General features: G+C 69.6%; 56 protein-coding genes, 1 tRNA gene and 1 riboswitch (2 of these 58 running past the window's edge). Of the genes, 23 read left to right on the top strand and 34 right to left on the bottom strand.

Annotation, left to right across the window (positions count from 1 at the left end; translation table 11 throughout):
- From ACQUQD_RS25520 to ACQUQD_RS25510, 3 genes are all read right to left on the bottom strand, one after another.
- Window positions 1-139, bottom strand: partial view of a YidC/Oxa1 family membrane protein insertase gene (locus ACQUQD_RS25520; protein WP_428954456.1) — the 5' portion only. The gene continues 629 nt to the left of window position 1, outside the view; 139 of the gene's 768 nt are visible here — the first part of the coding sequence; the start codon lies at window positions 137-139; its stop codon lies off the left edge, out of view.
- Window positions 140-227: 88 nt separating this feature from the next.
- Window positions 228-545 carry a DUF6412 domain-containing protein gene (locus tag ACQUQD_RS25515; protein ID WP_428954455.1) on the bottom strand — a complete coding sequence of 106 codons (318 nt, stop codon included), beginning with the start codon at window positions 543-545 and terminating at the stop codon, window positions 228-230.
- Window positions 546-596: 51 nt separating this feature from the next.
- Complete coding sequence (locus ACQUQD_RS25510) at window positions 597-1124, bottom strand: winged helix-turn-helix transcriptional regulator (protein ID WP_428954454.1); 528 nt, start codon at window positions 1122-1124, stop codon at window positions 597-599.
- A gap of 113 nt (window positions 1125-1237) precedes the next feature.
- On the opposite strand from ACQUQD_RS25510, the gene ACQUQD_RS25505 reads away from it, so the two are divergent.
- Window positions 1238-2662: an MFS transporter gene (locus ACQUQD_RS25505; RefSeq protein WP_428954453.1), complete on the top strand. Its 1425-nt coding sequence runs from the start codon at window positions 1238-1240 to the stop codon at window positions 2660-2662.
- Between the two features lie 579 nt (window positions 2663-3241).
- Here ACQUQD_RS25505 and ACQUQD_RS25500 read toward each other — a convergent pair.
- From ACQUQD_RS25500 to ACQUQD_RS25490, 3 genes are read right to left on the bottom strand one after another with little or no spacing between them, the layout of a single operon-like run.
- Window positions 3242-4780: a sodium:solute symporter family protein gene (locus ACQUQD_RS25500; RefSeq protein WP_428954452.1), complete on the bottom strand. Its 1539-nt coding sequence runs from the start codon at window positions 4778-4780 to the stop codon at window positions 3242-3244.
- Window positions 4777-4983 (bottom strand): DUF3311 domain-containing protein, encoded by a 207-nt coding sequence (locus ACQUQD_RS25495; RefSeq protein WP_428954451.1) that lies wholly within the window; start codon window positions 4981-4983, stop codon window positions 4777-4779. Before ACQUQD_RS25495 ends, ACQUQD_RS25500 begins: the two co-directional genes overlap by 4 nt.
- Before the next feature lie 11 nt (window positions 4984-4994).
- On the bottom strand, window positions 4995-5822 hold the full coding sequence (locus ACQUQD_RS25490) for a class E sortase (protein ID WP_428954450.1): 828 nt from the start codon (window positions 5820-5822) through the stop codon (window positions 4995-4997).
- Window positions 5823-5913: 91 nt separating this feature from the next.
- Here ACQUQD_RS25490 and ACQUQD_RS25485 point away from each other — a divergent pair, with 91 nt between their 5' ends.
- From ACQUQD_RS25485 to ACQUQD_RS25440, 10 genes are all read left to right on the top strand, one after another.
- Window positions 5914-6366, top strand: coding sequence for a DUF3592 domain-containing protein (locus tag ACQUQD_RS25485; protein ID WP_428954449.1), 453 nt, complete (start codon window positions 5914-5916; stop codon window positions 6364-6366).
- A 99-nt stretch (window positions 6367-6465) separates the two neighbouring features.
- Complete coding sequence (locus ACQUQD_RS25480; RefSeq protein ID WP_428954448.1) at window positions 6466-7500, top strand: SEC-C domain-containing protein; 1035 nt, start codon at window positions 6466-6468, stop codon at window positions 7498-7500.
- An 85-nt stretch (window positions 7501-7585) separates the two neighbouring features.
- Entirely contained in the window at window positions 7586-7993 is a 408-nt protein-coding gene (locus ACQUQD_RS25475; RefSeq protein ID WP_428957653.1) for a very short patch repair endonuclease, read from the top strand.
- Window positions 7994-8180: 187 nt separating this feature from the next.
- On the top strand, window positions 8181-10784 hold the full coding sequence (locus ACQUQD_RS25470) for a Z1 domain-containing protein (RefSeq protein WP_428954447.1): 2604 nt from the start codon (window positions 8181-8183) through the stop codon (window positions 10782-10784).
- Window positions 10784-11803 carry a PD-(D/E)XK motif protein gene (locus ACQUQD_RS25465; RefSeq protein ID WP_428954446.1) on the top strand — a complete coding sequence of 340 codons (1020 nt, stop codon included), beginning with the start codon at window positions 10784-10786 and terminating at the stop codon, window positions 11801-11803. Before ACQUQD_RS25470 ends, ACQUQD_RS25465 begins: the two co-directional genes overlap by 1 nt.
- Window positions 11800-13767 (top strand): hypothetical protein, encoded by a 1968-nt coding sequence (locus ACQUQD_RS25460; RefSeq protein WP_428954445.1) that lies wholly within the window; start codon window positions 11800-11802, stop codon window positions 13765-13767. Before ACQUQD_RS25465 ends, ACQUQD_RS25460 begins: the two co-directional genes overlap by 4 nt.
- Entirely contained in the window at window positions 13767-14666 is a 900-nt protein-coding gene (locus ACQUQD_RS25455) for a hypothetical protein (RefSeq protein ID WP_428954444.1), read from the top strand. Before ACQUQD_RS25460 ends, ACQUQD_RS25455 begins: the two co-directional genes overlap by 1 nt.
- On the top strand, window positions 14663-16564 hold the full coding sequence (locus ACQUQD_RS25450; RefSeq protein ID WP_428954443.1) for a DUF6339 family protein: 1902 nt from the start codon (window positions 14663-14665) through the stop codon (window positions 16562-16564). Before ACQUQD_RS25455 ends, ACQUQD_RS25450 begins: the two co-directional genes overlap by 4 nt.
- Before the next feature lie 9 nt (window positions 16565-16573).
- Complete coding sequence (locus tag ACQUQD_RS25445; RefSeq protein WP_428954442.1) at window positions 16574-17683, top strand: DNA cytosine methyltransferase; 1110 nt, start codon at window positions 16574-16576, stop codon at window positions 17681-17683.
- A gap of 485 nt (window positions 17684-18168) precedes the next feature.
- Complete coding sequence (locus ACQUQD_RS25440) at window positions 18169-19104, top strand: hypothetical protein (RefSeq protein ID WP_428954441.1); 936 nt, start codon at window positions 18169-18171, stop codon at window positions 19102-19104.
- Between the two features lie 15 nt (window positions 19105-19119).
- On the opposite strand, the gene ACQUQD_RS25435 is transcribed toward ACQUQD_RS25440, so the two are convergent.
- The 4 genes from ACQUQD_RS25435 to ACQUQD_RS25420 are packed head-to-tail and all read right to left on the bottom strand — an operon-like array spanning window position 19120 to window position 22599.
- Window positions 19120-20199: a hypothetical protein gene (locus tag ACQUQD_RS25435; protein ID WP_428954440.1), complete on the bottom strand. Its 1080-nt coding sequence runs from the start codon at window positions 20197-20199 to the stop codon at window positions 19120-19122.
- A gap of 59 nt (window positions 20200-20258) precedes the next feature.
- A complete protein-coding gene (locus ACQUQD_RS25430; RefSeq protein ID WP_428954439.1) occupies window positions 20259-20975 on the bottom strand; it encodes a hypothetical protein in 717 nt (238 codons plus the stop codon).
- 11 nt (window positions 20976-20986) lie between these two features.
- On the bottom strand, window positions 20987-22276 hold the full coding sequence (locus ACQUQD_RS25425; RefSeq protein WP_428954438.1) for a putative T7SS-secreted protein: 1290 nt from the start codon (window positions 22274-22276) through the stop codon (window positions 20987-20989).
- Window positions 22277-22287: 11 nt separating this feature from the next.
- Complete coding sequence (locus ACQUQD_RS25420; protein WP_428954437.1) at window positions 22288-22599, bottom strand: hypothetical protein; 312 nt, start codon at window positions 22597-22599, stop codon at window positions 22288-22290.
- A gap of 252 nt (window positions 22600-22851) precedes the next feature.
- Between ACQUQD_RS25420 and ACQUQD_RS25415 the strand changes: the two genes are divergently transcribed.
- Together ACQUQD_RS25415 and ACQUQD_RS25410 are read left to right on the top strand one after the other, a co-directional pair.
- Window positions 22852-23325, top strand: coding sequence for a carboxymuconolactone decarboxylase family protein (locus ACQUQD_RS25415; protein ID WP_428954436.1), 474 nt, complete (start codon window positions 22852-22854; stop codon window positions 23323-23325).
- 211 nt (window positions 23326-23536) lie between these two features.
- Window positions 23537-23845, top strand: coding sequence for a hypothetical protein (locus tag ACQUQD_RS25410; protein WP_428954435.1), 309 nt, complete (start codon window positions 23537-23539; stop codon window positions 23843-23845).
- Here the strand turns inward: ACQUQD_RS25410 and ACQUQD_RS25405 are convergent.
- Window positions 23842-24219: a VOC family protein gene (locus ACQUQD_RS25405; RefSeq protein WP_428957652.1), complete on the bottom strand. Its 378-nt coding sequence runs from the start codon at window positions 24217-24219 to the stop codon at window positions 23842-23844. The two genes, ACQUQD_RS25410 and ACQUQD_RS25405, sit on opposite strands and share 4 nt — an antisense overlap.
- A 14-nt stretch (window positions 24220-24233) precedes the next feature.
- A complete protein-coding gene (locus ACQUQD_RS25400) occupies window positions 24234-25223 on the bottom strand; it encodes a GlxA family transcriptional regulator (RefSeq protein WP_428954434.1) in 990 nt (329 codons plus the stop codon).
- 72 nt (window positions 25224-25295) lie between these two features.
- Between ACQUQD_RS25400 and ACQUQD_RS25395 the strand changes: the two genes are divergently transcribed.
- Window positions 25296-26552 carry an MFS transporter gene (locus ACQUQD_RS25395; RefSeq protein ID WP_428954433.1) on the top strand — a complete coding sequence of 419 codons (1257 nt, stop codon included), beginning with the start codon at window positions 25296-25298 and terminating at the stop codon, window positions 26550-26552.
- A gap of 20 nt (window positions 26553-26572) precedes the next feature.
- Here the strand turns inward: ACQUQD_RS25395 and ACQUQD_RS25390 are convergent, their stop codons facing one another.
- From ACQUQD_RS25390 to ACQUQD_RS25380, 3 genes are all read right to left on the bottom strand, one after another.
- Window positions 26573-27193, bottom strand: coding sequence for a DUF11 domain-containing protein (locus ACQUQD_RS25390; protein WP_428954432.1), 621 nt, complete (start codon window positions 27191-27193; stop codon window positions 26573-26575).
- A gap of 286 nt (window positions 27194-27479) precedes the next feature.
- Window positions 27480-28949 carry an MFS transporter gene (locus tag ACQUQD_RS25385; protein ID WP_428954431.1) on the bottom strand — a complete coding sequence of 490 codons (1470 nt, stop codon included), beginning with the start codon at window positions 28947-28949 and terminating at the stop codon, window positions 27480-27482.
- Between the two features lie 196 nt (window positions 28950-29145).
- A complete protein-coding gene (locus ACQUQD_RS25380) occupies window positions 29146-30609 on the bottom strand; it encodes a DUF445 domain-containing protein (protein WP_428954430.1) in 1464 nt (487 codons plus the stop codon).
- 227 nt (window positions 30610-30836) lie between these two features.
- Between ACQUQD_RS25380 and ACQUQD_RS25375 the strand changes: the two genes are divergently transcribed.
- A complete protein-coding gene (locus ACQUQD_RS25375) occupies window positions 30837-32159 on the top strand; it encodes an SGNH/GDSL hydrolase family protein (RefSeq protein ID WP_428954429.1) in 1323 nt (440 codons plus the stop codon).
- Window positions 32160-32182: 23 nt separating this feature from the next.
- Here the strand turns inward: ACQUQD_RS25375 and ACQUQD_RS25370 are convergent, their stop codons facing one another.
- The 4 genes from ACQUQD_RS25370 to ACQUQD_RS25355 all read right to left on the bottom strand — a co-directional run bounded on the left by ACQUQD_RS25370 (window position 32183) and on the right by ACQUQD_RS25355 (window position 35725).
- Entirely contained in the window at window positions 32183-33031 is an 849-nt protein-coding gene (locus ACQUQD_RS25370; protein WP_428954428.1) for a DUF1707 domain-containing protein, read from the bottom strand.
- Between the two features lie 71 nt (window positions 33032-33102).
- Window positions 33103-34086 carry an ABC transporter ATP-binding protein gene (locus ACQUQD_RS25365; protein WP_428954427.1) on the bottom strand — a complete coding sequence of 328 codons (984 nt, stop codon included), beginning with the start codon at window positions 34084-34086 and terminating at the stop codon, window positions 33103-33105.
- 18 nt (window positions 34087-34104) lie between these two features.
- Entirely contained in the window at window positions 34105-34881 is a 777-nt protein-coding gene (locus ACQUQD_RS25360) for an ABC transporter permease (RefSeq protein ID WP_428954426.1), read from the bottom strand.
- A gap of 40 nt (window positions 34882-34921) precedes the next feature.
- Entirely contained in the window at window positions 34922-35725 is an 804-nt protein-coding gene (locus ACQUQD_RS25355; protein ID WP_428957651.1) for an ABC transporter permease, read from the bottom strand.
- A gap of 152 nt (window positions 35726-35877) precedes the next feature.
- On the opposite strand from ACQUQD_RS25355, the gene ACQUQD_RS25350 reads away from it, so the two are divergent.
- A complete protein-coding gene (locus ACQUQD_RS25350) occupies window positions 35878-38292 on the top strand; it encodes a transglycosylase domain-containing protein (protein ID WP_428954425.1) in 2415 nt (804 codons plus the stop codon).
- Here ACQUQD_RS25350 and sugE read toward each other — a convergent pair.
- From sugE to ACQUQD_RS25335, 3 genes are all read right to left on the bottom strand, one after another.
- A complete protein-coding gene (gene sugE, locus ACQUQD_RS25345; protein ID WP_428954424.1) occupies window positions 38237-38557 on the bottom strand; it encodes a quaternary ammonium compound efflux SMR transporter SugE in 321 nt (106 codons plus the stop codon). The two genes, ACQUQD_RS25350 and sugE, sit on opposite strands and share 56 nt — an antisense overlap.
- A 32-nt stretch (window positions 38558-38589) precedes the next feature.
- Window positions 38590-38660: riboswitch (guanidine-III (ykkC-III) riboswitch) on the bottom strand.
- A 55-nt stretch (window positions 38661-38715) separates the two neighbouring features.
- On the bottom strand, window positions 38716-39018 hold the full coding sequence (locus ACQUQD_RS25340; RefSeq protein WP_428957650.1) for a GroES family chaperonin: 303 nt from the start codon (window positions 39016-39018) through the stop codon (window positions 38716-38718).
- A 98-nt stretch (window positions 39019-39116) separates the two neighbouring features.
- Window positions 39117-39464 (bottom strand): DUF3618 domain-containing protein, encoded by a 348-nt coding sequence (locus ACQUQD_RS25335; RefSeq protein WP_428954423.1) that lies wholly within the window; start codon window positions 39462-39464, stop codon window positions 39117-39119.
- Between the two features lie 148 nt (window positions 39465-39612).
- Here ACQUQD_RS25335 and bcp point away from each other — a divergent pair, with 148 nt between their 5' ends.
- The 3 genes from bcp to ACQUQD_RS25320 all read left to right on the top strand — a co-directional run bounded on the left by bcp (window position 39613) and on the right by ACQUQD_RS25320 (window position 41985).
- Window positions 39613-40080, top strand: a complete 468-nt coding sequence (gene bcp, locus ACQUQD_RS25330; RefSeq protein ID WP_428954422.1) for a thioredoxin-dependent thiol peroxidase — start codon at window positions 39613-39615, stop codon at window positions 40078-40080.
- Window positions 40081-40213: 133 nt separating this feature from the next.
- Entirely contained in the window at window positions 40214-41719 is a 1506-nt protein-coding gene (gene proP / locus ACQUQD_RS25325; protein WP_428954420.1) for a glycine betaine/L-proline transporter ProP, read from the top strand.
- A 182-nt stretch (window positions 41720-41901) separates the two neighbouring features.
- Window positions 41902-41985, top strand: a tRNA-Leu gene (locus tag ACQUQD_RS25320).
- Between the two features lie 55 nt (window positions 41986-42040).
- Here the strand turns inward: ACQUQD_RS25320 and rdgB are convergent.
- From rdgB to rph, 3 genes are all read right to left on the bottom strand, one after another.
- On the bottom strand, window positions 42041-42646 hold the full coding sequence (gene rdgB, locus ACQUQD_RS25315; protein ID WP_428954419.1) for an RdgB/HAM1 family non-canonical purine NTP pyrophosphatase: 606 nt from the start codon (window positions 42644-42646) through the stop codon (window positions 42041-42043).
- A gap of 30 nt (window positions 42647-42676) precedes the next feature.
- On the bottom strand, window positions 42677-43069 hold the full coding sequence (locus ACQUQD_RS25310) for a hypothetical protein (RefSeq protein WP_428954418.1): 393 nt from the start codon (window positions 43067-43069) through the stop codon (window positions 42677-42679).
- A gap of 122 nt (window positions 43070-43191) precedes the next feature.
- Entirely contained in the window at window positions 43192-43938 is a 747-nt protein-coding gene (gene rph / locus ACQUQD_RS25305) for a ribonuclease PH (protein ID WP_428954417.1), read from the bottom strand.
- Window positions 43939-44244: 306 nt separating this feature from the next.
- Here rph and ACQUQD_RS25300 point away from each other — a divergent pair, with 306 nt between their 5' ends.
- Window positions 44245-45450, top strand: a complete 1206-nt coding sequence (locus ACQUQD_RS25300) for an acyltransferase family protein (RefSeq protein ID WP_428954416.1) — start codon at window positions 44245-44247, stop codon at window positions 45448-45450.
- Between the two features lie 96 nt (window positions 45451-45546).
- Here the strand turns inward: ACQUQD_RS25300 and ACQUQD_RS25295 are convergent, their stop codons facing one another.
- Window positions 45547-45780 carry a glucose PTS transporter subunit EIIB gene (locus ACQUQD_RS25295; protein WP_387217466.1) on the bottom strand — a complete coding sequence of 78 codons (234 nt, stop codon included), beginning with the start codon at window positions 45778-45780 and terminating at the stop codon, window positions 45547-45549.
- A 190-nt stretch (window positions 45781-45970) separates the two neighbouring features.
- On the opposite strand from ACQUQD_RS25295, the gene ACQUQD_RS25290 reads away from it, so the two are divergent.
- Together ACQUQD_RS25290 and ACQUQD_RS25285 are read left to right on the top strand one after the other, a co-directional pair.
- Entirely contained in the window at window positions 45971-47257 is a 1287-nt protein-coding gene (locus ACQUQD_RS25290; RefSeq protein ID WP_428954415.1) for a PTS transporter subunit EIIC, read from the top strand.
- A 246-nt stretch (window positions 47258-47503) separates the two neighbouring features.
- Complete coding sequence (locus tag ACQUQD_RS25285; protein ID WP_428954414.1) at window positions 47504-48781, top strand: PTS transporter subunit EIIC; 1278 nt, start codon at window positions 47504-47506, stop codon at window positions 48779-48781.
- Window positions 48782-48849: 68 nt separating this feature from the next.
- On the opposite strand, the gene ACQUQD_RS25280 is transcribed toward ACQUQD_RS25285, so the two are convergent.
- Entirely contained in the window at window positions 48850-49602 is a 753-nt protein-coding gene (locus ACQUQD_RS25280) for an MBL fold metallo-hydrolase (RefSeq protein ID WP_428954413.1), read from the bottom strand.
- A gap of 199 nt (window positions 49603-49801) precedes the next feature.
- Here ACQUQD_RS25280 and ACQUQD_RS25275 point away from each other — a divergent pair, with 199 nt between their 5' ends.
- Window positions 49802-50239 (top strand): type II toxin-antitoxin system PemK/MazF family toxin, encoded by a 438-nt coding sequence (locus ACQUQD_RS25275; RefSeq protein WP_428954412.1) that lies wholly within the window; start codon window positions 49802-49804, stop codon window positions 50237-50239.
- A 79-nt stretch (window positions 50240-50318) separates the two neighbouring features.
- Here the strand turns inward: ACQUQD_RS25275 and ACQUQD_RS25270 are convergent, their stop codons facing one another.
- The 7 genes from ACQUQD_RS25270 to clpS form a co-directional block, all read right to left on the bottom strand.
- The gene (locus ACQUQD_RS25270; RefSeq protein ID WP_428954411.1) at window positions 50319-51269 is read right to left on the bottom strand and encodes a PLP-dependent cysteine synthase family protein; all 951 of its coding nucleotides are present in this window, start codon (window positions 51267-51269) and stop codon (window positions 50319-50321) included.
- 17 nt (window positions 51270-51286) lie between these two features.
- Entirely contained in the window at window positions 51287-51565 is a 279-nt protein-coding gene (locus ACQUQD_RS25265) for a MoaD/ThiS family protein (protein WP_428954410.1), read from the bottom strand.
- A gap of 114 nt (window positions 51566-51679) precedes the next feature.
- Complete coding sequence (locus ACQUQD_RS25260; protein WP_323179532.1) at window positions 51680-51781, bottom strand: putative leader peptide; 102 nt, start codon at window positions 51779-51781, stop codon at window positions 51680-51682.
- 90 nt (window positions 51782-51871) lie between these two features.
- The gene (locus ACQUQD_RS25255) at window positions 51872-52288 is read right to left on the bottom strand and encodes a Mov34/MPN/PAD-1 family protein (RefSeq protein WP_428954409.1); all 417 of its coding nucleotides are present in this window, start codon (window positions 52286-52288) and stop codon (window positions 51872-51874) included.
- Window positions 52289-52374: 86 nt separating this feature from the next.
- Window positions 52375-53811, bottom strand: coding sequence for an amino acid permease (locus ACQUQD_RS25250; RefSeq protein ID WP_428954408.1), 1437 nt, complete (start codon window positions 53809-53811; stop codon window positions 52375-52377).
- A 346-nt stretch (window positions 53812-54157) separates the two neighbouring features.
- A complete protein-coding gene (locus ACQUQD_RS25245; protein WP_428954407.1) occupies window positions 54158-54757 on the bottom strand; it encodes a DUF2017 domain-containing protein in 600 nt (199 codons plus the stop codon).
- Between the two features lie 19 nt (window positions 54758-54776).
- Window positions 54777-55081: the 3' portion of an ATP-dependent Clp protease adapter ClpS gene (clpS, locus tag ACQUQD_RS25240; RefSeq protein ID WP_428954406.1), read on the bottom strand. 13 nt of this gene lie beyond the right edge of the window; the window shows 305 of its 318 coding nt (coding positions 14-318); the start codon falls outside the window, past its right edge; it ends in the stop codon at window positions 54777-54779.

Raw genomic sequence — 55081 nt, 5'->3', positions numbered from 1 at the left:
ACAGGGGGTGGACGAGGAGGCGTACGAACGCGGTGAACAGGATGATCGCCGCGGCCGTGGCCGAGGCGTGGAAGAGCGGCTGGAGCAGGTCGGCGAGGTGCGCGACCAGGCTCGCGAAAACGGACATGAACCACGACATGGGTGAGCCCTCCGGGGGTCTCGTCAGCCGGAAACGTCAGGGGGTTTCGGCGTGACGGACTGCGGACCCGGTGCGGAAGGACTCGGTGTCAGCAGGCCGTCGGGACGGGACGGCCCGGCGCTCGGGGCCTGGTGCGTCCCGACGCGTCGGGATCGCGTTGCGGCAAGAACGCGGTGCGCTGCTCGCGGTCGCGCATCGCGGTACGGACCCGGTGGCGCGGCACGGCCGGCGCGCAGCGGGCGGCGAGCAGGGCGCACGCGGCGAGGGCGGAGCCCGCGGCGGCGGTCGCGGCGAGGGCGACGGCCCCGGCGAGGCTGCCGGTGTCGACGAGGACGGACTGGATCAGGAGGAGCAGCAGCAGCGCGGCGGGCCGTACGGTCGCGGTCCAGCTGTGGGTCCGTGCCATGGCGTGCTCTCCTCCTTCCCTCGTCGTGTCCGGATGTCCGGTCCCTGCCAGTTATACAGGCTCGGTCACGACGGGCTGAAGGAGGCGGCGGGGTGCGAGCAGCGCGCGGCTGACCGGATCGGCGGGGTCCGGGTCGAGTCCGGCGCCGGGCAGCATCTCGACCTCCTCCAAGGCCACGGGGCCGCCGCAGCTCGGGCACTCCCCCGCGATGCCGAGCGCGGTGCCGCAGGGGGCGTGGCGGAACTCACGCATCGGCGCGGTGCCGGGGATGCCCCGGCCCCAGGCGCCGAGCGCGCGCAGCACGGGCCACAGCTCGCGCCCGCGCTCGGTGACGACGTACTCGTCGCGCGGCGGCGACTCCTGGTAGCGGCGCTTTTCGAGCACGCCCGCGGCCGTGAGGGCCTGCAGGCGGGAGGCGAGGACGGCGCGCGGGATGCCGAGGTGCACGAGGAAGTCGTTGTAGCGGCGCACTCCGTAGAGCGCGTCGCGCACGACGAGGAGCGTCCAGCGTTCGCCGACGATCTCCAGCGCGCGGGCGATGGAGCACTCCTGTGCCGCGTAGTCCTTGCCGAGAGCCATGCCCCCACTGTAACCACTCGTCAGCCCAAAGGTTCAATGAACGAACCAACCATGCTACGGTCGTCCCGCACTCAGAGTTCATTCACTGAACCCATCCTCTGGACGGCCGAACCATGTCCCAGCCCGTACGCCCCGCCCCCCTACAGGCCCCCGCGGCACCCGCTCCGTCGGCGCCGCGGCCGGCCGCCGCCCTGGCCGTCACGAGCGCGGCGACCGCGGTGGCCCTGATGACGTACACCGCGCCGATGATCACGCTCGGCGACACGGCCGCGTCGCTGCACACGGCTCTGTCCTCCCAGGCCTGGCTGCTGAACGGCACCCCGCTCGGCCTCGCCGCGCTGCTCCTCGTCGCGGGCACCCTCGCCGACGACTACGGCCGCCGCCGCGCCTTCGTAGGGGGCACCTTCGCCCTCGGCCTCACGACGGTCCTCGGCGCCTTCGCCCCCACCACCCTGCTCTTCACGCTCGCCCGGATCGCGCAGGGCGCCGCGTCGGCCGCGATCATCGCCGCGAGCCTGGGCCTGCTGGTGCACGCGTTCCCGACCCCGGCGGGCCGGATCAGGGCCACCGGCGTGTGGGGCGCGTTCGTCAGCGGCGGCATCGCGCTCGGCCCGGTCGCGGCGGGCGGGGTCGCCCAGCTCGCCGACTGGCGCTGGTCGTACGCCGTCCTGGGCGCGGCCGCCCTCGTCGTCGCGGCCCTCGCCCCCAGGTCCCTGACCGAGTCCCGGTCCCCGCGCGGCGGCCGCCCCGACCTGCCCGGCGCCCTCACCCTCGGCCTCGCGCTCGTCGCCCTGCTGGCCGCGCTCACGCTGGGCCGCGACGGCTGGCTGCGCGCGCCCATCGGCGTACTGCTGCTGGCGGCGGCCGCCCTCCTGGCGGCCTTCGTCGCGCTGGAACGCCGCAGTGCGACCCCGATGCTCGACCTCTCCCTGCTGCGCCGCCCGCTCTTCCTGGCCTCCACGGCGGGCGGCCTGTTCACCGGGCTGTCGGTCATCGCCCTCTTCAGCTACGTCCCGACGCTCGTCCAGCGCACGATGGGCGTGACCCCGATGGGCACGGCGGGCCTGTTCGTGCTCTGGTCCGGTACGTCGTTCCTGGTCGCCCTCCAGTCCCGGCGCCTGCACGGACGGGTCTCCCCGCGCCACCAACTCGTCGTCGGCTTCGTCCTGCACGCGCTGGCCGTCGTCACGATGCTGGGCGCGGCGGGCTCCGGCCACTGGCCGCGGCTCCTGCCCGGCCTGCTGCTCTCCGGCATCGGCAGCGGCCTCCTCAACGCCGCGCTGCCCCTCCTCGCCGTCGAGTCCGTCCCACCCGGACGCGCCGCGATGGGCTCGGGCGCGAACAACACGGCCCGGTACATCGGCTCGGCGGCGGGTGTGGCCCTGATGATCGCGGTGTCCACGTCGACGGGCACGTCCCGCCACGCCCTGGACACCGGCACGAACACGGCCCTGATCGTCTCCGGCGCGCTGGCACTCGCGGCGGCGGCTCTCTTGCTCACCCTGGGCGAGCCCCGTTCGTCACGTCCGGGGGCGTGAGGGTCCATCGCCGAGTGCGGGTTGCGTCGTGGCCGGTCGCGCAGTTCCCCGCGCCCCTGAGATGCGCACCGCGTGCGCCATCGCAGACTGAGAGTGCTGCGTGGGGTGCGCCATCTCGGACGGGAGGCGCCTGCGCGGCGCGCGCCATCACGGGCGGGAGATGCTGGCCGGCGTGCGCCGTCTCAGGGGCAGGTTCTGGGCGGCATGCGTCGTCTCTGGCAGGAGGCCTGCGCGGCGCGCGCCATCTCCCGCAGGAGGCGCCGCACGAAGTACGCACCGCCTCCGGGAGGCGCGGCGAAGCCGCGGGCCTCCAGGGGCGCGGGGAACTGCGCGACCAGCCCCCACCGCCCGGTGGCCGGCAACGGCACCCCAACCCAGCAGACGCTCCCCACAAGGCCGCCGAAGGCAGGCCCCCCAGGGGCGCGGGGAACTGCGCGAGCAACCCACCACCCACCATCAGCCGCCCCACACCCCAACCCGGCACACGCCCAGACGCAAGGGCCGCCGAAGGCAGGCCCCCCAGGGGCGCGGGGAACTGCGCGACCAGCCACGACGAGACCCGCACCCGCCAACCCACACTCACCCGGCAGACGCACCGGCACCAGCCCTGCCACCGGGCGCACCCTCAACCGGGTCCCACGCCAGCACATCCCCATCCGCCCGCTCATCCCGATCAGCCGCACACAAATACGTCACCACGAGCGTCACCGCAAGATTCACCGCAAGCGCAACAATCCCCGCATTCACCCCGAACACCGGATCCCGCCCGCTGAACACAAGCCCGCACACGACCCCCACCCCCACGACCAGCCCACTCAGCGCCCCCACAAAACTCAGCCGCCTCCACAGCAACCCCACCAGCAACATCGGCACAAGCTGAGCCATCCCCTCGTACGAGATGAGGGAGAGCCGCACCAGCGTGTTGGGAGCCGCATACGTCAACACCAGCGCGACCGACCCGGCCACGACGACCACGACCTGCGACCCCGCCTTCTGAGCCCGGGACGCCGCACTGGACGCCCCCCGCCACCGCGGCACGAGCGACATCACGCTGCTTCCCCACATCGTCCCGATGACCAGCATGAACACGGCCATGGGAACGATCGACGACAGCGCGGCCGCGACCCCGATGATCCCCACGGCCCAGGCCGGCAGCGAGTCGACCACGAGCTTGAGGAGCGCGAGGTTCGACTCCGCCCCGGTCAGCCCCGGCACGACGAACAGCGCCGCCATGCCGAGCAGCATCGGCACGAAGAGAAGGACGTTGTAGGCGGGCAGCCACATCGCGTTGCGCCGCAGCCCGTCCGCACTGCGCGCACCGAGGTACCCGGCGACGGTGGTCGGGAAGATGACGACGGTGAGCGCGTTCAGGAAGGTGGTCGTCGCGAACCACCCTTCCCCGTACGGGCTCCCGCCACTGCCCGGCAGCGTCAGCCAGGCGCTCTTCTCGTCGACGAGCCGCCCGAGGAAGTCCCCGTACCCGTCGAAGTAGTGCAGCGGCACGTACACGGCGAGGAAGGCGAGCGTGACGATGACGAGGAGGTCCTTCAGCACGGACACCCAGGCGCTGCCGCGCAGCCCGCTCACCACGACGAAGACGGTGGTGACGGCGAACCCGATGAAATAGGCCCAGTTGAGGCTGATGGCACCGTAGGAGATCGTCGACACGACGACGCCCATCCCCGTGATCTGCAACTGGATGTACGGCAGCAGGAACACGGTGACGAGCACGGCGACGGCGGCGCCGAGCCACGGCCGCCGGTACCGGTGGGCGATCATGTCGGTGATGCTGACGAGCCCGTGCCGGCGCGCGTACGCCCACAGCATCGGCCCGACGACGTAGCCGACGGCGTATCCGCACGACATGTAGGCGACGACGTACAGCACCGGCGCCCCGAAGTTGTACCCCCACCCGGCGGCCCCCAGATAGCTGAAGCTGGTGTACCCCTCCCCCGCCATCAGCACCCAGATGAACACCGCCCCGAGCGACCGCCCGCCCACGGACCACTCGGCGAGCCCGCCGCCCTTCCCCTTGCCGCGCACGGCGAGCAGCCCGAGCGCGAGGGTGACGACCATGAAGGCCCCGAAGAGCGTGCTGGCAACGGCTCCGTCGCTCATCGGCGGGCCTCGCGCATCTTCCGGTCCCCGCGCCAGGTCAGCCATACGGCGACGGGCGTGAGCAGGGTCGCGGCCAGCAGCCACACGAACAGGAACGGCAGCCCGAGCAGCACGGGCTCGACGCGGTTCACGAACGGGAGCGCGCCGATGTACAGCACGAAGGGCACGAGGAGCCAGAGCAGATGGGGCCGTCGTTTGATCACGGACGACGAGACTATCGGGGCGTCATACGGCTGAGCTTCCCCCACACCACCAGCCGGTACTTGGACGTGTACTCGGGGGTGCAGGTGGTGAGGGTGATGTAGTACCCGGGATCGTCGTACCCGGCGGACGGCACGACCCGGCTGCGCGGCACGGGGTTGATGACGCCCCCGTCGCCGGCGGACGTCTGGGACAGGCCCTTGTCGACGACGTACGTGTAAGTGGCGCTCTTCGTCTCGACGGTGAGGGTGTCGCCGCGGCGCAGCCGGTTGATGTACCGGAAGGGTTCACCGTGCGTGTTGCGGTGCCCGGCGAGCGCGAAGTTCCCGGCCCGGCCGGGCTGGGCGGTACCGGGGTAGTGGCCGACGTATCCGTGGTTGAGGACGTTCGCCTTGCTGACGCCCTGCGCGACGGGCGCGCGCACGCCGAGGCGCGGGATGGACAGGATGGCGTAGGCCTGGTCCCAGCGGGGCTGAGGCGCGGGCGCCCGGGAACCGGTACCGCCGGAGCCGTGGGCGCTGTCAGCACTCGGGGCGCCGCCGTCATCGCCGTTCTCAGTCTCATCGGTGTCATCGGTGACGGCGGGGTCGTCGGTCGCCGGGGACTCTGGGGCGGGGGTCTGCTGCCACTCGCGCTCCAGGGCCTGCACCTTGTGCCCGGCGTCGGCCTTGGCCTGCCGATTGGTCCACCACAGCTGATGCACGACGAGCAGGAGCAGCACGACCCCGACGGTGACGGCGGCCTCGGCGCCGCTCCACAGGACGCGGGCGGCCGTCGGCCGGGCCCGGCGCCCCTGCGCCACGACCTGGGGCCTGCTGTCCGTCCGCGTACGTTGCAGCACGCGCGCAAGATAGATCGCGGCGCTTCAACTGACCAGGCCCACGCCACGATTGGGCCCGGGCGCGCGGCGGTACGCGGCTACGGTGAGGCCCATGAGCGCTCTGTGGCTGCTGGCCCTGATCCCGTTCGTCGCCGGACTCGCCGTGACGGCGGGGTCCGCCGTGCAGCTGGTCACGGAGATCCTGCGCCGCAGCACCGGCACGGTGGTGGAGGCGACGGTCACCGGCCACGTGGCCTCGCGCGAGGCGACGTACGCGACTTTGCACCCGGTCGTGTCCTGGACCGCCGCCGACGGCACCCCGCACGAACAAGCGCTGCCCGACGACGCCCCGGCCCGCGCCCTGCCGGAGGGCGCCCGGGTCCGGATCCGCTTCGACCCGGCCCATCCGGAACTGGCCGCGCTCGACACCGACGCCCGCCACCGGCAGGCCGTCGTGGGCGTGTGCGCGGGCATGACGCTGTGGGCGGGCACGCTCGTCGTGGTGATCTGGCGGCTCGCGTACGTCCTGAACGAGGTCAGGGACCGCGTGAGCTGGCGCTACTGACCACGGGCCCCCTCCCACCGGGCCGGCCCCGGACGCCGCCGGCGGCACTGCCCGACAGTGACGGTCCCACCCGGGCCGTCCGGCAGTACGGTGTCCTCCATGCGCCCCGACACGCCTGCCACGCCCGCCGAGAACGAGCACGCCGACCACGTAGCGGAAGCCGAGCGCCTGGAACGCACGGCGGCCATGTACCCCGAGGACGCGGAAGCGCTGCTCCTCCAGGCCGCGGCCCACTACGAGCTGGCGGACGCCCGCGACCGCGCCACGGCCCATTACGACGCCCTGCTGGCCTCATCGGACGTACACGACCCCGCCCTGATCCGCGCGCTCAAGGCGGCGAACCTCTGGGAGTACGGCCACGAGGCCGAGGCCCGGGCGATCATCACGGGCCTGCGCACGACGGCCCCGCGGGATCCGGCGCCCTGGGTGATCGTGGCCGAGTCCCTCGAGTCCCACGACGAGCTGGAACAGGCCCACGAGACGTTCACCGAGGCGCTGGAACTCCTGGTCCCGGAGGCGGAGCGCGAATCCGGCGACCTCCCGTACCCCAAACACCCCCTCGTCCTGGGCCGCCACCGCGTCCGCCGCCTGCTCGGCGCGGACCACGACCTCTGGGACGCCCTGGCCGACCGGGTCAACCGCACCCCGGTCTCCCTCGACGAACTCCACGACCCGAAGCGCCTGTGGGCCCTCGGCTCGAACAACCCGGCCGAACTCCGCGCCGAGATCGACCGCCTCCGCGCCGAACTGGGCACCTACCGCGAGGCCCTCTCCCGCCCCTTCCCGGTGGCGGTCCTCCACTGGCCGTCGACGGAATACGCGGAACTCCTGGCGGCGTACCCGACCCTGTCCACCGAATACCCCTCCTACGAAGCCCACTTGTCGTCGATAGAGGCATCGCTGCGCGAACTCTCGGCCTCCGGCACGGGCAACCTGGGCATCGTCACGGGCACGGTCCCCTCCTACGAGGCCTTCGCAGCATCAGAAGCCTCCTCCCCGACCGAGACGTCCCTGCTCCCCCAGTACGCGACGACGCTGGCCGCGCGGGGGCGGGCGGTGGAGTGGCCGCCGGAGGCGGGGGCGGCTTGTTGGTGCGGGTCGGGGTCGGTTTATGGGGAGTGCCACGGGCAGTGATCTCCGCTCGCCCGACCCCTGTACCCCGTAAGGCCCGAGCGCGGTGAACGATGTGAAGCCGTCCTCCCCCGGCGTCTCGGCACGAATGTCCAGGCAGGCAAGCAAGGACACGGGGGCGGAACTGGCAGTACGACGCCTCCTGCATGCCGCCGGACTGCGCTACAGAATCGAGTACCGCGTACCGGGCATGGCGCGGCGCCGCATCGACGTGGCCTTCACACGCGCCAAGGTCGCGGTGCTCATCGATGGCTGCTTCTGGCACGGGTGCCCTCAGCATGCAACACAACCAAAAGCCAACGCAGAGTGGTGGCGGCGCAAGCTGGACCGGAACATGGCCCGAGACCGTGAGACCACGGAGCATCTGACCACGCTCGGCTGGACCGTGCTCCGGTTCTGGGAGCACGAGCAGCCCGAGGTCGTGGCCGCACGCGTCGCACAGGCAGTGCTGGAACGGAGAGCCGAACAAGTACGCATCTCCGAGGAAGCCATGTGACCAGGTCATATTCATTTGCTAGCGGTATCAGTGTGAAAGTCGTGACCTTCTTCCCTGCCCTGCCGCCGTGACCACCAGCTAACGTTGAATCAATTCGGGGCGAGCACGTGTCAATGTCAATGTGCGGGTCACTTGTCGATGCCGCTTGCCCAGGACCGGCTGATGGTCGTAGGGGGAGCGGAGCACTGTGGCTGACGAGTTTGACGACATGTACGACACCTTCAGCATGCTGCTCGACAAATGCCCGCCCGCGGAGACAGTGAAGCGGCTGGAGCAGTTCGGCATCGATGCAACGACCATCCGAAGGATCCAGGAACGGCACGAGCAGCAGATCACCAGGATCAGGGAGCTCGAGGAACCGCAGACCGTCATCCGCGGCAACCGTGACACCTGGTACACGGGACCACGCCCTGGGGACCGATGCTGGCCGGCTCTGGAGCAGTCGCTGCACGACCGGGGCTGGAGCGTCTCCTCCGCCAAGACCCTCGACGAGTCCTCGACCCGCATCATGTCGCTTCTGGACCATCCTCGGGAGCCGTCCTTCTCGACGCGCGGTCTGGCTCTGGGGTATGTCCAATCCGGCAAGACCACCAACTTCACCGCGGTGATGGCCAAGGCCGCGGATCGTGGCTACAAGTTGTTCATCGTGCTCTCGGGTATCCACAACGGGCTGCGCCGACAGACGCAGGCGCGACTCGTCTCCGAGCTGGTGGAGCCTAATCCCGATCTGTGGTCCCAATTGACAGGCCTCGACCAGGACTTCGTTCCGCCGGCGAATCCGGCCTCCTTCTTCGGCAAGAGCAACCGGACCCACGTTCTCTGCGTGGTGAAGAAGAACGCAACGGTACTACGCAAGCTCGCGAGGTGGCTGGAGGGTGCGTCGAGCTATCTGGAGAACTGCCCCGCACTGATCATCGACGACGAGGCGGACCAGGCGACCGTCGCCACCAAGTCGATCAACCCGCTGATTCGGCGAATCATGGAGGGGCTGCCGCGAAGCGCGTACATCGGCTATACCGCCTCCCCTTTCGCCAATCTGCTGATCGATCCGAGCGCCGAGGACCTGTATCCACGGGACTTCATCGTCAGCTTGCCCAAGCCCACGGATCACTTCGGTACCGAGGTGCTGTTCGGCCGGTACGCCCTGGACGGGGAGGACCCTGCGGATGTGGACGACGGCTACGACATGATCCGGTCGGTCCCCGAGACCGATATCGAGTACGTCCGGCCTCTTTCGCGGGCGGACGTGGACGGTTTCGCCCCGGAGATCACCGAGACACTCCGAGAGGCGGTTCTCTACTTCTGGCTGGTCGTCGCAGCGCGACGCGTGCGTGGAACCGGAAACCCGCACAACACGATGCTGATCCACACCAGTGTCAACACATCAGTGCACAACAGCTTCCGGGCACCGTTGGAGGCACTCCGGGCCGACACCAGGGCCTCGCTGGACGACACGGCATTGGTCGAAGAGCTCCGTAGGCTGTGGGACAACGAGACCGGGCAGGTCGCTGCGGAGGACTTCGGAGAGGTCAGAGTCCCCTTCGAGAGTCTGTTGTCCGAGCTGCCGCTCGCGCTGGACAGTTGCCGCATCATCATGGACAACTCCAGCAGTCAGGACCGGCTCGACTACGAGAACGGTCCGGTGATCGCCATCGCGGTGGGTGGCAACACCCTTTCTCGTGGCCTCACACTGGAGGGCCTCTCCGTCAGCTACTTCGTACGCGCGGTATCCGCTTACGACACGCTGCTTCAGATGGGCCGCTGGTTCGGTTTCCGCAATGGCTACGCCGACCTGCCGCGCACCTGGATGACCGACGAACTCGCCGAATGGTTCAGACACTTGGCGACGGTCGAGACGGAGATGAGACGTGACATCGACGTCTACCTGCACAACCCGAACGAGACTCCGCTGACCTTTGCGGTGCGCCTACGCACGCACCCGTCGCTGCAGGTAACCGCAGCGGCCAAGATGAAGGGCGCCGTGAAGGCCGCCTCGTCCTACGGCGGCAAGCGCGTACAGACCCATTGCTTCCACACGGATTCCGCATGGCTGAGTCAGAACCTCGTTGCCGCGCAGCGTCTGGTCTCCCGGGTGGTGGCCAACAACGCGGTGGCAAAGGAGAACCGGTCCACCGAGGGACGCGTTCTGTTCCGTGGTGTCCCGCACGACGTGGTGCTCGATTTCCTGGGCGAGTATCAGTTCCACGAGGGCTCTCGGGAGAAGGGCGCGAAGCTCGCCCGGGAGAATGATGCCAAGCTCATCACCGACTACATCCGGAAGCGGGTCCGCAACGCCGGTGCGCTGCGCCGCTGGAACATCGCCATCATCGGTAACCCACCGAAGGCTCCCGAAGACAGTCATGAATTCGCACCGACTGTGACCGTGGGCCGCGTCACCCGTGCGAGGCTCGCCCTCCGGGCCGACGACAAGGGCGAAGACTTCGCGGACATCAAGACCCTGATGAGCCGCAAGGACGCAGCGGTCGACCTGCCCGGTGACGCCACAGGGATGACGGAGCAGCAGATTCGGGATGCTCGCCGAGTACAGCTTCCGGACACCGGCCTGCTCGTGCTGTACCCCATCGACAAGTACTCCGAGCCCGATCGCTCGAAGAAGCTGCGTGAGCCTCTCGATGCCGAGGAGCACGTGATCGGCGTCGGCATCGTGTTCCCCGAACCTGACGGCCCCGACTCGTCTGTCGAGCCCGAGTACATCGCTGCCGATCTCTCCGGCGTACAGCTCGAGGACTTCGAGGAGGAGGAGCTGCGCCTCATCGAGGGTGAGGAGTGATGAGCGCAGAATCGTTGCGCGACATAGTCGCCGGCCAGTGGGCGGCCCTCGAGGCCGAGCCGGTGACGGCCGAGCGCCGTTTACGGGTCACGGACCTGCCGGTCCGAACCGACAACGGCACGTTGGTGGCTGCGATCGACTACGAGGGCCATCGCCATTTGTTGGTCCCCATGAAGACACGCCAACAACTGCGTAGAGGTCCCGATGGGCCGGTGCTCCACCTGCGTAAGCGCCCTCTAGAGGACGAAGCGGGTTACCGCACCTACGCCGATCTCGGCTGTCTGGAGCGCAACCTCAATGACCTGTTCGCCACGCTGTGCTCGGACGTTCTTGTCGCAGCCGAGCAGTTGCCGTCCAATCCGGTCAAGGCTTTGTACCGAGCGATGGACCGATGGAAGTCGCTGTTCCGAGTCCAGGGCGCGCCACTGAGCGGTGAGCGGATCACGGGTCTGTTCGGCGAGTTGATGGTGCTGGTCAGGATGCTCGAGAGGGACCCCAGTGCCCACCGCCTTTGGCTGGGTCCCACTGGCTACCGTCACGACTTCTCCGCCCCTCGAAGCGCGATCGAGGTCAAGACGTCCACCACCTCCGAGGGCCGTCGCCCCCGGATCCACGGGCTCGACCAACTGGATCCGCCGGACGGCGGGTCACTGCATCTGGTGTGGGTTCGACTGGAGCTCTCGAAGAATTCGGGAAATACCCTGCCGGAACTGGTCGATCGGGCACTGGAGCTGTGCGACGACGAAGCGGCCGTGCGCCATCTCCTGAGCCAGGTCGGCTATCAGCCCACAGACGTCGAGCACTACCGCGAGACTCGATTCTCGACGGCGGAGGAACGCTGGTACTGCGTGGACGAGACCTTTCCTCGGCTGACAGGGCGGCAACTTGTCGAATCGGATCTGCCCATTGCGATCGAGGATGTGGAGTACTCGATCGATCTGTCCGGAGAACACCTGGAGGTACTGGGTGACGAAGCGATCTCCGCGACCCTCGACTCCCTTCTCCAGGAGCCCGCATGACCGCCCCCGTCTGGTTCTCGCAGCCATACCCCCCGGAGGGAGCAAGCGCCGCTGAGGGGATCCGCAATCAGCTGGGCAGACCGGAGCTCGATCTGCTGACCATCCTGGTTCGCGAATCGGCACAGAACAGTTGGGATGCACGGCCACCCGGATCGTCCGAACCCGTCGACTACGAGATCGACCTGTCGAGCGTCGGCCCGGCACACGGGCCCGCCTGGCGCGATCTGCTGCTCAGCAATGCACCATTGGGAACTCAACTCCCCTTGCGTGATTCTCTGAAGCCTGGCTCCATACGCCTGCTCACCGTCTCGGACCGGGGCACCACGGGGCTCGGTGGCCCCACCCGGGCGGACCGTACCGCCGATGAGATGTCGCGCGACTTCGTCTCGTTCATCCGCAACATCGGAGAGCCTCGCGACACTCCCTTCGGGGGCGGCACCTACGGATTCGGCAAGGGCATCTTCTACTTGCTCTCGCGTTGCGGGACCGTACTGGTCCACACACGGTGCCGGAGCCCGCAAGGCGAACTCGAGACCCGGCTCATCGGCTGCTCTCTCTGGCAGAGCTACTACGCGGACGAGTCCGACGTCTCTCGGCGTTACACGGGTCGCCACTGGTGGGGCGACAACTCGGGCGAAGTCATCGAGCCCCTGATCGGTGCGGAGGCCGACGCGGCCGCGCACCGACTCGGACTTCGCTCGTTCGGGCCGACGGAGACCGGCACGTCGGTCGTGGTGATCGACCCCAAACTGGAACGCGACGAGCGCCACCTCGAGGCGACCGAAGTTGCCGAGTACCTTGCGGAGACGATCAGTTGGCATCTGTGGCCGAAGATGATCGAGAGGGGTGGTGGGGCGCCGGCGATGCGGTTCAAGGTGAAGTGCGACGGTCGAGACATTCCCGTTCCCGACCCGCGCAGGCATCGCCCACTGAATCTGTTCGTCGCTGCCCATGAGCGGATGTCTGGTGAACAGGGTCAGGATCTGTCGTGCGGCAAACCGCGCAAGTTGCTGGGCAGGTTCGGTCTCGTCAAGCGCATCATGCCGCCGTTGCAGCCGAAGCCCGCTTCGCGCATGGTCGGGATCGAGGACCTGGTGCACCATGTCTGCCTGATGCGACCGGCTGAACTTGTGGTGACCTACCACGCCGGGCCTAAGCCACCGAGTGAGAACCAGGGGTACGCCGGGGTGTTCCGTGGTGACCCCGACATGGACGAGGTCTACGCCAAGGCCGAGCCTCCCACCCACGACGCCTGGCACTGGCACTCCCTCGAGATTCCGGACAGCACCTACGTCAGGACGACGTTCCGCCGCATTCACGAGGAGATCAGCCAACTGCTCGCCCTGGGCGGCGGAGCTCGAGCCGGAGCCGCCCAGGTGCCGTTGGGTGCGGCGAGCGCCCGATTCTCCGGCCTGGTCGGCGGAGCCTGGGGAATCGGCGGCGCGACCGCATACGGCAGACCCGGTGCCGGCCTGCCCGGTCGCAATCGCGGACAGGACGAGGAGGAAGGGCCCGAGGCGACTGTCCGTACACATGGTCAACGCACTACCGCGCCTTCCTCGGCTCACGGCGGCGCCCCGAAGACAGAAGCCTCGCAGGCTGCTCCGGGGGCACCGGCCTTGCGGCGGATAAGGCCCCGCGTGCAGTACGTGGGCGAGCCCTATTACGACGACCTGGGTGAACGAGCCGTGCTTGTACAGGAGTTCCGGCTTCCGGTCGATGCCCCGCAGCGAGTCCGCATCGACCTGGCCGTCACCCTGCCGGGCACTGGTGGCCGGGAGACCGACCCACCGGCGGGTGCCCAAATGCCTGCCCTCCTCGGATGGCAGGATCCGGAGGGATCCCTGCACACCGCACCCGAGTGCGAGATCGACGGGGGTGAGGCTGTGTGGCGGGCTTTGGTCGAGCCCGCTCCGGACACCGTGACCGAGATCGCCATCAAGGTGCAGGCGGTGACGGACTGATGGCACGCCACGCCCTCCCCTACCGCGTTCCTCCGCAGGATGTCGTCGACGCCGGAACCTGGTCGCTCATCACTCCTGACGGCGACGTGCCTCTCCCGAAAGCGATCGACGACTGGGACTACCAGATGGACCTCCACCTTCGCCGACGGGTACAGGTCGACCAGGCTCGTACCCGGGCACGTGCGGGACTGCCCGAGGACACCGAACTCATGCTCTCCGCTGTGTGGACAGCCACCGGGTCGAACCTGCGTGGACCCGGCCACCTGGCCCGCCTCACCGGCTCGGAGCCGGCCACGATCGATCTCGAAGTCCGGCTGCGTGGCTCCGACCTCGGTGGAGTGCTGATCCTGGATACTGCGCTGGTCCTGGCCGAACGACGCGACGACGCCCGGCCGGCCGCACCGAGACGCGCCGGGTCAGTCTTGTGGAACGACGCCACGGAGCTACGGCTCCAAGGTGACGCGCCCCAATTCCCGATGGCCGTCATCGACTTCTCCCACACGTCGTTCCCGAACGGCGCGGCCTGGCACATCCAGATCGCCGGAGAGTTGGACAGCGCCGCCATGGGATCGCTGCTGTTGCTGATCAACGAGAGGAACACGGCCACCGCCGAGGCGTTCCAGAATGCTGCTCGCCCGCGTCCTGTCGACCGCATGGTGCTGTCAGCCGTCTACGCGGACGTCGCCCGGACGATGATGGAACACGCGTTGTCCCACGAGGATTTCGTGGACGAGTCCGACTATCCGGAGGACTCCTTGGGCGCCACGTTGCTGTCTCTCTTCCACCGATTGTTCCCGGAGCAATCGATCATCGACGTACGTCTGCGCCGGGAGCACTCCCCGAGCCTGTTCTCCTCCGAGCTCCAGGCAGCCGTGAGGATCTTCGAGGAGCCGCAGTGAGCCTGCTCTACCCCCGCCTGCTCGCGGACCAGGCCAAGCCTCTGTTCGACGAGTACCGCGAATTGTCGATCGCGGAACTGGCGAAGCGCGTGGACGTATCGCATCCGTCCGCGGTGTATGTGGCCACTGGAGGCGATCGAGTGCGTCCCGAGCAACTGTGGGCGCTTCGGGAATCAGTCGTCGAGCTGGCACGTCAAGGGGGCTTCCCCGACGCTTCGGACCGCGCCCGCAATGCCGAGTTCGACGTCCGTCTCGCCGAACTGCTGCACTCCCAGATGTCCCTGGTCCCCGCAGAGGCGGCCTCACGCGACCTGTGGGCATTTCTCGCCCTGGTACTCCTCCCGGACGTCGCTCTTTGGCGCTATCCCAAACCGCCGAGGGACCGAGCGCTCGGCACTGACCTGACCCGTCACGTCTTCGGCCGACTGTGGTGGCGTGCGCAGCTGATCTTCTCCCCTGCGGACCCCAAGCCCTATGAAGCACTCGGTATCCTCGGCGAGGCGGCATTCGACCAGATCTACGCCCGGCGAGCGGCATTGGGCGGCAGTCCGCACCTCGTGAAGGCGATCCTGCGGGTCTGGAACGAATTGGATCTACGTGGGCTCAATCGGCGCGAGACGCTACAGGACTTCCTCAAGAGACTGCTGCGACTGGCTCCGTTCGTTCTCTTCGACGCAATCGACGAGAAGGCCCTCGACACCGAACTACGGTCGGCCGCACGCGAGTCGGTCTCCGAACTGCTGCGCAGCAAGCACGGAGACTCCGAGGAGAGCGCGACCGCTGTGGAGGAGCAGTTGGCCACAGTGTTCGCCAAGCTCCGGAGCCCGGAGTCGCCCTCCTCACCCGCCTCTCCGCCCTGGCCCGCATCCACAGCCGTATCGGGCATCGAGCCGCATCACGCATCGGTTGCAGCGTCCACCGCCACAGAACCTTCGACGGATCGCGCCGAGGAGTTCACCTCGTTCGAGATCTGTGCAGGCTCCGGCGCTCAGGCCCTCGGCCTTGAGCAGGCGGGGTTCAACCCCGTACTGCTGCTCGACACCAAGGCCCACGCATGCTGGACGATCGAGCTCAACCGGCCTCAGTGGAAGGTGCTCTGCGGTGACCTCCTGCACTTCGACCCCCTAGATCATCCAGAGGTGAAGGGTGTGGGTCTGTTCAGCGGTGGCATGCCACGTATCAAGTCCGCGGCCGCCGTGAAGCGCCCGGACGACGAGCTCGAACGTGCCGTACTGCGGCAGGCAGTGGATCTCGTACCACAGATCCGGCCCAAGGCAGTGCTGCTCGAGAACCTCCCGGACCTGGTGGAGAAGGACGATTTCCAAGCCGAGCGCACGTGGATGGAGACGGAGCTGCAGCGGGCGGGTTACCGCGTGTTCTGGAAGGTCCTGGACGCAGCGGACTTCGGAGTTCCGCAGCACCGCAGGTCCGGTTTCCTGGTGGCGCTTCAGGAGACCTACGCCGAGGGATTCGTCTGGCCTTCACGCACGGTGCTACGCGTCCCGACCGTTGCCGATGCGCTAGGACCGTCGATGGCTCAGGGAGGCTGGCCGGGCGCGAAGCAATGGGCCCGCCGTGCCGCCCGTCCGGCGCCTGCTCTGGTGGGAGGTTCCGAGCGTCGCGGCGGGGCGGACCTGGGACCCACCGGCTCGAAGCGCGCCTGGGCCCAGTTGGGGGTGAACGGCAACAGTCTCGGCGACGATGTACCTGACGCTGATTTCCCTCTGCTGGAGCCGCCCAGGCTCACGGTCGCCCAGACCGCGATCCTGCAGGCGATCCCTTCTGCTTGGCAGATCTCGGGCGGGAAAACGGCCGCCTATCGCCAGATCGGCAACGCTCTGCCGCCTCCAGTCGCACACGCCCTGGGAACGGCGATCGCTACTGCTCTCGCCGGCTAGGATCGCCACATGAACGCACCATCCCCTCTCGTCTCCCCGTTCAAGATCGTCGATCTCTTTGCGGGACCCGGCGGGCTCGATCAGGCCGCACGCCAGCTCGGTGTGGCGTCCGTCGGGATCGAGTGGGACAAGGACGCCTGCGCCACGCGCAGCGCCAACGACCTGCAGACCGAGTCCGGCGATGTTCGGGACTTCAGTCCGATCCAGTTCACCGACGACGGCTGCAATGTCTTGGCCGGAGGCCCGCCGTGCCAGACCTTCACAGTTGCGGGCAGGGGCGCCGGGCGGCGCGCGCTCGACCATGTCCTCACCTTCGCCGATCGGCTACGCGCACGGCACCCGATGAAGGAGATCCGGGCGGATCTCGCCTCGCTGAAGGACGAGGTGACGGGGAAGCACGATGACCGCACCGGCCTTGTTCTGGAACCGCTGCGATGGGCACTCGAGGCCATCGACGCGGGCCGCCCCTTCCAGGCGATCATTCTTGAACAGGTGCCGGCAGTGCTGCCGGTGTGGAAGAGGTATGCCGAAATTCTCCACGCTGAGGGATACGCGGTGGCCACTCCGCGAGTCCTCCACACGGAAGAGTACGGGGTGCCGCAGACCCGCCGCCGAGCCATCCTCGTCGCACGCTGGACAGGCAAGGACCGCTTGCTGCCGGGTGTGCCGGATATGCCGGATCCGACGCACGGGCGCTATCACAAGCGGAAGCCGCGCGAGGAGCACGGCTTCGGCCTGGCACCGTGGGTCAGCATGGAGGACGTCCTCACTCGACGGCCCATCCCGTTCACGGTCGTCTCCAACTACGGAACGGGAGGCGATCCGAAGGCACGTGGGCAGCGTGGCTCGTACGAACCGGCGGCAACGGTGACGGGCAAGATCTCCCGCAATCGCATCGTCGGACGGGACGGCCTTGATCAACCCCGTCTGACCGAATCCGAGGCAGGTCAGCTCCAGACCTTCCCCGCCTCGCCGGACTGGATCTGGGCCGGTGCGGCCGTCGCCCAGCAGATCGGCAATGCCGTGCCGCCCCGCCTAGGCATGCACGTCCTCGCCGCAGCGCTCAACCTCGGCGATGAGTACCTCGCCGAGGAGCTGAAGCGTTCATACGCCTACTGACACCGGCAATCGGAGTGCTGGAGCGACTCCGCGGATTGGGTCCGGCGCTCGCGCCGGTGGGGTGGTGGCCGTGGGGTGAAGTCCGGTGCTGGCCGGTGGGCGCCTCTTTTGGATTGCGTGGCTGGTGGCGGTGGTGGGTTGCTGTGGCCTGCCGCCGTTTCGGTGTTGACCGTCGGCCGGTGGGGGCTGGCTTTCGCGGGCTGGGCTTTCGGGGTGGAAGGGGTAGGAGTCACCGGCCGGTCAAGGCCCTTCGGTGTGTAGCGCCGCTCCCTGTGGTGGGGCGAGTGCGGGTTCATCCGCAATGGCTGTTCTCAACTCTGGCCGCGTGAAGCGTCGTTGGGGCCTTGGCCAGAGTTTGCTCGTTGCGCCTCACCTGTGTCACTCTCCGTCAAGCGGCGTCACCGCCCGCACACAGAACTTCATACACAGGTGACCCCCGCGAGGCTGCAACCTCCGGGGGTCCGGCACAAGGAGCCACACTCCCTATGCAGGTTCATCGTATGCCTCGGCATGAGCGGGACTTCACCGTCATTGCCAATAAGGCCATCCGCGATCCGCGTCTGTCCCATACTGCGCGCGGCATCCTCGTCTACGTCTTGTCGTTGCCCAGCGGTGCGCAGGTCAACGTACGCACCTTGAGCGACGGGTTCCCGCAGGGGCGGCTCGCCGTGTCCAAGGCGGTCAAGGAGCTGCGGGAGTTGGGGTATTGGGTCACGCGTACCGCGCGTGAGCGACAAACGCGGCGGATCGTGTCCACCGTCGACGTGTACGAGGTACCAGGCTCGGCCTCGACCTCGGCCCCTCCGGCCGACGCCCGAACTCCGGCTCCCAGCAAGCCGGTTCCCAGCCGGGTGGGAACCGGGGACGCGGGCGCGTTTTTCCCTGGCGGGAAGATGAACTCCCTCAAGGACGGGGGGAAGAACCCTCCCTACCCTCCCGTCGAGGCGGCCGCGATCGACGCCGTATTACCGGCCGCGGCGTCGCAGGCCATGCCACATCTCACCGACCCCCACGCCGACGAAGGCGCTCGCATCCTGCGCCGCCTCGCTTCTGTCGATTCACGGCTACAGCTGTCGGAGCGCAGCGTTCAGGAACTGGCGCCCGAAGTCGGTGTCTGGCTGGAGCGGGGGGCGTCCGCCGCCGACGTCGTAGATGCCGTCAGTGCCGGGCTGCCCGCCAAGGTGTACTCGGCAGCACGACTCATTGCCGACCGCCTCACCCGGAAACGGCCCGCGCGGAAGCGGGCCTGGCGGCGGGTCTTCGAGTGTCCGCTGTGTCGTGATCCGTTGCCCTGGGGGCAGGAGTCGGGGGCATGTCGGTCGTGCGCAAACAGCAATGCCTCTGAGCACCGCAACAGCGCGGGAAGCGGTGGATACGGCGAAGTACGGCGGGTCCTGCGGGAACGCGTGCGGTGCGTGTGAGCTGGCCGCCCTACGTCACCGCTCAGCGGCCGCGCCGCCGCCACGGGCGCAGCCGGTGCTCACATCGACGTGCAGCGCCGCGCTCCGCCCCGAGTAGCGCATTCCGACCCGAGCCCCGCCCGGCGCAGGGTCGACGGCGTACCGGCGACCGTTCGTACCGTTGTCGACCCGCCACCCCTGCGCGCCCATCTTCCCCAGCACCCGCTCGACCAGTTGCCGAGCCTCAGGCTCCCGCAACGGGGCGAGCGCCCAGCGGTGTTCCGGCGTGCACGGCCTCGCAGGCTCGCCTGCCGCGTCGCAGGCCGGGCACGACACCAGCGTCATGCGGTCGAGTTCGGGAGCGAAGCCGACTGAGGGGAGGGCAGTGACACCGGTCAGTTCCCAGACGTGTCGGGACGCGGCAGCAAGGCGTCGGCGGGTCTCGTCGTCGGGAGCGGGAGCGGCTTCCTCGCGAGCCTGGCGCATCTCGTCGGCCGTGGCCCACTCGACCGTCTTGAGGATCTCGGCGAACATCCGCGCGTAGGCGTCCCAGTCCTCGACGCAGGTCGTGCTCAGCTCGAGGGTCTGGACACTCATGTCATCGGGGACGGGGATGTGGGCCTGGATGAAGTTCCGCGGTACATCGGTCACCGGGCCGTCGGTCGCCGGCTCGACGGGCAGCGCGAGCCGGTCCTGCCCGATACGCACCGCGACCGGCCCGTACGGAAGCTCGACCACGCTCACCTCGTCGTACGGATACCGCCGCTCGAACCGCCCGGCCAGAGCATGGGCCACCTCGCGCACGTCGCCCGGATCACGCTCCACGCGTTGTGCGATCACCGTGGCGAGCGACGGACGTCCCGGGTCGAATTCGGCGAGGCAGAGTCCGGCGTACTGCACTCCCGCCTCGATCATCTCCCCGGTCTGAGCCAGCAGCGTGAGCGCGGCTTCGTACTTCTCGTCATCGGAGCGCTCGGGGAATATCTCCTGCGTCAACGCGACTATCTGATCCGCGAGTTCGGCCGGGTTCACGTCAGCCAGGACCGGCAGATGCCTGAAGAAGTCAGGGACCTGCCAGCCGATGTGCAGCCTGCTGTCCTCGAATTCCACGTTCACACCCGCTCGTACGTCGTTCAATGTCGTGCCGCCTCGCCTCGTCTCTCACCACCTCGGCTTCACTCCGGCGCCGCGGCCGCCGGAATCGGGTCCGAGGCGTCGAGAACACGGGGCATCACGTCCCGGAGGTCTGGATTGCCGTCGCCGACAGGAAGGACCATGACGGCCTGCCAGGACCCGTCACAAAAGCCGAGTTCGTAGTTCGCCTTGACCCTGCCCCTCGGCCTCGTCGAGATGTCCCGGACCCAGGGGACCGACGACAGGGGCACCCGGAAACCCAGGACCGCCGACTCGGGCCGGTGCCGGCGTCGAGGAGATGCGTCGAGGTGCACGACGGCCAGTTCGGTTCCCGTGACCACCAAGTTGACGTTGACCGCGCAGCGGGCCCGCGGCTGAAGGGACAGCAGGAGCTGGCCCGCGATGCTCTGCCAGCCACCGAAGTGCTGGAACGTGCCTGTGGTGCTGGCGGCCGCCATGCGCGCACGTTGCTCCGCTCCCGAGGTGAGCGAGCGGCTCCACAGGAACCTGCCCGGGGAGCTCCCTAGCATGATCAGGAACCAGACCGGGAACCACAGCGGCCACAGCAGCCAGTACAAGGTGTCGACGCGGCCGCGGAACACGCGTGGCCGTGCCCAGAGGGACGCCTCGCAGTCCCACGTCGAATCCCGCCCCAGCACTCCGTAGATGCCACGGATGTCGTCGGTCTCCAGCAACCTGGTGGCGTGATCGCGGAGCGCTTCGTCCAATGCTCTCGTCTCGGGGTGCTGCTCGCCCATGGCTCGTCCTCCTACGCCGCCAGCGCCGCGTGGAACGGCGCGCCTTTCGCCTGACCGCTTCCGGGCGCGACCGTCTCTGTGTTCTGCTGTCGGTTCTCCGACGCCAGGTCCCACGCGCCGAGTCCGCTCGAAACTCCGTTCATCGCGGCTTGGCTGTAGCGAGAGAATCCCTGAAGGGCCGCATCCGTCATCGGGCGGCCGAAAGCCTCCGCCACCTTGCCGACCGTATTGGTGAGCACCTTCTGGGTCGCCGTATCGACGTAGCCCTGGTCCAGTGCCTGTCCCGCCGACCGCAACGCCTTGCCCGCGGTGATGACCTCGCCCGCTTCGTCGACCGCCCGCGTTCCTGCCCTGGCGGCCTTCACCACCTTGGCACCCGACTTCACCAGGGACGTTCCGGCTTTCCCGAGCGGCAGCACGCCCAGCAGGTCACCGCCGACGTCGAGCAGAGTGGATCCGTTTCCGCGCCGGTAACCGATGTAGTGACCCACGGCCGCACCAGCGGCGCACGCCGCCGAAGCGATACCGAGCACCGCACCTGCCGCGTTGCCGATGACCGGCACCACCTGGAGCACCAACGCGGCAGCCGCGAGGCCACTGGAGATCGTCGACAGCAGATCCGCGTTCTCCACCAGCCAGTCCGTGAAGTCGCCCCACACGTCCTTGAGCGCACCCGTGATCTTGTCCCACAGGCCCAGCGACTCGGGGGCCAGCGCGGTGGCCTCCTTGACGGCATGGGCCGCGCGCGCCGCTGCCTCGCTCCACCGCTTGTGGATCTCCTCACCCCGCCGGATCAGGGCGTCGAGCTTCTCCTTCGCCGCGTCGGCCTCGGTCAGCGCCGTGCGCATCCGCTGCGACGCCGTCTTCTGGGCGTCCCCCGACAGGCCTCCGTACGCGGCCCGGTCCGAGGCGGCCTCGGCGTTCCGCGACAGCCGTTCCCACTCCCGGCGCGCCGCGACGGCGTCGGCCTCCAGCGGATCTCCCTGCTTCTGCAGCGACTCCAGCGTGTCGTGCCAGGACAGCAGGGCCTTGCCGCATGCCGTCATCGACTCGGTGCCCTGTTCCAGATACGTGGGCAGTTTGCCGACCTTCTTGCGGAACGCGTCCGCGCCCTCACCGGTCCAATAGCTCGCGCTACGACCGGTCTTGGAGACCAGAGCATGCAGATCGTCCAGCTCGCGGCCGACAGCGCGCACATCGGCCGCGATGTCCGCGATCGCCGGCACGTCTCCGCGCGCCGGGTTGAACCCGAGGCCCGGCCAGCCGTCGTCGTCCGCGATGAAGATGCTGCGCCAGGACATCTCGCGCCCCTCTACTTGTTGCGGTCCGGGGTTTCGACACGCGCCACGTCCGCGCGGACCTTGTGGTCGATCGTCGCGTATTCGCCCATGGCCTGCGTGAACCCTTCGCTGATGGCCTTCGCTGCCTTGTTCAGCCGGTCGAGGCCGTCGCCCCACCGGTCCTGGAAGTCGTCACAGGCGTGATCGAGTTCGCTTGTGCCAAGGGTGTTGCGTCCTGCCTTCTCCAGCCGCTTACGAATCGAGCCGATGCGCTCGTCGAATTCCGTGAGCTGCTTGTACATCGCCTTCACCTCGCCAGGATCCAGACTGAAGCCGTCGGCCATGGCAGAGCCCTCCCTCCAGGATTCGCGGCAACAAATGATCACGATCCTAGATCCGCGAAAAGGAAGAGCAGTGCCGGAGTTGTCAAGAAAACGTGGGCGGAACGACGCGAGCCGCAGCTTCGGGGATCACCACAGAACGACGAATCGAGTGACCCACGTCACATCTACAGGTCGTCACATCTCTCCGCCCCGCTCCGTCATCGAGGCGTAGGCGCAAACAACCACCACCACGCAGACACAGGAGAGACCGCCATGGACGCTCGACTCGACATGTTCGGCAACGCGCTCGCCGGTAAGTTCATGAAGCACATCAACAGCGCGGGCAAGGTCGTCGGTGACGCCGGGGTGCCGCATGCCACTCAGGAGCTCGTGAAGATCCGGGCCAGCCAGATCAACGGGTGCGGGTTCTGCACCGACATGCACACCAAGGACGCGGCGCACGCCGGGGAGACCGCCCAGCGGCTCCATCTCGTCGCTGTCTGGCGCGAGGCCAAGGTGTTCACCGACGCCGAGCGGGCCGCGCTCGAGCTGGCCGAGGAGGGGACCCGGATCGCCGACGCGGCGGGCGGGGTCAGTGACGAGGTGTGGGCGAACGCCGCCAAGCACTACGACGAGGACCAGCTCGTCGCGCTCGTCGGGCTGATCGCCGTCATCAACGCCTACAACCGGCTGAACGTCATCGTGCAGCAGCCCGCGGGCGACTACCAGCCCGGAATGTTCGGCTGAGCTGGGCGGCGGGGCCGGGGCTCCGGGGACCGGGAAGGGTCGTGACCCGGAGCACATCCCGGCCCCTCCCGCCGTACGCCGTACCGCCCGGCGTAGCCTCACAAATGGCGTCGAACGAGTCGAAGAAGCCGAACGGGTCGAACGGCGTCAGCCGATGCACCGTATGCATGGCGACTCGCCCGGAGCTCCACGACCCCAGGAGGCCCCTGTCATGGCCCGTCCCCTTCCCACCGCCCCCATCGCCGCGGCCGGCCTGATCGGCGGTTACGCCACCGCCCGCTTCACCAAGAAGCGGCAGCTGGGCGGGGCCGTGCTCGCGGTGGCCGGGGCGGCCGCCGCCACGCAGTGGACGAAGACGCGGGGCGGGAAGGTCGCGGGGGCGCTGACCGGGGCGTACGTCGCCGCGTTCGCCGGGTCGCACCCGCTGGCCAAGAAGGTCGGCGCCTGGCCCGCCGTGTTCGGCGTCGCCGGGGCCGTGGCCGCCGCGTCGTACGTGCTCGTGGACCGCAGGGCCGCCTAGGACCTGTCCCCGGCCGGGGCGTGGCCCAGCACGTTCACCACCCGGCCCTGCGGGTCCCGGACGAAGAAGCGGCGCACGCCCCACTCCTCGTTGCGCAGGTCGCGGACGATCTCGGCGCCCGCCGACAGCATGGCCGCGTAGGCGGCGTCCACGTCGCTGACCTCCACGCTCATGTCGGGTACGACGAGCGCGGGGCCGCCCTGCTCGATGAAGTTGATCTGGGCCGTGGGGTGGGCGGGGGACGCCAGGGTCATCACCCAGCCGAGGTCCATGACCTCCTCGAAGCCGAGTGCGCCGTAGAAGGCACGGTTCGCCGCGAGGGACTCCTCGCCGTCCACGGCCACGTTCGGTACTGCCCTGCGGGCCTCGTTCATCTCAGTCATGCGGTTCATCGTCCCCGGAACGTCGCCCGGTACGCCCCCGGCGACACACCCAGCACCACCTGGAAGTGCTGCCGCAGCGACGTGCCCGTGCCGAAGCCCGTCTCCGCCGCCACGCGGTCGACCGTGTGATCCGTCCGCTCCAGCAACTCGCGCGCCCGGTCGACCCGTTGGCGCGACAGCCAGGTCATCGGCGTGAGACCCGTCTCCTCGCGGAAGCGGCGGTTGTACGTACGGACCGACATCGCGTCCCGCGCCGCCAGATCCGCCAGGGTCAGCGGCTCGGCGAGCCGCTCCAGGGCCCAGGCGCGGGAGCCCGACGTCGAGGTCAGCCCGGCCTCCTCCACCGGGCGCCGGATGTACTGCGCCTGCCCGCCCTCCCGGTGCGGCGGGACCACCGTGCGGCGCGCCACCTCGGCCGCGACCGCCGCGCCGTGGTCGGTGCGGATCATGTGCAGGCAGAGGTCGATCCCGGCCGCCTCGCCGGCCGAGGTCAGCACCGCGCCCTCGTCCACGTAGAGGACATCCGCATCGACCGTGACCCGTGGGAACGTGCGGGCGAACAGCTCCGACGACATCCAGTGCGTCGTCGCCCGGCGGCCGTCCAGCAGGCCCGCCGCCGCCAGGACGAACGAGCCCGTGCAGATCGATGCCACCCGGCCGCGGACCGACCGCAGCGCCGCCGCCAGGTCACCTTCCGGGGAGCCCGGCCCGAGCGACTCGTCCGTCTCGTGCGACGCCGGGACCAGGACCGTGTCCGCGCGCTCCAGTGCCTCCAGGCCGTGCTCCGCGTAGACGGGGAAGTCGGCGTCCGTGCGGATCCGGCCGGGGCGCGGGGCGCAGGTGCGGACGTCGTAGAGGCGCTCGCCCGTCGCCGGGTCGCGGGCCGTGCCGAACAGCTGGTGGACCAGGCCCAGTTCCATGGGCAGGACACCGTCCCTGACCAGCACCGCGACCGACTGCCGCGGTGTCGGCCGCCCCGCACTCGTCCCACTCATGGCCAGATTCTTTCACAGCATGGCCATCTGGCCAGTCGTGCGGGCGGGCCGCCCCGGCGCATCGTCGGAGGCATGGACAAGATCGCCCTGGACGGGATGGACAGGAAGTGGGTCGTCGCGGCCGGTGCCGCGCTCGCCATCGTGGTCGCCGGTGCGTTCAGCACGCTGGCGGGGCTGCTCGTGGGGCCGCTGCACCAGGAACTCGGCTGGTCGCGCTCGGCGATCGGGCTCGGCTCGCTCGTGAACATGATCGTGTACGGGGCGACCGCGCCGCTCGCCGCCGCCCTCATGGACCGGATCGGCATGCGCAGGGTCGCCGCCGGCGCGCTCGTGCTCGTCGGGGGCGGGGCGCTGCTCACCACGACCATGACCGCACCCTGGCAGTTCACCCTGTACTGGGGGGTGTTGGTGGGGCTCGGCACCGGGGCCACCGCCACCACCTTCGCGGCCACCGTCACGGAGCGCTGGTTCGTGGCGCGGCGCGGGCTCGTCGCCGGGCTGCTCACGGCGGCCAGTGTGGTGGGGCAGTTCGTGTTCCTGCCGCTGCTGTCGTGGGTGATCGACGGGTGGGGGTGGCAGGCCGCCGCCTACGGGCTCGCGCTCGCCGCCGCGGGCGCTCTGCCCCTCGTGTACGCGGCTGTACGCGATCCCGGAGCAGAAGCCGGAGCCGGAGCCACAGCTGGAGTCACAGGCGGACCCGTCCTCGTACGCGCCAAGGGCACCGTCAACTTCCTTCGTACCGGCCCCTTCTGGCTGCTGGCCGTCACGTTCGCCGTCTGCGGTGCCTCCACGAACGGCGTCATGTGGACGCACTTCGCGCCCGCCGCGCACGACCACGGCATGCCGGTGACCGTCGCCGCCTCGCTGCTGTCGCTCATCGGGATCTTCAACGTCGCCGGGACGGTCGCCTCCGGCTGGGCGACCGACCGGTTCGACCCGCGGCGGCTGCTCGGCGCGTACTACGCGCTGCGCGGGGCGAGCCTGCTCGCGCTGCCGCTGCTGCTGAGCGCCACGGTCGATCCGCCGCTCGTCGCGTTCACCGTCGCCTTCGGCCTGCTGGACGTCGCGACGGTGCCGCCGACGATCGCCCTGTGCCGCGCCCACTACGGCACGGGCGCCCCGGTCGTCTTCGGCTGGGTCAGCGCCGCGCACCAGGTGGGGGCGGGTTCGGTGGCGTACGTCGGGGGCGCGGTGCGGGACGTCTTCGGGTCGTACGACCTGGTGTGGGTGGGGGCGGGGGTGCTGTGCGCCGGGGCGGCGCTGCTCGCGCTCGTCATCGACCGCGGGCAGCGCCAGCAGGTCGCACCCGAGCGCCAGTTGACCGCGTAGAGCCCTACTGCCGCGGCTCGCTACGCGATGCGGGTGGGGACGGTGGCCGTGTTGTTGCCGGTGCTGGACTCGGGGCTGCTCGTGGTGACGGTGTTCACCAGGCGTACGGTGCCGCCGCCGTAGGAGGGGGCGCGGCCGGCTATTTCGAGGCGGACGGTCTGTCCGGGCGCGAGGTCGCCGATGGTGAGCACGATGCGGCCGTCGCCGGTCAGGCTCTCCGAGGCGTGGCCCTGGCTGATGCGGTGGGCGACGTACGTGATGCCGTTCGGCATGGTGGTGCTGGACCGCACGTTCTTGGCGGTCCCCGTGCCGCTGTTGGTGACCTCGACGACCCAGCGCTGCTCCTGGCCGTGGTCCAGGTGGGACGGGCCGGAGGCGGTGATGCGCACGTCGGCGAGCTGCTGCCGGCCGGTGGTGCCGCCGCCCCAGGGCTTGCCGTGGTCCTTGTCGTAGGTCTTGGTCCAGTTGTCGGCGTAGCCGTTGCCGTAGCGCTTGACCCAGGAGTCGCCGTAGTTGCCGCCGTGGTCCGCGGAGGCCACCCCGGTGGCGGCGACGGACACGCCGGCCGCTCCGGCCATGGCCAGCAGCGCGACGGCGCCACGACGGCGGAGGGAACGGGTGCGGGCGGGGCGGTGAGCCATGAGGGCAGGCCTTTCGTGCGAATGAGTCGGGGGAAGTGACGAGGTCGCACCGTCCGCGGTGCGACCTGCACCAACCCTGCCGAGCCGGCGGCACGGCCGCGGCGAGCAGAAGTCCCGGGGCGGGAGCCTTTCGCCCCTCGGCCCGCGTCTCCGCCGGCGCCCCGGCCCGTGTTCCGGCGGATCGGCCCGCCCCTGAACATGCGGCAGTTCCTCACTTCGCAGGCAAATACGCCTCGGGACCTTTGACTTATGTGCTGGATGCGACATTTTGCGCTGGATTTACCAATTACGACACCGCCGACAGGGGCCGCGCCACATCCTCCAGGGACCGCCGTTCCGCCCGCACCGCGAGCGCCGCCGCGACCAGGCCCGCCGCGCACATCAGCGCGGCGCCCACCTGGAACGCGAGCACCGTGTCACCGACCCTGCCGCTCCCGGTGAGGTCGGCGAACAGGAGCGGGCCGCTGATGCCGCCGGCCGCCGTGCCGACCGCGTAGAAGAAGGCGATCGCCATCGCGCGGGTCTCCATCGGGAAGATCTCCGAGACGGTCAGATACGCGCTGGACGCGCCCGCGGAGGCGAAGAACAGGACGACCGACCAGCAGACCGTCAGCGTCGTCGCGCTCAGCGAGCCGCGGTCGAACAGCCAGGCCGTGCCGAAGAGGAGCAGGCCCGACAGCAGGTACGTCGACGAGATCATGATGCGGCGCCCGACCGTGTCGAAGAGCTTGCCGAGCAGCAGCGGGCCGAGGAAGTTGCCGGCCGCGATGACCACGAAGTAGGAGCCGGTCGAACCGGTCGGCACGTCGTAGAACGTCGTGAGGATCGCGCCGAATCCGAAGGTGACCGCGTTGTAGAGGAACGCCTGCCCGATGAAGAGGGCGAGCCCCAGGGTGGTGCGGCGCGGGTAGTCGCGGAAGACGGTGCGCGCGATCTCCAGGAAGCCGATGCTCTTGCGCTGCCGGATGGTGATCTCCCCGGCGGGCGGCGGGAGTTCGCGCCCGCCGCGCTGCGCCCGCACCCGGTCCTCGACCTCCGTCACGAGCGCTTCGGCCTCCTCTCCCCTGCCGTGGATGAACAGCCAGCGGGGGCTCTCCGGGACGTTGCGGCGTACGAGGAGGATGACCAGGCCGAGTACGACGCCGAGGCCGAAGGTGAGCCGCCAGCCGACGTCCTTCGCGAACAGGTCCGTGTCGAGCGCGACGATCGACAGCAGGGAGCCGCCGATCGCGCCGAGCCAGAAGCTGCCGTTGATGATCAGGTCGACGCGGCCGCGGTAGTGGGAGGGGATCAGTTCGTCGACGGCCGAGTTGATGGCCGCGTACTCGCCGCCGATGCCGAAGCCGGTGAAGAACCGGAAGAGGAAGAACCACCAGGTGGAGAACGAGAACGCGGTGAGGGCCGTCGCCGCCAGATAGACGGCCAGGGTCAGCAGGAACAGTTTCTTGCGGCCGAACCGGTCGGTGAGCCAGCCGAAGAAGAGGGCGCCGGAACAGGCGCCCGCCACGTACAGGGCGGCGGCGATGCCGGTGACCTGCCCGGCGGAGATCGGCAGACCGCTGCCGGACTCGGACAGCCGCCCGGCGATGTTGCCGACGACCGTGACCTCCAGGCCGTCGAGGATCCAGACGGTGCCGAGCCCGATCACCACGGTCCAGTGCCAGCGGGACCATGGGAGGCGGTCCAGGCGGGCGGGGACGGCCGTGGTGACGGTGCCGCCGGCGGGCGTGCGGTGCTGTTGGTGCCCCAGGGACATGTGCGCCCTCCTCGTCGAGGGAACGGTCTAGGTGTCCCCGCACGAGTGCCCCGCCAGGGACACGGGGAACTGGGCGAGCAGCCGCCACGTGCGCCGCGCCCGCCGTCCGTCCCCCTCCCCGGCCCGCGACGGGCGGCACCGTCCGGGGGCTCCGCCCCGGACGCCGCTCCTCGACCGCCTCAGGGGCTTGATCCGGCTACGCCCCGAACCCCTTCGACACCGCATAGATCAGCAACCCCGCCAACGACCCCACCACCGTGCCGTTGATCCGGATGAACTGCAGGTCACGGCCGATGTGCGCCTCGATCTTCCGTGAGGTGTGCTCCGCGTCCCAGCCGGCCACCGTGTCGGTGATCAGGGAGGTGATCTCGGCGCGGTACGTCGTCACGACGTAGACCGCGGCGCCCTCCACCCAGCCGTCGACCTTGCCCTGCACCTTGGCGTCGGTGGCCATCCGCCGCCCCAGCGAGAGCAGCGAGGCCCGGACCCGCAGCCGCAGCTCGCTGCGCTCGTCCTCGGCGGCCGCGACGATCATCGAGCGGACCGCGGACCAGGTGGAGGCGATCAGGTCCTGCACCTCGGAGCGGCCGAGCACCTCGGACTTCAGGCGCTCCACGCGGGCCCGGGTGTCGGTGTCGGACTGGAGGTCGCCCGCGAAGTCCTTCAGGAAGCGGTCGACGGCGCCGCGAGCCGGGTGCTCCGGCATGTCCCGCATCTCGGTGACGAAGCGCAGCAGCTCCTTGTAGACGCGCTCGCCGACCCGCTTGTCGACGAAGCGGGGGGTCCAGCCGGGGGCGCCGCCCTGCACCGCGTCCATGACGGAGTCGGAGTGCAGCACGAGCCAGTCGTGGGCCCGCGCGCACACCAGGTCGACGACCCGCTTGTGGCCGCCGTCGGCGACGACCTTCTCCAGCATCTTCCCGATGCCGGGCCCGATCTCCGCGTTGTCGGCGCGGCGCGTGATGGCCTCGCCGACGACCGCCTGGACGTCGGAGTCGCGCAGCACCGTCAGGGCGCCGCGCAGGGCCGTGGCGAGCTCGGCGGTGACACGGTCGGCGTGCTCGGGCTCGGCGAGCCAGGCGCCGAGCCGGGAGCCGATGCCGACGGCGCGCAGCCGGTCGCGGACGACATCGCCGGACAGGAAGTTCTCACCGACGAATTCGCCGAGCGATACGCCGAGTTGATCCTTCTTGGTCGGGATGATCGCGGTGTGCGGGATGGGCAGGCCGAGAGGGCGGCGGAAGAGGGCCGTGACCGCGAACCAGTCGGCGAGCGCGCCGACCATGCCGGCCTCGGCGGCCGCCGCGACGTATCCGGCCCAGGCGCCGGCCCCGGAGTGCTCCGCCCAGGTCGCCAGTACGTAGACGACCGCGACGAGGACCAGCAGGCCGGTCGCCGTCGCCTTCATCCGGCGCACACCGCGCCGCTTCTCCTCGTCGGCGGGGCTGAACTCGCCGGTGAAGCGACGGGCGGCGCGCGGTTCGGCGGGGGTGGGGCGGGCATACTCCCCGGTGTCCGGTTCGCCCCTTTTCTCCAGCACAGGCCCGCCTCCGCCCTCCGGCACAGGCCCGCTTCCGCCCTCCGTCGCGGACCCGCCTTTCGCCGCGGACGTGCCCGCTTCGTCCGCCCCGCCCGTTCCGTTCCCTACGCCGCCGGCCATCCGGCCCGCTCCGTCCCGGTCATCGCCCGCTCCACGTCCGTGCGTCCGTCAGATGTCATTCGCCTCACACATTGTCCCTTCCTGACCTACTCCTGGAACGAACCACAAGTTCCCGGCGTCTGAGTGATCGGAGGGGGGCAGTGTCGGCCTCGTCCCGTCCCATGACGCATCATGGGTTCATCACACCGGAGCCTCGGGCTCCCCCTGCCCGAGGAGACACACACCGCATGGCCAGGCGTCACGGTTATGCCTTGTTGGCCGCGCTCGTCGCGGTCGCCGTAGTGATCTCGGCCGCCATCTACGTCGGTTTCTCCGGCGTCCTGCGCGGCGACGAAGGCTCCGTCCAGGCGGGCGGTGCCCACCCGCACGGGTCGGCCGCTCCGGCCTCCACCGGTACCTGGGCGGGCAGTTGGTCCGCCTCCCCCGCGGGCGCCGAGCCCGGCACGGAGACGAATGGATTCTTCGGCCGCTCCATCCGCAACGTCGTGCACACCAGCATCGGCGGCACCGGTGCCCGCATCACCCTCTCCAATCTGTACGGGCAGCAGCCCCTCAGCATCACGCACGCCTCCGTGGCCGTGGCCTCGGCGCCCAACAGTCCGACGGCACTGGCCGGCACCGTGCGCCGTCTGACGTTCTCCGGGAACACCTCGGTCGTCATCCCGGCCGGCCAGCAGGTCGTCAGCGACGCCGCGCGCCTGCGCGTGCCGCGCGACGCGGACATGCTGGTCACCACGTACTCGCCGACGCCGTCCGGACCGGTCACCTACCACCCGCAGGCCCGGCAGATGTCGTACGTGGCCCAGGGCGACCTCACCGAGGACCCCAGCGGCGTCCAGTACACCGAGCAGAGCCCGTACTGGCGCTACCTGACCGCGCTCGACGTGCTCAGCCACGAGGCCGAGGGCACCGTCGTCGTCCTCGGCGACTCGCTCACCGACGGCATCACCTCCACGATGGGCGCGAACCGGCGCTGGACGGACGTGCTGGCCGACCGGCTCCGCTCGGAGTCGGGTGCCCCGCGCTACGGCGTCGTGAACCAGGGCATCAGCGGCAACCGCGTGCTGTCCGACGGCCTCGGCCGCCCCGCCAACAACCCGAGCGGCCTGTCCCGCTTCGACCGGGACGCGCTCGGCCGCACCGGGGTCCGCGCCGTCGTCATAGACCTCGGGATCAACGACATCCTGCGCAACCCGCAGCAGACCGACCCCGACGAGATCGTCGAGGGCCTGCGGGAGCTGGTCCGCCAGGCGCACACGCGCGGCCTGCGCGTGGTCGGCGCGACCCTCATGCCGTTCGAGGGGCACCGGGGGTACGAGCCGCACCTCGAAGCCGTCCGCCAGGGCGTGAACGCGGCGATCCGCGGCGGCAAGGTCTACGACAGCTACGTCGACTTCGACCGCGCGCTGCGCGACCCGTACAACCCGCGCAAGCTGCTGCCGCGCTACGACTCGGGCGACCACCTGCACCCGAGCGACGCGGGCTACCAGCGGATGGCCGAGACGTTCGACCTCTCGGCCCTGCGGGGATCCACCGGGGCCGAGCTCTAGGTCCTGTCGGGCGCCGCTCCCGGTCAGTCCCGGTTCCGGCGGCGCTCCCGGCGCTCCCTGCGCTCCTCGATGCGGTCGAGGTGGTCCTCCAGGAGCTCGCGGTGCCGGTCCATCCGGTCCGCGTGCAGGTGATGGTGCCGGTCGCGGCGCCCCTCCAGCTCCTGGAGCCGCTCGGCCTTGCGGTCGAGCTTCTCTCTGCGGCGCTCCTCCTTCAGGCGCTGCCGCTCCGCCCGCGTGACCTTCCGCTCCACACCGACGCCGCCCCAGAACGCGAAGCCGGTCACCACCACGCGCGGCGCCCGGGGATCCCCCGGCACGCCCTCCTCGCTGTGGTCGAAGCCGCCCATGATGCCGATGCCGCGCACCACGACCTCGACGCCGGGCGGCACGACCACGTTCATCCCGCCCATGACCGCGACGCAGTTGATGACGATCTCGCGGTCCTCGAAGTTCGCCTCGCGCAGATCGATCTCGCCGCCGCCCCAGAACGCGAAGCAGGTGAACCGCCGCGGCGCCGTCCACCGCCCCTTGCGCTGGAACCCGGACATGACGCCGACGCCCCACGTGGAGGTGGCCTCACCGCCGATCCGCGCCGGCCAGTCCACGGCGCCCTCGGGCAGCGGCTCCTTCACAAGGTTCACCGGGGCGCTCACCCCGGCGCCGGGCAGATCCCGGGTCAGCGGCGCCAACTCCCCGTACGTACGCGCCTTGTACGTCGCTTCGAGCCGCTCCTCGAACTCCTCCATGTCGAGCCGCCCCTCGGCGAGCCCGTCACGCAGCCGTTCCGCGACCTTCTCTCGGTCGGCGTCGGAGGCCCGCAGATCGGGAGCGGACGGCACATCGGAACGCTCGGGAAGCGATTCGTCGGTCATACGCCTCAGCGTACGGGCGCTCGGGCGTGACGGAAGTGTCCCTGCCACACATCCGCACGCCCACCGCCCCGTCACACCACCCCGGACGCGTCCCTGGCATACATCCGGGCGATCACCGCCTCGATGTCCGGCTCCCGGACGGAGAGGTCCACCAGCGGGCAGCGCTCCGCGATCGCGGCGACCAGCGGGGCCGCCGACTGCCCCGCCGGGAACGCCAGCCACTGCCGCGCCCCCTCCACCTTCACCACCCGCGCGAACTCCACGTCCAGCGGCGGCAGTTCCCGCTCCAGGTCGACGACGAGCGTGCGCTCGACGGCGCCGCCGCCCGCCTGGTGCAGGCCCTCCAGTTCGCCGTCGTACATCAGGCGCCCGTGGTCGATGACCATGACCCGCCGGCACAGCTGCTCGATGTCGGTCAGATCGTGCGTCGTCAGCAGGACCGTCGTGCCCTTCTCCGCGTTCAAGTCCCGCAGGAAGCCCCGCACCTTGACCTTCGACACCACGTCGAGGCCGATCGTCGGCTCGTCCAGGTACAGCACCTCGGGGTCGTGCAGCAGCGCCGCCGCGATGTCCCCGCGCATCCGCTGCCCGAGCGACAGCTGGCGCACCGGGACCTCCAGCAGGTCCCCGAGCTCCAGGAGTTCGACGCAGCGCGCCAGGTTCTCCTCGTACCGCCCGTCCGGGATCCGGTACATGCGCCGCATCAGCCGGTACGAGTCGATCAGCGGCAGATCCCACCACAGCGTCGTGCGCTGCCCGAACACGACACCGATCCGGTGCGCGAGGCGGGAGCGCTCGCGCGAGGGGTCGATGCCCGCGACCCGCAGCCGGCCCGCGCTGGGTGTCAGGATGCCCGTCAGCATCTTGATCGTCGTCGACTTCCCGGCCCCGTTCGGCCCGATGTAGCCGACCATCTCGCCGCGCGGCACCGCGAACGTCAGCGAGTCCACCGCCCGCACCTCGCGCCGCTCCCGCCGCATGAAGCCCACCTTGCGCCGTACGTCGAAGACCTTCTCGACGCCGTCCACCTCGATGAACGCCTCGCCCTCAACCACCAAGCCCTCCCGTTCTGTTCAGCTTCCCGTACTGCGATACGCGCGCAGCGCCGACCGCCACACGAGGCCCGCCGCGCCCAGGCACGCGGCCGCCACGAGCGGCGGCGCGAACGCGACCCACTGCGGCAGGTCGAGCGGGTAGGGGCGGCCGAGGATGTAGAGCGCCGGCAGCCAGTTCACGAAGGCCAGCGGCAGCACGAAGGTGACCCCGCGCAGCAGGTTGTCGCCGAAGACGGTGGGCGGGTAGGCGAGCATGGCGTTGCCGCCGAACGTCGCCGCGTTCTGCACCTCGGCCGCGTCCTGCGCCACGATCTGGAACGCCGCGCCCGCCATGAACACGGCCGTGAAGATCCCGGCGCCGCTCACCAGGAGCACCGGCACCAGCAGCGCCTTCAGCGGCGTCCACGCGACGTCCAGCGCGAGCAGCGACCACACCACGACGATCAGGCCCTGCGTGACCCGGCCGAGGCGGCGCAGCGCGAACCGGTCGGCGGCGACCTGCGCGAGCACCGGCGCGGGCCGCACCAGGAACGCGTCGAGGGTGCCGTCCCGCACCCGCTGCCCGATCCGCCCCAGCGACCCGGCGAACAGGTCGGCGAGTCCGAACGCCGCGCCCGAGGTCCCGTACAGGAAGGCGATCTCGGGCAGCGTGTAGCCGCCGAGCCGGTCGACCTGGGAGAACATCAGCAGGATGCCGACGAATTCGAGGCCGGTCGCGGCGAAGTTGCCGAAGGCCGTCATCAGGAAGGACGCGCGGTAGGTCATCGTGGAGCGGATCCACATCGCGCTGATCATGCCGAACGACCGTGCTCCGTCCCGGACTTGCCCCGTGCGGTCAGCCACCCTGCACCACCACCCGTCGCGTCGCCGTGGTCTGCAGCAGGCGGCCCGCACCGAGCAGTCCGGCGGCCCAGGCGGCCTGGAAGGCGTAGCTGCCGAGCAGTCCGCGGCCGTCGTGCGTGCCCATCAGGACGTCCGCGGGCACCTGGAGCAGCGCCGACCACGGCAGGACGCGGGCCACGTCTCCGATCGCCCCCGGGAAGACGTTCAGCGGCAGCAGCATCCCGCAGAAGAACGTGGCCGTGATCCCGTAGATCTGCACGACCCCGCTCCCTTCCATGAACCAGAACGCGGACAGCGCCACGAGATAGCGCAGCGCGAAGCTGACGACCACCCCGAGCGTCACCGAGACGAGGAAAGCCAGCCATCTCAACGGATCGGTGGGCAGCGCCAGTTGGAAGACCAGGGCGCCGACCGCCATCGGCACGACACCGCGCCCGAGCAGCTGGAAGAGGGCCCGCCCCAGGTCCTGCGCCAGCCACCAGGCCTGCAGATCGGCCGGCCGGTACAGGTCGACGGCGATGTCGCCGCTGCGGATCCGCTCCGCCAGCTCGGTCTCGAACCCGTTCGGCACGCCGAGCAGCATCACCGAGAACATCGCCTGACCGACCCACACATAGGTGAGCGCCTGCGCCTGGTCGTATCCGCCCAGGTGGGGCCGCTCGTCCCAGAGCGCGATGTAGGTGCACGCGATGATCAGGCCGAAGACGGTGTTGGTGAAGACCCCCGCGAAGGTGGCCCCGCGATACGTTGCGTAACGCCGGAAGGCCCCGGCGGCGACGGCCCCGTACAGCCGCACTGCTCCCACGCCTGCCCCCTCGAATAGGCCGAAGCGCAGGAGCCTAGTCAGTGCGGGCGACGCCTGCCACGCATTTTCTGGGTGATGTAGGAGGCTTATGTGTCATACGAGGCGTACGTGACGTGCGACGCGAATCAGGAGTTCCACAGGACATGAGCAGCGACGAGCCGCCCCAGCCTGCGCAGCCCGAGCCCACGCCCGAGCCATCGCAACAGCCGGCGCCGACCGGGCCGGGCACGAAGAAGGCCAAGGCCAAGCGCCCCAAGCGCAAGGGCTGGCGCCGCCTGATCCCGACCTGGCGGATGCTCCTCGGCACCGTCATCGGCTTCGTCCTGCTCTGCGTCGGCCTGTTCGCGCTCGGCTACGCCCTGGTGGACATCCCGCCCGCCAACTCGGCCGCGACCGCGCAGTCCAACGTGTACCTGTACGCCGACGGCACCCAGATCGCCCGCGACGGCGAGGTGAACCGGGAGAACGTACGGCTCGCGCAGATCTCCAGGACGACGCAGCACGCCGTGCTCGCCGCCGAGGACCGGGACTTCTACAGCGAGTCCGCGATCGACCCGAAGGCGATGCTGCGCGCGGCCTGGAACACGGTCACCGGCAAGGGCAAGCAGTCCGGCTCCACGATCACCCAGCAGTACGTGAAGAACTACTACCTGGGGCAGGAGCAGACGGTCTCCCGGAAGGTGAAGGAGTTCTTCATCTCCATCAAGCTCGACCGGGAGGCGACCAAGGACGAGATCCTGGAGGGCTACCTCAACACCAGCTACTTCGGGCGCAACGCGTACGGCATCCAGGCCGCCGCCCAGGCGTACTACGGTGTCGACGTCGAGGACCTGACGGCCGCTCAGAGCGCCTATCTGGCGGCGCTGTTGAATGCCCCCAGCGCGTACGACGTGATCGCGCACCCGGAGAACAAGGCGAAGGCCGTGGCCCGCTGGAACTACGTCCTGGACGGCATGGTCAAGGAGAAGTGGCTCTCCGCCGCCGACCGCGCCACGATGACGTTCCCGGTGCCGGACGAGGCGAAGGGGCCCGCCGGGATGTCCGGGCAGCGCGGCTACATCGTGCAGGCGGTGAAGGACTTCATCACCGACAACGAGATCCTCGACGAGGACACCCTCGCCACCGGCGGCTACCGCATCACCACCACCCTGCAGAAGAAGAAGCAGGACGCCTTCGTGGACGCCGTCGACGACCAGCTGATGTCGCAGATCGACAAGGACGCCCGCAAGGCCGACCGCAACGTCCGCGCGGGCGGCGCCGCCATCGACCCGGCCACCGGCAAGGTCCTCGCGATGTACGGCGGCATCGACTACACGAAGCAGTACGTCAACAACGCCACCCGCCGCGACTACCAGGTCGGCTCCACCTTCAAGCCCTTCGTGTTCACGTCCGCCGTGGAGAACGGCTCGACCACGCAGGACGGGCGCGTCATCACCCCCAACACCGTCTACGACGGCACCGACGAGCGCCCCGTGCAGGGCTGGGACGGCGGCTACTACGCCCCCGAGAACGAGGACAACGTCTCCTACGGCCCCATCACCGTGCGCACCGCCACCGACAAGTCCGTGAACGCGGTGTACGCCCAGATGGCCGTCGACGTCGGCCCGGGCGAGGTCAAGCGGACCGCGGTCGACCTGGGTCTGCCGCGGAACACCCCCGACCTGACCGCGACCCCCTCCATCGCGCTGGGCCCGGCCACCGCCAGCGTCCTCGACATGACCGAGGCGTACGCGACGCTCGCCAACCACGGCAAGCACGGCAGGTACACCCTCCTCGCCTCCATCAGCAAGGACGGCACGGACCTCGAGCTGCCCGAGCAGGACACCCGGCAGGCCGTCAGCCGCGAGTCCGCCGACACCACCACCTCGATCCTGCAGTCCGTTGTCGAGGGCGGCACCGGTACCGCCGCCCAGGCCGCGGGCCGCCCCGCCGCCGGCAAGACCGGCACCGCGGAGGAGGACACGGCGGCCTGGTTCGCGGGCTACACCCCCGACCTCGCCACCGTCGTCTCGGTGATGGGCCAGGACCCGGACACCGGCGCCCACAAGTCGCTGTACGGCGCGGCCGGCCTGCCGCGGATCAACGGCGGCGGGTTCCCGGCCCAGATCTGGGCCCAGTTCACCAGGAAGGCCCTGGCCGGCACCGAGGCCACCGACTTCGACCTCGAGCTGGAGGACGGCGCCGAGGAGGTGCCGATCCCGTCGGAGCCGCCCGCGACCACCGGCGCCACGTCCGCCTCCCCCGACGACCCGGGCACCGACACCGGCGGCACTCCCACGGACGGCGGTCCCACGGACGGCGGCACCGACACCGGCGGCACCGACGAGGGCCAGGACCAGGGGCAGACGCAGGGCACCACGGACGGCGGGACGACGACCGACGGAGGCACCACGGACGGCGGCACCACCACCGACGGCGGTACGGACACCGGAGGGACCGATACGGGCGGCACGGGTGGCACGGGCGGCACGGACACCGGCGGAACGGACACGGGCGGCCCGCTCAGTGGCCTGACGTCGCCTTCAAACCGACGATCGCCACAAGCAGCAGGCCGATGAAGAAGATCCGCGCGGCCGTCGCCGGCTCCCCCAGCACCAGCATGCCGACGATGGCCGCACCCGCGGCCCCGATGCCCACCCACACGCCGTACGCGGTACCGATGGGCAGCGACTTGGCGGCGTAGGACAGCAGCATCATGCTGGCGACGATCCCCGCGCCGGTGAACACGCTCGGCCACAGCCGGGTGAAACCGTCCGTGTACTTCATGCCGATCGACCAGGCGACCTCGAGAAGTCCGGCGATCACGATCAGGATCCAGGCCATGACTGGCACCTCCGTCAGTGGTTCTCAACAGGGGTGCGTCGTCTTTGCGGATCCCGGTACGGCGCGTCTCGTCGGGGTCCCCCAAAGATAGCAAAGGGCAGACAAAAGGGGCTGGTGACAACGGTCACCAGCCCCGCACGGGCCCTTGGGGCCACGTCCTACAAGTACAGGCCCGTCGAGTCCTCCGAGCCCTCGAACCGGTCGGCGGCCACCGCGTGCAGGTCCCGCTCGCGCATCAGCACGTACGCGACCCCGCGCACCTCGACCTCCGCCCGGTCCTCCGGGTCGTACAGGACCCGGTCGCCCGGTTCCACGGTCCGCACGTTCTGCCCGACCGCGACGACCGCGGCCCAGGCCAGGCGCCTGCCGACCGCCGCCGTCGCGGGGATCAGGATGCCGCCGCCACTGCGCCGCTCGCCCTCCGACGTGTCCTGCCGCACCAGCACGCGGTCGTGCAGCATGCGGATGGGCAACTTGTCGTCGTGGGTGCTGTGTCTGTCGAGATTGCCGCTCACGCCGACGAACCTACCTGTCCCTCGCGCGGATGTACGCCGCCGGGTCAGCCCTTGCGCCGGCGCGAGGCCACCGTGAGGAGCCCGACGACACCGACCACGAGGAGCGCGGCCGGCACGATCCGCTCCAGACGCGGCGCGCCCTCCTCGGACACGAACTGGCCCTTCGCCTCGGAGACGAGCCGATTCGCACCGACGTACGCCCGACCGAGGGTGTGGTCGACGTTCGACACGAACTTGGCCTTGGCGTCGCCGACGATCGTCTTCGGGTGCACCCGCACCCCGATCTCGTCGAGCGTCTCGGCCAGGGTCTCGCGGCGGCGCTTGATGTCCGCCTCGATCTGCGCCGGCGTCCGCGTATCCGGCGTATCCGACGTGCTGGACGTGTCCGACACCGCACTGCCTCCGTGGTCGCTACGAATCTGCTTGCTGGTCCTGCGTTACGGCTAGGGGACAGTCTGTCAGCTCGGCGCCGCACTCACCCCACGGCACCCCTATTACGCTCGTCCGGAGTCACCCCACCCGCGAGGAGATGCGAGCGACATGAGCGAGCGACTGCAGCCCGGCGACACCGCCCCCGCCTTCACCCTGCCCGACGCCGACGGCAACGAGGTCTCCCTCGCCGACCACAAGGGCCGCAAGACGATCGTCTACTTCTACCCCGCGGCGCTTACCCCGGGCTGCACCAAGCAGGCCTGCGACTTCACCGACAACCTCGAGCTGCTGGCCGGCGCCGGCTACGACGTCATCGGCGTCTCCCCCGACAAGCCGGAGAAGCTCGCCACGTTCCGCGAGAAGGAGAACCTCAAGGTCACGCTGGTCGGCGACCCGGAGAAGAAGGTCCTGGAGGCGTACGGCGCCTTCGGCGAGAAGAAGCTGTACGGCAAGGTCGTCACCGGTGTCATCCGCTCCACGGTCGTCGTGGACGAGGACGGCAAGGTCGAGCGGGCCCTGTACAACGTCAAGGCCACCGGCCACGTGGCGAAGATCATCAAGGACCTGGGCATCTGACGGATCCCGGGCCGCCGGGCCGCGTACCCATGTTGTGACGAAAGTCCCCTCCGACGGGGACTTTCGTTTGCAACCGCCACCATCGAGCAAGTGATCCCCTTGGAAGCGTTGTATGTCCAGAGAAGGGATCGCCATGTCCACCGACACCGAGGAAGGGCCCCTGTCGCCCGACCCGGAGGCGGTCAAGCGTCACCGGGCGCTGTTCCGTGCCGTCAGACGGCGCAAGAATCCGCCCCTGCGCCGCACCGACATCACCGTCACCGACGACACGGCGGTCAAGCGGGCGGTGAAGGCGGCCTCGCTCGGCAACGCCATGGAGTGGTTCGACTTCGGCATCTACTCCTACCTCGCGGTGACGATCGGCCACGTCTTCTTCCCGTCCGGGAACGACACGGTCCAGCTGATCTCGTCGTTCGCGACCTTCGCGGTGTCGTTCCTCGTCCGGCCGATCGGCGGCATGGTCTTCGGCCCGATGGGTGACAAGATCGGCCGCAAGAAGGTCCTGGCGATGACCATGATCCTGATGGCGGTCGGCACGTTCGCCATCGGCCTGATCCCGTCGTACGCCTCGATCGGCTTCTGGGCGCCGGTCCTGCTCATCGTCTTCCGGCTGATCCAGGGCTTCTCCACGGGCGGCGAGTACGGCGGCGCGTCCACCTTCATCGCCGAGTACGCGCCCGACAAGCGACGCGGCTACTTCGGCAGCTTCCTGGAGTTCGGCACGCTCGCCGGGTACGTCGGCGCGGCGGGCCTCGTCACGATCCTGACGACCACGCTCGGCAGCGACGGCATGGAGTCCTGGGGCTGGCGCGTCCCGTTCCTCGTCGCGGGCCCGATCGGCCTGGTCGGCCTCTACCTGCGGCTGAAGCTCGACGAGACCCCGGCCTTCCAGAAGCTCGAGGACGAGTCCGCCCACAAGGCCTCCGACGCCGCTTCCTCGGTCGAGACGACCGCCAAGGGCGACCTGCTCCGGATCTTCCGCGACTACTGGCCGACGCTGATCCTCTGCATCTGCCTGGTCGGCGCGTACAACATCACGGACTACATGCTCCTGTCGTACATGCCGACGTACCTGTCGGACGAGATGGGCTACTCCGAGACCCACGGCCTGCTGATCCTCATCGCCACGATGGTGATCCTGATGTGCGTCATCAACCAGGTCGGCAAGCTCTCCGACCGCTTCGGCCGCAAGCCGCTCCTGATGGCGGGCATGCTCGGCTTCTTCGTCCTCTCCATCCCCTCCTTCCTCCTGGTCAAGAACGGCGCCCTGTGGGCCGTCTCGATCGGCATGCTGATGCTGGGCCTGTCCCTGGTCTGCCTGCTCGGCACCATGTCGGCCGCGCTCCCGGCGCTCTTCCCGACCCAGGTCCGCTACGGTTCCCTCTCGGTCGGCTACAACCTCTCCGCCTCGATCTTCGGCGGCACGACCCCGCTGGTGATCACGGCGCTGATCTCCCTGACCGGGACCGACATGATGCCCGCGTACTACGCGATGGCCGCGGCCCTCGTCGGCGTCATCGCGGTGGCCTGCATGAAGGAGACGGCCCAGAAGCCGCTGGCGGGTTCCCCGCCCTCGGTGGAGACGGAAGAGGAAGCGGCGGACCTGGTCGAATCCCAGGCCCCGACCCCGAAGTTCTGACCTGCTCCGCTTCCCGTGGCCGGGCCGCCCCGCATACCGTGCGGGGCGGCCCGGCTTCTGCCCCAACTGTCCGGCTCCGGCCTGAACTTGGCGGCGGGCCAACGGCGCGCTCCCGCGCCGGGCGGCGCCCCCGTACACTGACGGCGGGACATGCACCGGGAAGGTGGAATGTCCGTTTTAATGCGGTCGTGGTGGAATTGGCAGTCACGTCGGGTTTAGGTCCCGGTGGGAGAAATCCCGTGAGGGTTCGAGTCCCTCCGACCGCACGCGCAGAAGGGCGCTCCCGCACCGGGAGCGCCCTTCGTCGTACGAGGCCGGGTCTCAGCCCAGCAGCTCCCGCACCACCGGCACCAGCGCCCGGAACGCCTTCCCCCGGTGGGAGATCGCGTTCTTCTCGTCGGCGGTGAGCTCCGCGCACGTGCGGGTCTCGCCGTCCGGCTGGAGGATCGGGTCGTAGCCGAAGCCGCCCGCGCCCGCCGGGGTGTGCCGCAGGACGCCGCGCAGCTGGCCCTCGACGACGCGCTCGGTGCCGTCGGGCAGGGCGAGGGCGGCCGCGCAGGCGAAGTGGGCACCCCGGTGCTCGGCGGAGTCGATGTCGCCGAGCTGGGCGAGGAGGAGGTCGAGGTTGGCCTGGTCGTCGCCGTGGCGGCCGGCCCAGCGCGCGGAGAAGATGCCGGGGGCGCCGCCGAGGACGTCGACACAGAGGCCGGAGTCGTCGGCGACGGCGGGCAGGCCGGTGGCCTGGGCGAGGGCGTGGGCCTTGAGCAGGGCGTTCTCGGCGAAGGTGACGCCGGTCTCGCGGACGTCCGGGATCTCGGGGTACGCGTCGGCGCCGACCAGCTCGTGGGGCAGGCCGGCGTCGGCGAGGATGGCGCGGAGTTCGACGATCTTGCCGTTGTTGCGGGTGGCGAGGATGAGGCGGGTCATGCCTCCAGTATTCACGCCGCCGCGGGTCCGTTACGGCGTGCAGACCTTCGTCAGTTCGCCCGCCGCGTCCGTGACGGGGGTGACGTCGGGGGTCTCGTCGCCGTTCCTGATGGCCGTACGGACGTTGTCCACCGCCTTGTTGAGGTCGCCGACGGCCTTCGACACATCGGCGTTGTCGGTCTTGTCGCCGATCTTGTCGAGGTTCTTGTCGATGGAGGCGAGCGCCTCGTCGGCCTGGCCCGGGTCGTTCGACGCGTTCTCGACGGCCTGCTGGAGGTCGGTGACGCTGTCGGCGATGGAGTCGGCGGTCTGGACACAGTCGAGGGCCTTGTCGACGGCGGAGCAGCCGACGGCGGCCGGGACCGCGATCAGTGCCGCGGCGGCGACGGTTATGGCGATTCGACGGTGGCGGCGCGCGGCCATGGAACGGTCCTCCCCTGAAGTACGGACGGATGGACGGCGGTTGATGACGCGTGCCGTCCACCCGTACGTAGTGACGCAGTCGGTGGCTGTGCGGTTGCCACCCTACTTGGGGAGTTCTTTACCTAGGCAAGGTCTTTTCCGAGGGCGCCCTCGAGGGCCTTGCGCTGGGCGGCGGCGAGTTCGTCGCAGCCCGAGACGGCGAGGTCGAGCAGGGAGTTGAGCTCGTCGCGGGCGAACGGCTCGGCCTCGGCGGTGCCCTGGACCTCGACGAAGCGGCCGTCGCCGGTGCAGACGACGTTCATGTCGGTGTCGGCGCGGACGTCCTCCTCGTAGCAGAGGTCGAGGAGCGGTACGCCGCCGACGATGCCGACGGAGACGGCGGAGACCGTGCCGGTGAGGGGCTGGCGGCCGGCCTTGATCAGCTTCTTGCCCTGGCCCCAGGCGACGGCGTCGGCGAGGGCGACGTAGGCGCCGGTGATGGCGGCGGTGCGGGTGCCGCCGTCGGCCTGGAGGACGTCGCAGTCGAGGACGATGGTGTTCTCGCCGAGGGCCTTGTAGTCGATGACGGCGCGCAGCGAGCGGCCGATGAGGCGGCTGATCTCGTGGGTGCGGCCGCCGATCTTGCCGCGGACGGACTCGCGGTCGCCGCGGGTGTTGGTGGCGCGGGGCAGCATCGAGTACTCCCCGGTCACCCAGCCCTCGCCGCTGCCCTTGCGCCAGCGGGGGACGCCTTCGGTGAAGGAGGCGGTGCAGAAGACCTTGGTGTCGCCGAAGGAGACGAGGACGGAGCCTTCTGCGTGCTTGCTCCAGCCGCGTTCGATGGTGATCGGGCGGAGCTGTTCGGGGGTGCGGCCGTCGATGCGAGACATGAGGAGGAGCCTAGCGGCAGGGGCGCGGGGCGAAGGTCCCGCGGGGCGGGCCCGCGCCGTACTCCGCGCCGCGCGGGCCCGGACTCCGAGGTCCCGCACGGCCCAGGCGGAACCCGCTCGTCCCTTCAACAGCCCTTGAGTGATCCACGAGCGCGCGGCGGTACAAAAACGGTGTTGCTCCCGGTCGAGGAGAAGCACCCGATGACAGGCGTGAACGTCCCGCCGAGTCACCGCGTTCGCCCGACAGCGCCAGCCCCGCCCCGCAGGACAGACCGCTGCAGAACCTCACCCGAGAACGGAAGTCCCATGGCCGTTGACCAAGTACTGACCGGCTCCGCGTCGGACGGAGAAGGCAGTCTGGGTGCCCGGGCCGCTGAAGCCGCCGAGCCGACGCGTGCCCCGATCTCCCGGCTGCCGTCCCTGACCGGCCTGCGGTTCCTCGCCGCGCTGGCCGTGTTCGCCGCCCACGCCTTCATACCGATCCCGTCGCTGCGGCTGCTGGCCGACGACCGTACCGAGTTCCGGTTGTTCCACTGGTTCGACCAGGCCGGCGGGCCCGCCGTGTCGTTCTTCTTCGTGCTCAGCGGGTTCGTACTGACCTGGTCGGCGCGGGACAACGACACCACGACGGGGTTCTGGCGGCGGAGATTCGTCAAGATCTACCCGACCTACGTGGTCGCCTGGGTGCTCGCGATGGTGCTCTTCGCCGGCGACGCCACCTCCACCCGGATCGCCGTCGCCAACCTCTTCATGGTCCAGGTGTGGGTGCCCGAGTACTACACCAACTTCAGCGTGGACCCGCCGAGTTGGTCGCTGGGCGTGGAGGCGCTCTTCTACCTGAGCTTCCCGCTGCTGCTGGCCGTCCTCCGGCGCATCGAGCCCCGGCACCTGAAGTACTGGATCATCGGGGCGATCGCCGCGGTGTGGGCCACCCCGGTGGTGGCGTACACGGCGTTCCCGAAGGCCCCACTGGTTCCCAGCGGCCAGGACCTCGCCGCCACCGCGTACTGGTTCAACTATGTGCTGCCGCCGGTCCGCGTGGTCGACTTCGCCCTCGGCATCCTGGTCGCGCTCGCGGTCAAGCACGGGCGCTGGCGCAACATCGGCATGATCCCGTCGTTCGTGCTGCTGGCCGGCGGGTACTGGCTCACCTTCCACATGCCCGCCTTCTACGGGCAGCGCGCCACCATGATCATCCCGATCGTGCTGCTGATCGCGGCCGCGGCGACCGCGGACATCGAGGGCCGCTTCACCCTGTTCCGCAACCGCACGATGGTCTGGCTGGGCGAGATCTCCTTCGCCTTCTACCTGCTGCACTACATCGTGCTGGCCCGGCTCCGCAAGGAGCTCGGCACGGAGCTGTACTCCACCACGGAGGGCATCGCCCTCCTGGCCGGCGCGGCCGTCGCCGCGGTGGCGCTGTCCTGGCTGCTCCACCGGCTGGTCGAGCTTCCGCTCGTGCGCCGGTTCGGCCGCTCGCGGCCCGCGGCACGTGAGAAGACGGTCGCCTGACCGAGCGCGCGGGCCCTTCCGGGACGCGAACGGCCGCCGCTGCCCGTACATCGGGGAGCGGCGGCCGTTCGCGTGCGGCCCGTCAGTGACGGTTGCTCACATCATGTCTTCGATGTCGGCGGCGATCGGGTCGGCGTCGGTGCCGATGACGACCTGGATGGCGGTGCCCATCTTGACGACACCGTGGGCGCCGGCGGCCTTCAGCGCGGCCTCGTCGACCAGGCCGGCGTCCTTGACCTCGGTGCGCAGCCGGGTGATGCAGCCCTCGACCTCTTCGATGTTGTCGATGCCGCCGAGCCCGGCAACGATCTTCTCAGCCTTCGTGGCCATTTCGTTCTCCCTGTTGTTCCCTGGCCCGCCGTGAGCCGTTTTGTCACGGTAACCCACGGTTGGCCCATCTTCACGAGCGGTAGCACCACACGTGACGAAAGATGACGAGCACGTGGACCGACCCGTCCCGCGACTGGTCTACACCAGTTTCCAACGACCGCCAAACGTGGCTTGTTCCGGGAGGACGCCCATGAGCGCGAACGCCGCCGCCGCACCCCGACCGAGCCCCTGGAACAACTTCTTCCAGGGGCTCCAGAAGATGGGGCGCAGCCTGCAGCTGCCGATCGCCGTGCTCCCCGCGGCGGGCATCGTCAACCGCCTCGGGCAGCCCGACGTCTTCGGCGACGACGGCCTCGGCTGGACCAATGTGGCCAAGGTCTTCGCGGGCGCGGGCGGCGCCCTGCTCGACGCCGACCTCGGACTGCCGCTGCTGTTCTGCATCGGTGTCGCGATCGGCATGGCCAAGAAGGCGGACGGTTCGACCGCGCTCGCCGCGGTGGCCGGCTTCCTCGTCTACCGAGGCGTGCTGCGGCAGTTCCCGATCGACTGCGCCGACGGGGCGAAGGCGGTGGCGACGGGCTGTCAGGCGGCGGACAACACCGTCTCCGCGTTCCAGTTCCAGAACCCGGGCGTGTTCGGCGGCATCATCATGGGCCTGCTGGCGTCGTTCTTCTGGGTCCGCTTCCACCGGACGAAGCTGGTCTCGTGGCTCGGCTTCTTCAACGGCCGCCGCCTCGTCCCGATCATCATGGCCTTCGTCGGCATCCTCTTCGCGGTCATCTGCCTGTGGATCTGGCCGCCGATCGGTGACGGCCTGGAGAGCTTCTCCAACTGGCTGGAGGGCCTGGGCGCCGTCGGATCGGGCATCTTCGGCGTCGCCAACCGCGCGCTGCTGGTGATCGGGCTGCACCAGTTCCTGAACGTGCCGCTGTGGTTCCAGTTCGGCTCGTACACGAAGCCCGACGGCACGACCGTGCACGGCGACATCAACATGTTCCTCAGCGGTGACCCCAGCGCGGGCATCTACCAGTCGGGCTTCTTCCCGATCATGATGTTCGCCCTCCCCGCGGCCTGCCTGGCGATGGTGCACTGCGCCCGGCCCGATCGCCGCAAGGCCGTCGGCGGCATGATGCTCTCGCTGGCCCTGACCTCGTTCGTCACCGGCATCACCGAGCCGATCGAGTACTCCTTCGTCTTCATCGCCCCCGCCCTGTACGCGGTGCACGCGGTGCTGACCGGTGTCTCGATGGCCGTGACCTGGGCACTCGGCGTCAAGGACGGCTTCAGCTTCTCCGCGGGCCTGATCGACTACCTGATCAACTGGAACCTGGCGACGAAACCCTGGCTGATCATCCCGATCGGCCTGTGCTTCGCGGTCGTGTACTACGCGGTCTTCCGGTTCGCGATCACCAAGTTCGACCTGAAGACCCCGGGCCGCGAGCCCGAGGAAGAGGTCGAGGACGTCACCAAGGCCTAGCCTTCCGCCCCTGCCCGAAGGGCCCCCGGACCTCTGGTCCGGGGGCCCTTCGTCACGTATGAGCTCAAGCGGACGCATATGTTCCACACCACAGAAATCGTGGGTTCCTTATCTCAGCTTCACCGTGCTACAACAGGTCTACACCACTGAGTGGTGTAGACCATGTGGCCGTCGGCCACGGTCCCCCTCGAGACGCCGCCGTCCCACAATGACCCCTTGGCGGCGCCTGCCCACCTGGAGGAAGTTGTGTCCACGGCTAGCGCCGCACCCGCGGCCGACAAGAAGAAGGGCGCCGGCGCGATGGCTGTCATGCAGCGCATCGGCCGCAGCCTCATGCTGCCGGTCGCCGTGCTGCCCGCCGCCGCGCTGCTGGTCCGGTTCGGCCAGGCCGACATGCTCGGCAGGGAGTCGTTCCCGACCTTCATCAACAAGCTCGCCGGCTACATGGCCGCCGGCGGTGGCGCGCTGCTCGACAACATGCCGCTGCTGTTCTGCGTCGGCATCGCGATCGGCTTCGCCAAGAAGTCGGACGGCTCCACCGCGCTCGCCGCGGTCACCGGCTACCTGGTCTTCCAGAAGGTGCTCGCCACCTTCACGGACAGCAACCTCCCGAAGGTCGCGAGCGTCGCCGACGGCAAGATCGTCATGAACGAGGCCCCGGTCAACGCCGGTGTCCTCGGCGGTGTCGTGATGGGCATAGTCGTCGCCCTGCTCTACCAGAAGTTCTACCGGACCAAGCTGCCCGACTGGGCGGGCTTCTTCGGCGGCCGCCGGCTCGTCCCGATCCTCTCCGCGTTCGCGGGTCTCGTGGTCGGCATCGTCTTCGGCCTGATCTGGCCGGTGCTCGGCACGGGTCTGCACAACTTCAGTGAGTGGCTGGTCGGTTCGGGCGCCGTCGGCGCCGGCATCTTCGGTGTCGCCAACCGTGCGCTGATCCCGATCGGCATGCACCACCTGCTGAACTCCTTCCCCTGGTTCCAGGCCGGTACCTACAACGACGGCGGCGTCGACTACCACGGCGACATCGCCCGCTTCCTGCACGGCGACCCGACCGCGGGTCAGTTCATGACCGGCTTCTTCCCGATCATGATGTTCGCCCTTCCGGCGGCCTGCCTCGCGATCACGCACTGCGCCCGCCCCGAGCGCCGCAAGGTCGTCGGCGGCATGATGTTCTCCCTCGCGGCCACCGCGTTCGTCACCGGTGTGACCGAGCCGATCGAGTTCACCTTCATGTTCATCGCCCCGGTCCTGTACGCGATCCACGCGGTCCTCACCGGTGTCTCCATGGCCCTGACGTGGGGCCTGGGCATGAAGGACGGCTTCGGCTTCTCGGCCGGCGCGGTCGACTACTTCCTGAACCTGGGCATCGCCTCCAAGCCGTGGCTGCTGGCCCTGGTCGGCCTGTGCTTCGCGGCCGTCTACTACGTGGTCTTCCGCTTCGCGATCATCAAGTTCAACCTGCCGACGCCGGGCCGTGAGTCCGACGAGGAGCTGGCCGAACTGCAGAAGGCCGAGGCCAAGTAGCCTCTGCCGGGTACGACGAAGCCCCGCCGACCATGTGTCGGCGGGGCTTCGTCGTACCCGGGAAACGATCAGATCTCGTACGTCGCCCCGGCCACCGCCAGCTCCACCGGCCCGTCGTACACCGCACGCGCGTCCGCCAGGTTCACCTGCGGGTCCGTCCACGGCGGGATGTGCGTCAGGACCAGCTTGCGGGCGGCGGCGCGCTGGGCCGAGTCGCCCGCCTCGCGGCCGTTGAGGTGCAGGGCCGGGATGTTCTCCTTGCCGTGCGTGAACGCGGCCTCGCACAGGAACAGGTCACTGTCCGCGGCCAGTTCGTCGAGCGCGGCGCAGGGGCCCGTGTCACCCGAGTACGTCAGGGAGCGGCCGCCGTGCTCGATGCGGATCGCGTACGACTCGACCGGGTGGCAGACCTTCTCCATGCGTACGGAGAAGGGCCCGATGTCGTACGAGCCCGGCTTCACGGTGTGGAAGTCGAAGACCTCGCTGAAGGCGGAGGCCGAGGGGGTGTCGGCGTGCGCCGTGGTCAGCCGCTGCTCGGTGCCCTCGGGTCCGTAGACCGGGATGGGGTCGCAACGGCCGCCCTCATGGCGGTAGTAGCGCACGACGAAGTACGCGCACATGTCGATGCAGTGGTCCGCGTGCAGATGACTGAGGAAGATCGCGTCGAGGTCGTAGAGACCACAGTGGCGCTGCAGCTCGCCCAGGGCGCCATTGCCCATGTCGAGAAGCAGCCGGAAGCCGTCGGCCTCGACGAGGTAGCTCGAACAGGCCGAATCCGCGGACGGGAACGACCCCGAGCAGCCGACGACGGTGAGCTTCATAAGAGCCGGAACCTCCGCGCTGGCGGTCGGGAAGCGGTAAGGAGCGGGACTGAGGGGTCCGTCGAGCGTAAGGCGCAAAACGGTGGGTCGCTCCTCCGTCGTGGGCCGTTGTGGGCGAACTCACCTGCGCTGTCACCGGTTCGGGGGGGGCGCTCGCCCGGTGCGGCACCCCGTGCGCCCCACCGGTACCGTCATGCCTATGGACACGTCCTGGTGGCTCGCGCTCGCGGCCGTCGTGCTGCTCGCGCTGGTGGCGACCCTGGTCGACGGATGGGGCCGGGGCACCCGGCGCCGCCGCCCGCGGACCGGCTCAGGCCCGGTGGCCGGCGGGCCGCGGCCCGGGGAGATCTGGTGGGCGCGGGTGCCCTACGAGGACGGGCCGGGCGCCAAGGACAGACCGTGCCTGGTGCTGGCGGTGCGGGGCGGTGTGGCGCGCGTCGCGAAGATCACCAGCCGGTACCACGACGAGCGGCCCGGGGTGATCGCGCTGCCGCCGGGCGCGGTGAGCGATGCGCAGGGGCGGGCCAGCTATCTGGAGACGGACGAGCTGCGCGAGGTGCCGGTGCCGGACTTCCGGCGGCGGGCCGGGGTCGTCGACCCGGCGCTGTGGGATCAGGTGCGGCACCTGGGCGCGTGAAAGCCCCTCCGGCGATCGAGGAGCGGGTCCGGGGGCCAGGCCCCGGGTCCTCGGCCGCGGAGGGGCCGGACCGTGCGGGTCACGCCCACAACTGGCCGTGCAGGACCTCGATGGCCTCTTCGGTCGTCGCCGCCGTGTACACGCCCGTCGACAGGTACTTCCAGCCGCCGTCCGCGACGACGAAGACGATGTCCGCCGGCTCCCCCGCCTTGACGGCCTTCTTGCCGACGCCGATCGCGGCGTGCAGCGCGGCGCCGGTGGAGACGCCCGCGAAGATGCCCTCCTGCTGGAGGAGTTCACGGGTGCGGGTCACCGCGTCGGCCGAGCCGACCGAGAAGCGGGTGGTGAGGACGGAGGCGTCGTAGAGCTCGGGGACGAAGCCCTCGTCGAGGTTGCGCAGGCCGTAGACCAGGTCGTCATAGCGCGGCTCGGCCGCGACGATCTTGATGTCGGGCTTCTGCTCGCGCAGGTAGCGGCCGACGCCCATGAGCGTGCCGGTGGTGCCGAGGCCCGCCACGAAGTGGGTGACCGAGGGGAGGTCCGCCAGGATCTCCGGGCCGGTCGTGGCGTAGTGCGCGCCCGCGTTGTCCGGGTTGCCGTACTGGTAGAGCATCACCCAGTCCGGGTGCTGTTCGGCCAGTTCCTTCGCCATCCGCACGGCCGTGTTGGAGCCGCCCGCGGCGGGCGAGGGGATGATCTCGGCGCCCCACATGGCGAGCAGGTCGCGCCGCTCCTGCGAGGTGTTCTCCGGCATGACGCAGACGATGCGGTAGCTCTTGAGGCGGGCTGCCATCGCCAGCGAGATGCCGGTGTTGCCCGAGGTGGGTTCGAGAATGGTGCAGCCGGGGCTCAGCCGGCCGTCCTTCTCGGCCTGTTCGATCATGTGGAGCGCGGGGCGGTCCTTGACCGAGCCGGTCGGGTTGCGGTCTTCCAGCTTCGCCCAGATCCGTACGTCGTCGGAAGGGCTCAGCCGCGGCAGGCGCACCAGAGGGGTGTTGCCCACCGCGGCCAGCGGACTGTCGTAACGCATACGTCGCTACGTCCGGCTCAGCGCATGCCGCCGGCCACGGCCGGCAGGATCGTGACGTTGTCGCCGTCGGAGAGCTTGGTCTCGATGCCGTCGAGGAAGCGGACGTCCTCGTCGTTCAGGTAGACGTTCACGAAGCGGCGCAGCTGGCCCCCGTCCACGATGCGGGCGGCGATGCCCGCGTGCCGGGTGTCCAGGTCGGTGAACAGCTCGGCGAGGGTGTCCCCGCTGCCCTGCACGGCCTTCTCGCCGTCGGTGTAGGTGCGGAGGATGGTCGGGATGCGGACCTCGATGGCCATGCTGGTGCTCCTGTCAGGAGTCGGAAGTCGTGTGGGCGAGCGCGCGGCGGTGCGAGCGATCTGGATGGTTCGTGGTGCGTGGGGCCGCGGCCCGGGGCCGTACGGCGGTGCGGCTCAGCGCGGACAGATGGCGCTGGCGAGGCGGCACAGATCGACGTGCAGCCGCGCCACGAGCAGCATGCCCGGCGTCTTTTCGCTCACGTCGTGGGAAACCATGGGCTCATCGTATCGATTCCCGTCCGGGGTCCCGGAATGTGATCTCACCATGCGGTCGGAATCCGTCCGATATGCGAGACCGCCGGTGGGTCAGGCCGTGACCTGGACCTCTTCCTCGGTCACCTGGCCCTCGACGATGCGGAAGGACCGGAACTGGAAGGGGCCCGCCTCGTCGGTGTCGGCGGTGGAGACCAGGACGTAGTGGGCGCCCGGCTCGTTGGCGTAGGTGATGTCGGTGCGGGACGGGTACGCCTCGGTCGCGGTGTGGGAGTGGTAGATGATCACCGGCTCCTCGTCGCGGTCGTCCATCTCGCGGTAGAGCTTGAGCAGGTCGCCGGAGTCGAACTCGTAGAAGGTGGGCGAGCGGGCGGCGTTCAGCATCGGGACGAAGCGCTCGGGGCGGCCCTCGCCGACCGGGCCGGCGACCACCCCGCAGGCCTCATCGGGGTGGTCGGCGCGGGCGTGGTCCACGATCTGGTCGTACAGGGCCTGGGTAATCGTCAGCATGCGGCCAGGATAAGCAGGTGGGCCGCCGCGTACCGGAGTCCGGTACGCGGCGGCCCACCTGGTGAGATGCCCTACGGATGCGGAGGCTACGAACGCTTGGCGAACGCGGCGCCCTGCGGGTTGCGCTTGCGCAGGACGAAGTACGAGACGCCGAGGATGACGCCCCACACCGGGGCCGCGTACAGCGAGATGCGCGCGTCCTTGTCGATGCCCATGAGGACGATCACCAGGGCGATGAAGGCGAGCGAGAGGATGCTGGCCCAGATGCCGCCCGGCGCGCGGAACTCGGACTTGGGGAGCTCGCCGCGGTCGGACTTGAGGCGGTAGCGGACCTGGCAGATCAGGATGACGATCCAGGCCCACATGCCGGAGATGGTGGCGAAGGAGACGACGTAGTTGAACGCCTCGCCGGGCCACTGGTAGTTGATCCAGACGCCGACCATCATCAGCGCGGCGGAGACCGTCGTGCCGATCAGCGGCAGGCCGTTCTTCGTCAGCTTGGTGAAGGCCTTCGGGCCCTGGCCGTTGAGCGCGAGGTCGCGCAGCATGCGGCCGGTGGAGTACATGCCCGAGTTGCAGGACGACAGCGCGGCGGTGAGGACCACGAAGTTCACGATGCCCGCGCCCGCGGCCAGGCCCATCTTCTCGAAGGCGGCGACGAAGGGGCTGACGCCCGGCTGGAAGTTCGTCCACGGCACGACCGAGAGGATCATGATCAGGGCGCCGACGTAGAAGACGGCGATGCGCCACGGCACGGTGTTGATGGCCTTGGGCAGGACGGTCTTCGGGTCCTTGGACTCGCCCGCGGTGACGCCGACCAGCTCGACCGCGAGGAACGCGAACATGACCATCTGCAGGGTCATGAGGGTGTTGCCGATGCCGTGCGGGAAGAAGCCGCCGTCGGCCCACAGGTGCGTGACGGAGGCGGTGTCGCCGGCGTCGGAGAAGCCGAGGGTCAGGATGCCGGCGCAGATCAGGATCATGCCGACGATGGCGGTGACCTTGACCATGGAGAACCAGAACTCCAGCTCACCGAAGAGCTTCACGGAGATCAGGTTGGCGCCGTACAGGATGATCGTGAAGACGAGGGCGGACACCCATTGCGGGATGTCCCACCAGTACGTCATGTAGGTGGCGGCCGCGGTCACCTCGGTCATGCCGGTGATGACCCAGAAGAGCCAGTACGTCCAGCCGGTGACGAAGCCCGCGAAGGGGCCGATGAACTCGCGCGCGTACTCCGAGAACGAGCCGGAGACGGGGCGGTACATGAGGAGCTCGCCGAGCGCCCGCATGATGAAGAAGATGACCAGACCCGCGATGGCGTACGCGAGGATCAGGCTGGGGCCCGCCTTGGAGATGCCCTTGCCCGCGCCGAGGAAGAGGCCGGTGCCGATGGCGCCGCCGATGGCGATCATCTGGATCTGCCGGGCGCCGAGTCCCCGCTTGTAGCCTTCGCCGCCCTCGGCGGCGTCGCTCACGGCCTCATTGCCGGCGTTGTGCTTGTCGACCTGCACTGAGGTCATGATGGTGCGCCTTTCTCCATGCCGATCCGTGCCATTCGCGGCTCGGATCGACTGTGACGATCCTTCGGGGTGGGGCCCTGGGATGGATGGAGCTGTGCCTACCGGCGGTCGGCCGGTAAGGGCGCCCCCGGCGGACAGGGGTGGCGTCCGTCGGGCGGTCGTGAAGATTTATCACGGCGTTCACGGTGCCCGACCGAGGCGCGTGTGACACAGGTCACTGGAAAAAGGGGACAAACAGCACCCGCGACCGCATTGAGGGTCGGGCCGGTGATGCGATCGTTATGCGGATTTGAGCGTCCGTTGAGCGAACGCGCTTCCATGCGGCGCCCCGCCTTGTCCGGACACGTCAGGGCATAAGGGTTTCGACCAGAGTCTCCTGGAGGCCGCCCAGCCACAGGTACGCCATCACCATCGGCTTGCGCGGGTCCTCGTCCGGGAGCCGGTAGAGGAGGTCGGTGTCCTCCTCGTCGGTGATGTCCAGACGGGTGCCGATGGCCAGGCGCAGGTCGTTGAGGGCCCGCATCCACTGGACCGACTCGTCCGGGGCGAGCTTCAGGACCGCGCCGCCGTCGCCGACCGGGCTGAGCGCGTCCAGCGTGCGGACCACCACGAGGGCGTCCTCGCGCTTGCCGGCCCGCAGGTCGTTCTCGGTGAAGCGGCGGAACTCCGAGGAGTGCGCGCGCAGTTCGGCCTCGTCCTCGTCCGCCGGGCCGCCCGGACCGCCGTACGCGTCCGGGAGCAGGCGGCGCAGCACGGCGTCGGTGGGCGGCTCGCTGGGGCCCTCCGCGAAGAGCTCGGCGAGCGGGTCGTCGGAGATCTCGCCGCCGGGCCCGGGCCCGATCAGCTCCAGGAGCTGCACGGCGAGCGAGCGGATGATGGAGATCTCGACATCGTCGAGGGCGACGGCCGCACCGCCGCCGGGGATCGGTTCGAAGTGCCCGGGCATCAGAGCGCTGTACCCCTCATTACTTCCGATCCTGTTGCAACGTGGCCCACAGGCCGTAGCCGTGCATGGCCTGGACGTCCCGCTCCATCTCCTCGCGGCTGCCGGAGGAGACGACCGCGCGCCCCTTCTGATGGACGTCCATCATCAGTTTGGTGGCCTTGTCCTTGGAGTACCCGAAGTAGGTCTGGAAGACATACGTCACGTAGCTCATCAGGTTGACGGGGTCATTGTGGACGAGCGTGATCCAGGGGACGTCCGGCTCGGGGACCGCGGAGAGATCCTCCGTCGTCTCGGGGCTTTCGATCTCAAGGGGTGCTGGAGCCG

Origin of the sequence: Streptomyces sp. cg35 (genome assembly GCF_050410835.1) — a bacterium.
Taxonomy (GTDB): Bacteria; Actinomycetota; Actinomycetes; order Streptomycetales; family Streptomycetaceae; genus Streptomyces.
This window is presented reverse-complemented; position numbering and strand designations above follow the sequence as displayed.

Excerpts from the sequence above, each read along its gene's own strand:
- ACQUQD_RS25375 (WP_428954429.1), top strand. The coding sequence starts at position 30,837 with ATGGCCAGGCGTCACGGTTATGCCTTGTTGGCCGCGCTCGTCGCGGTC.
- ACQUQD_RS25390 (WP_428954432.1), bottom strand. The coding sequence starts at position 27,193 with ATGGCTCACCGCCCCGCCCGCACCCGTTCCCTCCGCCGTCGTGGCGCC.
- ACQUQD_RS25395 (WP_428954433.1), top strand. The coding sequence starts at position 25,296 with ATGGACAAGATCGCCCTGGACGGGATGGACAGGAAGTGGGTCGTCGCG.
- ACQUQD_RS25455 (WP_428954444.1), top strand. The coding sequence starts at position 13,767 with ATGGCACGCCACGCCCTCCCCTACCGCGTTCCTCCGCAGGATGTCGTC.
- ACQUQD_RS25410 (WP_428954435.1), top strand. The coding sequence starts at position 23,537 with ATGGCCCGTCCCCTTCCCACCGCCCCCATCGCCGCGGCCGGCCTGATC.
- ACQUQD_RS25480 (WP_428954448.1), top strand. The coding sequence starts at position 6,466 with ATGCGCCCCGACACGCCTGCCACGCCCGCCGAGAACGAGCACGCCGAC.
- ACQUQD_RS25265 (WP_428954410.1), bottom strand. The coding sequence starts at position 51,565 with ATGGCCATCGAGGTCCGCATCCCGACCATCCTCCGCACCTACACCGAC.
- ACQUQD_RS25515 (WP_428954455.1), bottom strand. The coding sequence starts at position 545 with ATGGCACGGACCCACAGCTGGACCGCGACCGTACGGCCCGCCGCGCTG.
- ACQUQD_RS25270 (WP_428954411.1), bottom strand. The coding sequence starts at position 51,269 with ATGCGTTACGACAGTCCGCTGGCCGCGGTGGGCAACACCCCTCTGGTG.
- ACQUQD_RS25405 (WP_428957652.1), bottom strand. The coding sequence starts at position 24,219 with ATGAACGAGGCCCGCAGGGCAGTACCGAACGTGGCCGTGGACGGCGAG.
- ACQUQD_RS25500 (WP_428954452.1), bottom strand. The coding sequence starts at position 4,780 with ATGAGCGACGGAGCCGTTGCCAGCACGCTCTTCGGGGCCTTCATGGTC.
- ACQUQD_RS25370 (WP_428954428.1), bottom strand. The coding sequence starts at position 33,031 with ATGACCGACGAATCGCTTCCCGAGCGTTCCGATGTGCCGTCCGCTCCC.
- ACQUQD_RS25460 (WP_428954445.1), top strand. The coding sequence starts at position 11,800 with ATGACCGCCCCCGTCTGGTTCTCGCAGCCATACCCCCCGGAGGGAGCA.
- ACQUQD_RS25300 (WP_428954416.1), top strand. The coding sequence starts at position 44,245 with ATGGCCGTTGACCAAGTACTGACCGGCTCCGCGTCGGACGGAGAAGGC.
- ACQUQD_RS25465 (WP_428954446.1), top strand. The coding sequence starts at position 10,784 with ATGAGCGCAGAATCGTTGCGCGACATAGTCGCCGGCCAGTGGGCGGCC.
- ACQUQD_RS25505 (WP_428954453.1), top strand. The coding sequence starts at position 1,238 with ATGTCCCAGCCCGTACGCCCCGCCCCCCTACAGGCCCCCGCGGCACCC.
- ACQUQD_RS25255 (WP_428954409.1), bottom strand. The coding sequence starts at position 52,288 with ATGCTGACGATTACCCAGGCCCTGTACGACCAGATCGTGGACCACGCC.
- rph (WP_428954417.1), bottom strand. The coding sequence starts at position 43,938 with ATGTCTCGCATCGACGGCCGCACCCCCGAACAGCTCCGCCCGATCACC.
- ACQUQD_RS25385 (WP_428954431.1), bottom strand. The coding sequence starts at position 28,949 with ATGTCCCTGGGGCACCAACAGCACCGCACGCCCGCCGGCGGCACCGTC.
- ACQUQD_RS25260 (WP_323179532.1), bottom strand. The coding sequence starts at position 51,781 with ATGGTTTCCCACGACGTGAGCGAAAAGACGCCGGGCATGCTGCTCGTG.
- proP (WP_428954420.1), top strand. The coding sequence starts at position 40,214 with ATGTCCACCGACACCGAGGAAGGGCCCCTGTCGCCCGACCCGGAGGCG.
- bcp (WP_428954422.1), top strand. The coding sequence starts at position 39,613 with ATGAGCGAGCGACTGCAGCCCGGCGACACCGCCCCCGCCTTCACCCTG.
- ACQUQD_RS25310 (WP_428954418.1), bottom strand. The coding sequence starts at position 43,069 with ATGGCCGCGCGCCGCCACCGTCGAATCGCCATAACCGTCGCCGCCGCG.
- ACQUQD_RS25245 (WP_428954407.1), bottom strand. The coding sequence starts at position 54,757 with ATGCCCGGGCACTTCGAACCGATCCCCGGCGGCGGTGCGGCCGTCGCC.
- ACQUQD_RS25295 (WP_387217466.1), bottom strand. The coding sequence starts at position 45,780 with ATGGCCACGAAGGCTGAGAAGATCGTTGCCGGGCTCGGCGGCATCGAC.
- ACQUQD_RS25280 (WP_428954413.1), bottom strand. The coding sequence starts at position 49,602 with ATGAAGCTCACCGTCGTCGGCTGCTCGGGGTCGTTCCCGTCCGCGGAT.
- ACQUQD_RS25400 (WP_428954434.1), bottom strand. The coding sequence starts at position 25,223 with ATGAGTGGGACGAGTGCGGGGCGGCCGACACCGCGGCAGTCGGTCGCG.
- ACQUQD_RS25420 (WP_428954437.1), bottom strand. The coding sequence starts at position 22,599 with ATGGCCGACGGCTTCAGTCTGGATCCTGGCGAGGTGAAGGCGATGTAC.
- ACQUQD_RS25425 (WP_428954438.1), bottom strand. The coding sequence starts at position 22,276 with ATGTCCTGGCGCAGCATCTTCATCGCGGACGACGACGGCTGGCCGGGC.
- ACQUQD_RS25430 (WP_428954439.1), bottom strand. The coding sequence starts at position 20,975 with ATGGGCGAGCAGCACCCCGAGACGAGAGCATTGGACGAAGCGCTCCGC.
- ACQUQD_RS25275 (WP_428954412.1), top strand. The coding sequence starts at position 49,802 with ATGGACACGTCCTGGTGGCTCGCGCTCGCGGCCGTCGTGCTGCTCGCG.
- rdgB (WP_428954419.1), bottom strand. The coding sequence starts at position 42,646 with ATGACCCGCCTCATCCTCGCCACCCGCAACAACGGCAAGATCGTCGAA.
- ACQUQD_RS25360 (WP_428954426.1), bottom strand. The coding sequence starts at position 34,881 with ATGATCAGCGCGATGTGGATCCGCTCCACGATGACCTACCGCGCGTCC.
- ACQUQD_RS25350 (WP_428954425.1), top strand. The coding sequence starts at position 35,878 with ATGAGCAGCGACGAGCCGCCCCAGCCTGCGCAGCCCGAGCCCACGCCC.
- ACQUQD_RS25250 (WP_428954408.1), bottom strand. The coding sequence starts at position 53,811 with ATGACCTCAGTGCAGGTCGACAAGCACAACGCCGGCAATGAGGCCGTG.
- ACQUQD_RS25510 (WP_428954454.1), bottom strand. The coding sequence starts at position 1,124 with ATGGCTCTCGGCAAGGACTACGCGGCACAGGAGTGCTCCATCGCCCGC.
- ACQUQD_RS25290 (WP_428954415.1), top strand. The coding sequence starts at position 45,971 with ATGAGCGCGAACGCCGCCGCCGCACCCCGACCGAGCCCCTGGAACAAC.
- ACQUQD_RS25445 (WP_428954442.1), top strand. The coding sequence starts at position 16,574 with ATGAACGCACCATCCCCTCTCGTCTCCCCGTTCAAGATCGTCGATCTC.
- ACQUQD_RS25475 (WP_428957653.1), top strand. The coding sequence starts at position 7,586 with ATGTCCAGGCAGGCAAGCAAGGACACGGGGGCGGAACTGGCAGTACGA.
- ACQUQD_RS25380 (WP_428954430.1), bottom strand. The coding sequence starts at position 30,609 with ATGGCCGGCGGCGTAGGGAACGGAACGGGCGGGGCGGACGAAGCGGGC.
- ACQUQD_RS25485 (WP_428954449.1), top strand. The coding sequence starts at position 5,914 with ATGAGCGCTCTGTGGCTGCTGGCCCTGATCCCGTTCGTCGCCGGACTC.
- sugE (WP_428954424.1), bottom strand. The coding sequence starts at position 38,557 with ATGGCCTGGATCCTGATCGTGATCGCCGGACTTCTCGAGGTCGCCTGG.
- ACQUQD_RS25415 (WP_428954436.1), top strand. The coding sequence starts at position 22,852 with ATGGACGCTCGACTCGACATGTTCGGCAACGCGCTCGCCGGTAAGTTC.
- ACQUQD_RS25440 (WP_428954441.1), top strand. The coding sequence starts at position 18,169 with ATGCAGGTTCATCGTATGCCTCGGCATGAGCGGGACTTCACCGTCATT.
- ACQUQD_RS25340 (WP_428957650.1), bottom strand. The coding sequence starts at position 39,018 with ATGCTGCACGACCGCGTGCTGGTGCGGCAGGACACGTCGGAGGGCGAG.